Consider the following 56758-nt stretch of genomic DNA (forward strand, 5'->3'; position numbering starts at 1 on the left):
CCGGGCCGTGTTGACGTGCCGCCGGTCATCCTGGATGAGGTTGGTCGCGTGGACGTCGACGATCACCTCCATGCTTGTCCGGCCGACAAAGCTCACGAACCCTTCTAGCTCCACAAGGTCACCGATCTCGACCGGCTGCAAGAAGTCCACCCGGTCGAAGGAGGCGGTGACGCACGCCTCGCGCGCAAACCGCGAACTGACGCTGGCGGCGGTGAGGTCGATGAGGGCCAGGATCGAGCCACCAAAGACCTTGCCCAGGTAGTTAGCGTCGTTCGGCGTCATGCGCTGGGCCATCACCAGCTTGGTCTCGGAGACACGACGGGCTTCCATGGGTCGGGCAGCAGTAAACCCGACCGGCGCTCAGGCGCTCATGATGATCTGGGCAAAGCTGGCCGGGTCCAGGCTGGCCCCGCCGACCAGGCCGCCGTCGATGTTGGCCTTGGCAAAAAGCTCTTTGGCGTTGTCGGGTTTGACCGACCCGCCATAAAGGATACGGACGTTGATCGCGACCTCGGCGTCGGAGACGGCCTCGATCACCGACCGGATGAAGCGGCACACACGATCCGCCTCGTCGGCGGCGCAGGTCTTGCCCGTGCCGATCGCCCACACCGGCTCGTATGCCACGACAAGGCCGTACAGTTCACTGGAGTCACGACCGGCCAGAGCCCGCCGCAACTGACCCTCGATGACCTGCTCGGTCTGCGCCGCGTCACGCTCTTCCAGGGTTTCGCCGACGCACAAGATCGGTGTGATGCCGTGGAAGAGGAGCCGCTCGATCTTCAGGTTGACGGTCTCGTCGGTCTCGGCAAAGTAGGGCACCGTCGACGCAGGAGTCTCCAGCTTGCCGAACCGGCCCCGGGTCTCCGAGTGTCCGACGATACAGAACGCCACCGACTGTTCGACCAGTTGCTTGGCACTGACGTTTCCGGTGAACGCCCCCTCTTCCGCCCAGAACACGTCTTGTGCGCCGATCAAGATGCCCTGGTGGCGGACGGTGTCGCGGACCTTGGGGATCGCCAAATATGGAGGGCAGACGACGACGTCGACGTCATACCGCACGGCCACCTCTTTGGCGAACGTCTCGACCAAGGCGGCCCCTTGGGCGGCCGTCAGGTTCATCTTCCAATTGCCCGCAACCAGCTTTGTACGCATAGACACCACTACATCCGGACGATCACCGGTTCCACCACGACTTGTACCTTGTCGCGGATGGCGTTCGTGATGATGCAGTACATATCCGCCTTATGGGCCATGTCCTCGGCGACCTTGGCCTGGTTGTCGTCGGCTCCGGTCAAGACGATCCGCGGCTTTACCGTGATCTTGGTGTACGTGAAGCTAGGGCCGTCCTCGACGACTTCACCGGTCACGTCGGCCTGGATGTCGGCGTAGGGGACTTTCCGGTTGGTGAGGACGATGCCCAGGGTGATGGAATAACACCCCGCCACGGCCATCGCCAAGAGTTGCTCCGGATTGGTCCCCGCCCCACTCCCGCCGAACTCCGGTGGGGTCGCCAGGGCCACAGTCGTGCCACTCCGGACGTCGGTGATCTCACCGGCGCCGTCCCGTCCTCCTTTCCAACTGACGCGGACAGGATACTCATGGGTCTTTGCCATGCCGGCATTCTACGCGGAAGCCTGCCCTCGCCACGGGCGGGTCCGGACCACTCTGCCTACGCTACGCGCCTAAAGCCGAAACAGGTTGCAGCACTACCAATTCGCCTAATCATCATCTGAGGCATTTGACCTGTCACACAACTGACGACAATTTCCCTGATATATCAAGACCATCAAGTTCAAACTTAGCCTGGTAAGTCTGCTGGCAAAGTGATATTCAAATGCAACAAATCCAAAAGACTTACTAGTCGCAATTGGCATGAGTTATGCAGGACAATGTTGCGTGATGAAGAAAGCCCTTCTCCTTCTCTCAATCAGCGCCGTGGTCGGAGTCGCCCAGGCCGTCGTCATCGACGACTTCAGCGGCAACTCCACGTTCGTCCAGACGAACAGCACGACCACCTTTGACTACGACTCGTCGACCGCCCCCGTCGTCGGTGGCACCCGCTACCTCGGCCAGACCTACCAATTCGGCAACAAGCTGAGCGCCGCAGCGATCGCCGACGGCATCCTGGACGTCCAGACGCCCAGCAACGCGGTGACCAACACGGCCCTCGCCTACGGCAACATCACGTCCGACATGGGAGGCCTGCCCTTCCCGACCCCCGACTGGGGCGTCGACACCTCCGCGGCGAACTTCGGCTTGTCCGGTGACACGGTCCGCCTGAACTTCATTTCGAACGAACAGTCCTTGGACATTCGGTTCGTGGTGATGGCCGACGGCGTCTACACGGTCTACAACAAGACGGTCGCGGGCGGCCAGTACAGCCCGTTCACCGTGGACCTGACCGCTGCTGACATCACGAGCAACGGCGGCACTACTCTGGCGAGCTTCGACTCCCTGTACATGAACTTCACGACCTCCCCGTCGGGTGACTTTGCTCTCGACAGCATCGAGACCGTCCCTGAGCCGGTCAGCATGGTCGCTCTCGGTCTGGGCGCCCTCGGCCTCGCCCGCAAGCGCCGCAACAAGTAACTCGCCTACCGTCCGGCAACGGCGCCGAGAAGGAGGACCGGGCCAGACCTGCAGAGGTCTGGCCCGGCTTGCGTTTGACCGGTCGCCTAGGTCTTTTGATCAAGTCTCACCGTATATTCACCAGGTTTTTGAGCCTGGTAAGGATACGTGACCGCGGGCCTGTTGAATTTCGCTCCAGACATCCGCTATACCAGGGCCTCAACGTTAAATGACGGCAAAAATGCGGGCACTTTTAGCGGTGCCGGTTTTGAGCCGTGCAATCACCAGCGGAGGATCCCTCAATGAAACTTGAAAGAATCGTCTCGATCGCCGGTCTCGTAATTCTTGCGGCCGCATCCCAAGCCGTCGTCATCTACGACGGGATCGGTGCCAGCACCACCTTCACCAGCACCACCGGCGGCACGCCGCGCAACCGCATGGCCGACAGCTTCAGCGCCACCGACCCGGGTTCGGGCGCCCACTGGAAGGTCACGTCCATTGATGTGGGAATCTGGGTCAACGCCGCTTCCCCCAGCGCGACCGCCGAAGTCATTCTCTGGAACGAGTGGAACGTCGCCGGGTTTGGCGGTTCAGGCACCAACGTCTTCCAGAACGAGGCCGGACGCGAAACGTTCAACCTTGGTGATCTGTCCGCCTCGGACGTCCATACCCTGACCTTCACCACGCCGATCCACCTCGACAACTTCCAAGACCTTGGTCTGGAAATCCAGCTCAAGACGAACGGGACGAAGTCGAACAGCTTGGCTCTCTCCCTGCAGGACGCCGTGCCGACCGTCGGGTCGGGAACGAACCTCTTCTATCGCGACAGCGACAACGACGAGGTCATCGAGACCCCCGACGCGCGCACGATCTCCGGATGGTCGAACGCGAACGTGATGTTCCGCGTGAACGCCGAGGTCGAGAGCGTCCCTGAGCCGGCGACGATGACCGTCCTCGGGCTCGGCGCCCTCGCCCTCCTGCGGCGCCGCCGCCAAGCCAAGTAAATTCTGACCTTGGTCTATTGACCGACGCGGCCCGCGACACCCTTGTCGCGGGCCGCGTCTCTGTACGGCGTCTCAGAAGGCGGACGACCACTGGGTCCGGACCCTGGCCCACGGGTATCATGACAACCCTTGGCGCCGTGCCCAAGTGGTTAAGGGGAAGGTCTGCAAAACCTTTATCCAGCGGTTCGAATCCGCTCGGCGCCTCCAATGCTTTGCCTTGCTCCCGGGCATAATGGGGGCTCGACGCATGCCGAAGAAGACCGAACTGGCGGCCGGTCAGGCCGTGGTCGGCCCCCTGGGGGTCACAGCGCCGCCCGACATCCACATTGCGTGCGAAGCTTTCGAGGGCTCACTAGGCGCCCTCTTCCTCTGCGTCCACGACCGCAAGATCGACCTCCTCGACATCCCCATGGCCCCGGTCTGCGAGGCGTACTTCCACTACGTGCTCGCCACCACGGACACAGACTTGGAGCAGGCGGCGGTCGCCCTCGCCGCCCTCGCCTACTTGCTCGAGCGCAAGGCGTGGGCGCTCGTGCCGACGGAAGACGAGGACACCGTCGACGAGGACGCCCTGACCCTCGCCGCCGAGCCGTACGTCCACCTTTTTGACCCCGCCGTGCGTAGCCTCCTCGAACGGCGTGAGGAACGCGAACGGCTCTTCTTCCGGTGGTCCGAGCAGTTCCGCCAACCCTACGAACTACCCTTCGACACCAGCGACGTCCAGATCGGTGACCTCGCCGGCGTGCTGGAGCGCCTGCTCGCCCGCGCCGTCCCCGACACGATGGAGCCCCTGAGCAAACCACGGCGCTCCCTGGCCGAACAAATGCTCGTCGTCCTACAGGCCTTGCCGTCGGAATTCGCCTCCCTCGACACGATCGTGGTCGGAGAATTCACCCGCAGCGAGGTTGTCTGGTGGTTCCTTGCCCTGCTCGAACTCATCAGGTTGGGCCAGGCCCGGGTGCACGTCACCGAGAGTGAAGTCCTCTTCGCCAGGGGCGGTCTGGTATGAGCGTCATCCGCGACGTCGAGGCCCTGCTCTTTGTCGCCGAGACCCCTGCCACCGCCGAAGAACTGGCCGTCGCGATCGGTGTCCCGACTTTTGAAGTGGAGGACGCCCTTGAAAAGCTCGGTGGACGGCTGACCCACAACAGCCCGCTCCAACTTGTCCGCATCGCGGGCGGCTATCAACTCTGCACGAAGCCCGAGTACGCCGAAGTCGTCACCCGCTTCCTGCAGCCGCAGCGCCACAAGCTCAGCCGGAGCCTCATGGAAGTCCTCGCCATCGTCGCTTACAAGCAACCGGTGACGATGGCAGAGATCGACGAGGTCCGCGGTGTCCAGAGCGACTACGGTTTGCGGCAACTGGTCGAGAAGCGGCTTGTCGGGGAGCTAGGCCGTAAGGCGACGCCGGGACGGCCGGTCCTCTACGGGACCACCCAGCAGTTTCTCCACGTCTTTAACCTAGACAGCCTGGCCGATCTGCCTGACCTGGGCTTCGGCCGAGCCGCGTTGGACGCGGTCGGTACCCACCTGCCCCCCGACCAACCGATGTTGCCTATGCAAGAGGAGAAACCCGTTTGAAGCCGTTCACCGTCGTCTGCGCCGTCCTGATCGCTGTGACGGCGACGGCGAAGAACGACGTGAAGTCCGGCCCCGAAGGAGTCGGGGCGGCGTCCGCGGTGGTCATGGACCAGCAGACCCGGCGCGTTTTGTGGTCCAAGGCGATGGACGCCAGGCGTTTCCCGGCCAGCACGACCAAGATCATGAGCGGACTGCTCGTGGCCGAAAACACCAATCCAAGCGAAGTCGTCTCCGCACCGCAAGGCGTCGAGAAGGTCGGCGAGAGCAGCCTGCACCTCCACTCCGGAGAGCAACTGACCGCCCAAGACATGCTCTACGCGATGATGTTGCGCAGCGCCAACGACGCCTGCTTCACCATGGCCATCAAGGTCGCCGGTTCCGTACCGGCGTTCGCCAAGATGATGAACGAGAAGGCCAAGTCGCTCGGGTGCACGGACACGCACTTTGTCAATCCGCACGGCCTGCACGACGAAAACCACTACACCACCGCGCATGACTTGGCCCTCATCGCCTGCGCGGCCCTTGATAACCCACGCTTGGCCGAAATCGTCAAAACACAACGCCACAAGGTCACCCGGTCGACCGACAGCAGAGACCTGACGATGGTCAATCGGAACAAGTTGCTCAAGGAAGACAAGGACTGCATCGGGATGAAGACCGGGTGGACTGTTCCCGCGGGCAAATGCTTCGTCGGGGCCTTCGACAACGGCGGTCGTAAGATCGTCACCGTCGTGATGGCCAGCCAGGACTGGGTCCGCGACACGATCGCGCTGGAAGACTGGGCGGCCGACAACGTCGTGGACAAAGTGGTCGTCGACACGGGGCAAAGTCTGGGTTCAGCCGCCGTCAAAGGAGGCACGGCCCCGACTGTCGGCGTCCAGGCGGCCCGGCGAGACATCGTCCCCTGGGTGGACGGTGCGCCGTTCGAAGCGCAATTGGCCGGTCAACTTCCTACCGTCCCGGCTCCGGTCAAGGCTGGCCAGCGGCTCGGCACCGTGTCCATGAGGCTGTCTGACGGCTCCACCGTCCCCGTCTCGGTCGTCGCCTCGGTGGACGTGCCCGCCAAACCGCCCCTCACCAACGCCCTCAATCCCGGCACGATCGTGGTCGGCGGGGCCTTGGTCGGCGGATGGGCTCTTGTCCGGTCTCGGCAGAGGAGTCGAAGGAGGCTCGGTGCCCGACGCTGGTGAGATGAGGCTGCACCGCTATCTGGCCCACGCCGGCGTGGCGAGCCGGCGCAAGGCGGAAGAGGTGATCCTAGAAGGGCGGGTGACGGTCAACGGGTCCCTCGTCACCGAACTCGGCGTGAAGGTGGGCCCCGACGACATTGTCGAGGTGGACGGGGAGGCGGTGCGTCCGGCCCGTCACGTCTATCTCCTTCTGAACAAGCCCGCCGGGTACGTGACTACCCTCGACGACCCCCACAGCCGCCGGACGGTGATGGACCTGGTGCCCGACGTCGGCGCACCGGTGAAGCCGGTCGGTCGCCTCGACATGGACACGGAGGGCCTGCTGGTCCTCACCAACGACGGGGACTTGGCGGCCCGGCTCTCCCATGCGCGTTACGGAGTCGAGAAGGAGTACCTCGCCACCGTGCAGGGCCAACCTGACGACCGCGACCTCGAACGTCTGCGCAAGGGTGTCTTTCTTGAGGGCAAGAAGACCTCGCCCGCCGTTGTGGAACTCGTGTCGCCAATGAACCAGGCAGGCACGTCGCTTGTCTCCCTGGTCATCCACGAAGGCCGCAAACGCCAAGTGCGCATGATGCTCGCCGCGGTCGGGTGCCCGGTCGTCAGGCTGGTCCGGGTCAGGATCGCCCACCTGGTGCAGAAGGGGATGAAACCTGGCGAATGCCGGACCCTGCACATGAAGGACGTCCAAAGGCTCCGGGCCTTGGTCGGCCTAGAACGGTAACCTGCCCGGCATGCCCAACCGGCTTGCCGCCGCGTCGTCCCTCTACCTGCGCGAGCACGCCGACAACCCGGTCGATTGGTATGAGTGGGGCGACGAGGCCCTCGCCCGGGCGAAGGCCGAGGACAAGCCCCTCTTTGTCAGCGTCGGCTACAGCGCCTGTCACTGGTGCCACGTCATGGCCCACGAGTCGTTTTCCGACCCCGAGGTCGGTGCCGCGTTGAGCGCTTCGTTCATCTCGGTGAAGGTCGACCGTGAGGAGCGTCCCGACGTGGACGACGTCTTGATGTCGGCCGTCCAGATGGCGAACGGCCATGGCGGCTGGCCGATGACCGTCTTCCTGACCCCGGACCTAGAACCTTTCTTCACGGGCACATATTTTCCCGGCCAGTCGAGGGACGGCATGCCGTCCTTTCTGAACGTCGTCAACAACCTTGCCCAGGCGTGGCGAGAACAACGGACCGAGGTCGTACGCGCCGCCGCCGAATTCGCTTCTGCAGTCCGCCAGGCAGGGTCTCGGGCGATGTCCGCGTCCCGGACCTCGCTTGGGGTCGATCTACTCGACGACGCCGTCGCCGCCCTGTGGGCCAACTTTGACCGGGATTTCGGCGGCTTCGGCGACGCCCCCAAGTTCCCTCCTCACACCGCTGTCACTTTCCTCCTCGACTATGCGGCCATGCGTCACAACCTCGGCGAGAAGGACGACCTCATCAGCAAAGCCTCGACCATGGCGGTCGCCACCCTCTTGGCCATGTGCCGCGGTGGACTGCATGACCACGTCGGAGGAGGGTTCCACCGCTATTCCACCGACCGTGAATGGCTGTTGCCCCACTTTGAGAAGATGCTCAGCGACAACGCCCTGATGGCAGGCAACCTCGCCCGCGTCGTGGACATCCTCGACGAGGGTGAGGCGCGCGACGAGCTGTCCGCCAGCCTAGAGGGCGTGCTTGGTTGGATCCGGCGGGAAATGACGGCCCCGGACGGCACCCTTTACTCCGCCCAGGACGCCGACTCCCCTGGTGGGGAAGGCGCCTATTACGTCTGGAGGTACGGCGAAGTCGCCGAAGCGCTTGGCGACGGGGCCGAAGCGTTCTGCCAGACCTTCTCTGTCCAACCAGAAGGCAACTACCTCGACGAAGCCACCGGCCATCCGACCGGGGCAAACGTCTTGTATCGTTCGGACACCACACCACATAGCTCAGAGCTGGAGACCTTGCGGGCGGCCCGAGAGAACCGTCCCAAGCCCCAGACCGACACCAAGCGGCTGCTTGCTTGGAACGCCTTGGCCGTCGGCGCGCTCGTCAGTGCAGGGCACATCGAGCAGGCCGAGCACATCGCCACCCAATGGTTGAAGCAGTCTGGCCCGGCGCTTCCTCACCAACTGGTTGATAATGGCCCACAAGGGATAGGGTTCCTCGATGACCACGCCTACATTGCCGACGCGTTGTTGGACCTCTACGAGGCCACCGAGGACGGCAAATGGCTCGCCGAAGCCGAGGGTGTCGTCGACCAGGCGCTCGCCCTGTTCTCCGACCCCGGGGGGGGCTTCTGGTCGTCGTCCGCCGACCACCAGACACCGATCACCAAACTCAAGCCCATCCTTGACACAGCGTGTCCTAGCGCGACCGCTGTCATGCTCAGGATCCTGCGCCGCCTCGGGCGGACGTCCGAGTTCTCTCGTCACTTCACCCAAGTGGCGGGTTGGGCCGAACGTGCCCCGACAGCCTGTGAGTCACTCTTGCGAGAGCACCTCTACGCCCTGCTCCAGGGCGCGGGCGAGCAGGCTGTCGTGGACTTCTCGCGTCCAGGGGAGGCCCTCGTCTTTCTTACCGACTACGAGATCACTGCCGACGCAACCGGGTTTGGTCACACCACGATCGTCATCGACCTTCCCGAAGGGCACCACATCAACTCGCACGAGCCGCCCGCCAAATGGTTGAGCCCGACCACCGTCCAAGTCAAAGGCGCCCTTGGTGAAGTCGGCTTTCCTGATGATCCAAGCGGGGTGTACCAGGGGCGGGTCGAACTTCCCGTGCGGCTCTTTGCCGCGTCAGGCCGGCACGAGTTTTTTCTTTCGGTTTCCTATCAATTGTGCGACGAGAGCAAGTGCCTGGCGCCGGTCACCAAAGAACTGGAGGGACTCTTGATTGTGCCGCCCGGCCAACCCCAGTAAACTCGCAGCGATGAAAGTCCTCGTCGCCGACAAACTTGAGAAGTCGGGCCTTGACGGCCTGAAGGCCATCGGTTGTGAGGTCGACTCCCAGCCAGACCTAAACGGGGACACTCTCCGCGACGCCGTCGCGAGCACGGGCTGCGACGTCCTCATCGTCCGGTCGACCAAGGTGCCGAAGGATGTGGTCGACGCGGGCAAGCTCAGTTTGATCGTCCGTGCCGGGGCCGGATACAACACGATCGACGTGGACGCGGCCAGCCAGCGCGGCGTCTACGTCGCCAACTGCCCGGGCAAGAACAGTATCGCCGTCGCCGAACTCGCCTTTGGCCTCATGGTCGCGTGCGACCGACAGATTCCGGACAATGTCGCCGACCTACGGGCGGGCAAGTGGAACAAGAAGGCTTACAGCAAGGCACGGGGGCTCTACGGCCAGACTCTCGGCTTGGTCGGCATGGGCCAGATCGCCCAGGAGATGGTGCCCCGGGCCAAGGCGTTCGGCATGACCGTCATCGCCTACAGCCGGTGGATGACCCCGGTCGCCGCCGCCGCCCTCGGGATCGCCCGGGCGTCCAACATGAAGGACCTCGCCTCGCAGGCGGACGTCGTGTCGGTCCACGTTTCACTCAGCCCCGAGACCAAGGGCGTCGTCAACGACGAGTTTCTGAGTGCTATGAAGGACGGGGCGACCCTGATCAACACCAGCAGGGCCGAAGTCGTCGACCAGGCCGCCCTGCTCCGCCACACCGCAAGTGGCCGTCTCCGGGCGGGACTAGACGTCTTCGAGGGTGAACCGGCGGGCGCAGAGGGCACCTATGACGGGCCCCTCCTCACCGCCAAGGGGGTCTACTGCACCCACCATATCGGTGCGAGCACCGAGCAAGCCCAGGAAGCGGTCGCCGCCGAGACGGTGCGCATCGTCGCCGAGTACAAGACGACCGGTATCGTCCCCAACGTCGTCAACGTCAGCAAGGGTGAGGTGGCCACCCACCTCCTGGTCGTCCGACACCAGGACCGGGTCGGCGTTCTCGCCCACGTTTTGGGCGTCCTGAAGGACGAGGGCGTCAACGTCCAAGAAATGGAAAACATCGTGCTGGGCGGCGCACAAGCGGCCATCGCCCAGATCGGCCTTGATAAGGCCCCGAGCCTGGAGGCAGTCGGTGCGATCAAGACCCACCCCTGGGTCTTTGACGCCAGTGTCCTCCCGATGAAGGCCTAGTTCTCGGGATAGACGTACCGTCTCGGCACCCGCGCCGTGATCCCGGTCAGGATTTCATGGGCGTTGGTGCCGGCCAGCGATGCCAGTTCGGATGCCGAAACGTTCGGCCCCAAGAGTTCTGCAACAGAACCCACGGCAAGGTTTTGGATTCCGGTGGCGTCGACGAGGAGTTGGTCCATGCACACCAGGCCGATGACTGCCGCCCGCTGTCCGTTCAGGGCGACGAACCCTTTGTTGCTCAGATGGCGCTGGTAGCCGTCGCCATAGCCGACACCCACCGTCGCGACCACTGTCTGGCGGGTTGTGGTGAACGTCCCGGCGTAGCCGAGCTTGGCGCCCGCCGGAACCATCCGGAGGCTGGTCACCCGACCAAACCAGGACATGGCCGGTGTCACCGCGCCGTTGGTCAGCCCGAACGGATCGACCCCGTAGGCCAGGACACCGATCCGCACCATCGTCCCACGGCTCGCCGGGTATTTGAGGGCCGCCCCGCTGTTGGCCATGTGCACGTGTTCAAACTTCACCGACCGGGCGCGGCACTCCTTATGGGCTTGGTCAAATATCCAAAGTTGCTTGGCCGTCGACTGTTCGTCTGACGAACTGTCACTGAAGTGTTGGCACAGCCCGACAAGGCGACAGTTGGTGAAGCCGTCGATCTCGTGGGCGATCGTCGAGGCGTCTTTCGGGGCACAACCAAACCGGTGCAGCCCGGTGTCCACCTTGAGATGGACCCGCGCCTCCCGGGTCTGGCGTGCCGCGGCGACGTCCATCGCCTTGGCCAGCGCGACATTCTCAACAAAGACGTCAAGGTTGTAGAACACGGCCTGCTCGCAGTCCACCGGCAAGATCGGCGACATCACCATGACGGGGCACTCGACCCCGGCCTCACGGAGCGAGACGCCTTCTTGGACGGTGGCGACAGCGACGGCGTCCGCACCATGGGCGACGGCGAACCGGCACACCGGCAGCAATCCATGGCCATAGGCGTCGGCCTTGGCCACCAGCGCGATTTGCGCCCCACCCGCCCCAAGCTGGGAGCGGACGTAGGCGAGGTTGCCGCGAAGCACGCGGAGGTCCACCACGGCCCAAGTGCGCGGGTACGGGTCCACACCTGTATTTTGGCGGCATCACGCCGCTTTTGTCGGCCCTACCCTGACGATTCGCCCACCAGACGGTTAAAATAGGACTATGAAGACCCGTCGGCCCGACATTCTCAAGGCGGCCTACGACCTCATGGGGGTGCAAGGGCTGGAATCCCTGACGGCCCGGAACGTCGCCGCCGAACTGGGCATCAACCACGCCACAGTGCACTACTACTTCCCCCATCGAGAAGACTTGCTGGCAGGGATCGCCGAGTTCACCCTCGATCAACTGAAACGGGACCGAGCCAAGTTCCACGTGGGGGCGGACAAACCTGCCGACAAAGTCGAGGCCGAGTTGGCCCTGGCCGAAGCGTATTGCCGGAAGTCCAGCCGCTTCGCCAAGGTGCTTGCCGGTCTCTATGTCGCAAGCATCGCGGACGCGGCCCTGCGTAAGAAGAACTCCGCCATATGGTCAGAGTGGTCCGGACTCTTGGTTGACCTAGCCCGCACGACCAAACTCAAGAAGGACACCCCCTATGCCGACGGCGAGCTCCTCGCCGCGACGTTCTTCGGTCTCATGCTCACCAGCCACCTGCTGGACGGCAAATTTTCGGCGAAAGACAAGGTCGACGAGATCTACGCCTCGATGTTCGGCGGCTAGACCGCCTGGGGCGACGCAAGCCAGCACTCCACGCGGTGGCCGCCGTCGACCGTGGCTTGAGGGTCTTGGTCGCATTGTCCGAACCGATGCGGGCACCGCGGGGCGAAGGCGCACCCTCCGGTGAGCTTGGCCAGGTTCGGTGGCTGTCCGTCAATGACCTCCAGCCGGTCGGCCCCGACTTGGGGCACAGACCTGAGCAAGGCTTGGGTGTACGGGTGTCTCGCTCCCCGTAGCACCGACTCGGCCGGGCCAGACTCGACGACCCGGCCCGCATAGAAGACGGCGATGTCGTCGGCCAGGCTGCCGATGACGCCGATGTCGTGGGAAATAAGGACGACAGCCGTGCCCGTCTCCTCCTGCATCTGCTTGAGCAGGCGCAGGATTTGCGCCTGGAGGGTGACGTCGAGGGCGGTGGTCGGTTCGTCGGCCACCAGCACCTTGGGAGTGGAGGCAAAGGCGATGGCGATCACGACCCGTTGCCGCTGGCCGCCGCTCATCTGGTGGGGGTACTTCCGCGCCGACTCGGCCGGGGCCGGGACTCCGACCTTCCCCAGCATCTCGACCGCCTTGTCCCATGCCGCCTTCTTGGAAAGCCCCTGGTGGAGGGTGAAGACCTCGGCGATCTGCCAGCCCACCTGCATGACGGGGTTCAGGCTGGTGAACGGGTCCTGCATCACCATCGAGATCTCTTGGCCCCGGATGCCAAGCCATTCCTTGCGGTCCAGGGTGAGCAGTTCCCTACCCTCCAGCGTCACCGAGCCTTCGACGGTCGCGGCCCTTGGTAACATGCCCATCACGGCCAGCCCGGTCATCGACTTGCCGCAACCTGACTCACCGACGACGCCGAGGGTCTTGCCCTTGTCAACCGACAGATTGACGCCACGCAGGATGTGCACGTCACCGACCCGCACGTGCAAGCCTCGGACCTCCAGGGTCGCCATAGGCAAGATTATGCCCCGGCAGGCCCGCGAAGGTAACATAGCCGGACTATGTCCTCGTCCATACGGCTCGTGATCGCCGACGACGAACAGGCCTACCGCAATGCGGTGCAGAGGTCTCTGACGCTCATGCCTGAGTGCCAGTTGCTTGCCGCGTGCAAAGACGGCCAAGAGGCGCTTGAAGTCTGCCTGAACGACCCGCCCGACGTCTTGCTCACCGACATCAACATGCCGCGCATGGGCGGCATCGAGCTCATGTCGCGCCTGCTGAAGAAGGAAAAGGACGTCAAGGTCGTCGTCCTGACCATCAACGAGGACGACGAGACCGTTTTCGAGTCGTTCCGCGCCGGTGCCTTGGGCTACCTGCTCAAGACCAGCACACCGCAAGAGGTCATCGAGGCGATCCGCTTGGCCCATCGGAGCGAGGCCAAAATCACACCGCGCATCGCCACCAAGGTCATCGAGGACTTCCGGCGGGTCAAAGACGACGAGGAGACCGACGACACCGAGCTCTACGTCCTCAGCGACCGCGAGACCGAAATCCTCGAGCTGATCGCCAAGGGCATGCGCAACAAGGAGATCGCCAACCACCTCAGCATCGCCGAGAAGACGGTCAAGAACCACGTCTCCAACATCCTCAAGGCGTTGCAGGTCAACTCCCGGACCGAGGCGGCGATGAAAGCCGTCCGCGCGAGGTTAGTCCAGGGAAACTGACCGGGCCAGGCGACTGGCCTTCCGAAGAATAGAGACGACAAGGGTCACCTGGACTGACAACTCTCTTTGCCGCTTTATGGCGAGAAGGTGTTCCTTTACGGTGACTTGGATCCTCAATCTGTTGCTTGGACAAAAAAACATGCCGCGGGACTGAACTCCCGCGGCATGATTGCGTTTGAACCTGATGGCGATAACGCTGAACCAAGCGTCCCGGAAGGCACACGCCGCCGAGGATGCGACCGCAACATAAGCAAAGACACTGTGGCCGGGCAAACCCCGGCCATTTTTTTGTTGTCAAGGTTCCAGACGTTCGAGGGCCCGGACCAGTTCCGTCCAAGGCGCCAAGAACCCGTCCGACGCCCACAGCACCGAGACCACCGCGACGACGAAGGCCCAGCCCCACACCCGGTCCCACGGTTCGCCCAGTTGGTCGGCGAACAAGCGCAGCCTGCGGCTGGTCAGTTCGACGAGGGCGTCACCGGTCGGCAGGCGGTGGACGATGTTGCGCAGATAGGCGGCCGGTTCGACCGACGGGTCGCACCACATCCCTTTCGGGTCGATCGCCACCCACTCGCCGTCATGCCGGACGATGTTGAAGTGGTGGAGGTCGCCATGGACCAGGGTACGCCGGGTCGTCGTCGCCTCCAACTCCTCGAACATCGCCCGGGCGCGCCGTACCTGCCCGGGGTCAAGCGGCGCACGGTCGGGCCCCTGGGCACCTAGGAGCTCGAACCAGCGTTCCATGGGCCAGACCGCCGTGCCGGGCGAACCCTGGAGCCGGAGCGCGACACCAGCCTGGACCGACAGTTGCTCGTCGTCCGTGGCGTCGTACCTATCAAGGGTCGGACCGACGGCAAAGGGCATCAAAAGCGCGCCGGCCGCTTCGTCATGTTCCCAAACAGGGATGCCGCCGTGCCCCGCGTGGGCGACCGCGGTGGGCACGCCGCAGACCCGCTCCTCTTCCGCCAAGGTGATCTTCAGGACGGCCCGGGCACCATGTCGCCGGACATCGGCGACCAGCGAGCAGGTCGCCCCGGGCAACTGCCCCACGATGTCCAGACCCCACTCAGACGCGAGGCGGGCCAGATCGTCGACTGCCCTTTCCCACGACCCGACGTCGTCCCAGCCCTCGGGACTGGCAAACCTCACGAGACTTTGTCGCGGGCCCGCTTGAACGCCCCCAAGGCGAACTCGAGGTCCTCCTCGGTGTGGGCGGCGCTGGGCATCGTGCGGATCCGCGACTTGCCCCGGGCGACGGTGGGATACAGGATCGCCAGCGCGTAGACCCCTTCCTCGAAGAGGGCCTTTTCCATCGCTTGCGCCTTGGCCTCGTCACCCACGTAGACCGGTGTGATCGGCGTCTCGCTTCCCATGGTGTCGAACCCTGCCTCCTGCAGCATCGCCTTCCACCGCCGGGTGTTGTCCCACAGGCGCGTCATCGGGGTCGGGTCGTTCTCCATGACGTCGAGGGCCGCGACCAAGGCGGCGGCGACCATTGGCGGATGGGCGGTGCTGAAGAGGTACGGCCGGCCGCGGTTGATCAGCCAGTCTTTCAGGACGGCCGAACCGGCGATGTACCCGCCGACCACGCCGAGGGCCTTGCTCAAGGTGCCCAACTGGATGTCGACCCGGCCGTAGAGGTCAAAGTGCGACGCGGTTCCCGCGCCGTTCTTGCCCAGTACCCCGCTCGCATGCGCGTCGTCCACCATGAGGAAGGCGTCGTACTTCTCGCACAACTCGACGATCGCAGGGAGCGGGGCGATGTCGCCGTCCATGCTGAAGACGCCGTCGGTGATCACCATCCGCTTGCCAAAGCCTTGGGCCCGGGACAAGCAGTCTTCCAGGTGGCCCATGTCCTTGTGGCCATAGACCCACCCTTCGCTCTTCTTATAGGCCGCCGGCGACAACCGGACACCGTCGATGATCGAGGCGTGGTTGAGTTCGTCACTGATGACGACGTCGTCCTTGGTCAGCACGGCGGGGATACAACCGCTGTTGGCGGTGAACCCGCTGGTGAACACCAGCACCGCCTCCACCTTCTTGAACTTCGCCAGGCGCTCTTCCAGTTCGTCGTGGACCTCCATCGTCCCGCCGATCCACCGCACCGCGCCGGCTCCGACCCCCCACTTGTCCAGGGCCTCGTGGGCCGCGGCGACGACCTTGGGATGGTTGGCCAGCCCAAGGTAGTTGTTGCTGGCGAGATTGACGACCTCCTTGTGGTCCATCGTCACCCGCCCGCCCGCCGGCGTCTCCAGGATGCGGGGCACCTTGTAGAGGTGTTGGTCCTTCAGTTGTCCGATCTGCTCGGCCAACCAGTTTTGCAGGCGGGCGTTCATGCCCGACAGTTTAGTCCGTCGCAGGGCCTGTCACAGGTTCTTGGACGCCCAGTCGGCCATCTGGCCGACGGTGCCGGGGACGACAGGGCCGCCAAACCCCGGGTCCTTCGCGTCCTTCCAAACCTTGAGGCAGTGCGTGCCGCCCTTGACGACCATGACGTCGGCATGGGGTAGCGCGGAGCGGAGCAGGGGCAGGTCCCGGTCGACCGATATCTGCACGTCCTTGTCCCCTTGGACGAGCAGGGCCGGTCCGTGGAACTCTTTGGCCAGGTCGACGGGGTTGATCGTCATTTCCGAGTGCAGGAGCCGGGCCGCATAGCTGGGGAACACCGCCTTGAGGGCGGGATGGATGTCCTGAGGGACGGGCGAACCATTGCGGACCGACGCCACCGCACGCTTGGTGTCGGAGACCAGTTTCGCCAGAGTGTCCTTCGGCGTGAACTGGGCGGAGAACCCTTGGCCGATCTGCTCCTCCACGACGACACCCAGGTCGCGGCCCGCCGTGGCGACCAGGATCAGGCCCTTGGGCTTGACCCGGCCCGCGATCGCCAGGGCGATCAGGCCTCCCTCGCTGTGTCCCAGTACGGCTGTCCGCGTGGGGTCGACCTCAGGCTGGGACCGCAACCATGCCATCCCGCCTTCCGCGTCGCCGGTGAACGCTTCAAAGCTGAAGAAGTCCTCGTAGTCGCTGAGCTTGGCCGGAAACTTGGCCCGGTATGTCGCCGCCACAGACCGCTTGTCGTAGCGAAGGGTGGCGATGCCGCGAGCGGCCATGCCCTCGGCGATCTCCCTCAGAGTCCCGATTTTCAGGGGGCCGGAGTCACCATTTCGGTCCGTCGGGCCGCTCCCCGCGACGAGCATGACGGCGGGTCCGGCCGTCTTGCCCTTGGGGGCCAGGTACGTGCCGACAAGTTCAAAGTCCTTGTATCCCTTAAAATGGACCTCGCGCGAGGTGTAGTCCAAGACCAGCGGGGTCGTCGCCAACAAGAGTGCTCCGATGAGAGTCATATGTGATATCACGATGATATCACATTTTGGGTTGCACGCTGGTGAGCCCTCTCGGGCCGTCTGGGCCAGAGGTCAACCGTCGATCGATTGGAGCTTCGGCGTCCACTTGGGGTCGGGCTGGTGGGTCAGCTCGATCATGCGGAGCATGAAGAATCCGAGGGCGTCGCCGAACTCGCGCGCCGTCATCCCTTCTCCAGGCCCGGTCACCAGGGGCCCGACCGTCGCGACACAGCCCCACCGGACCATCTTGGCGAGGCTCTGCCGCACCTTCGGGTCGGTGTTGTACTTGTCGATCGAATCTTGATAAACCTTGAGCGGTCGCGGCGTGAACCGGAACTTCGGTTTGCACTCGGCGAAGACCCTCTCCATCTCGGCCAAGACTTGGGCACGGGTGGCCACCTTGTTGCTCAGCCGGGTCGAGGCAGGTGTGGGGGCGCCGACGATCTTGGCGAGCCCCGTTTCGTACTTGGAGAACGCCGCCCACATGTCTCCCTCACGGAGCGGGGGCGACGGCCTGGGAGTTTGGGCCAACAAGCCGATGGGCAAGGCCAACGCGACGACTACGGCAAGGTTGCGTCTCATACGGGGGTCACCGCTCCACTTGCGACAATGGCGTCCATCTCGTCAAGCGCCCGTCCGGTGCCGATCGCCACCGCATGCATCGCGTTGTCGGCCACTCGTACGGGGATCTCTGTGACGGACGCCAAAAGTTTGTCTAGTCCACGCAACAACGCGCCACCTCCGGTCAGGGTGATCCCGCGTTCGATGATGTCGCTGGACAATTCGGGCGGAGTCATTTCGAGGGCGGCACAGAGTTTTTCGGCGATGGCGCGCACCGGCTCGGTCAACGCCTCGCGGATCTCGTCACTGGAAACCTCGACGGTCCTCGGCAGGCCGGCGATCAGGTCGCGCCCCCGGATCGACATCCGGAGCTCCTGGTCCATCGGGTAGGCCGAACCGATCTTGATCTTCACGTCCTCGGCAGTCGGGTCGCCGATGGAAAGGTTGTAGACATGCCGGACGTGCCGGACGATCGCCTCGTCCATCTTGTCCCCACCCACCCTCAGGCTCTGGGAAAGGACGATGCCTCCCATCGAGATGACGGCGATGTCGGTGGTGCCGCCGCCGATGTCGACGACCATGTTGCCGCCGGGTTGGCTGATCGGCAGACCCGCCCCGATCGCCGCCGCCATCGGCTCCTCGATGACCTCCGCCCGGCCGAACCCGGCCTCTTTGGCCGCCTTGATGACTGCCCGGCGCTCCACATTGGTGACCCCGCTGGGGACGCAAATCAACGCGAACGGCTTGACGATCTGATGGCCGATCGTCTGCTTGCGGATGAACTCCAGCATCCGTTCGGTGACGGTGTACTCGGCGATGACCCCGTCGCGCATCGGCTTGATCGCGGTGATGTGTCCCGGGGTGCGCCCCAGCATCTCGCGGGCGGCCCGGCCGACTGCCAACACCTTTTTTGTGTTATTGGCAATGGCCACGACGGTCGGCTCGCTGAGCACGATGCCCTTGCCGCGCCGGTATACGATGATGTTGGCGGTCCCGAGGTCGATCCCGATGGCGGCGACGAGTTTCAAGTCAAGTTGATCCTAGACCAGGGTGGCCTCAAGGCCGCGGGACTCGCCCACACGCTCGATGTCCCCACCCAACGACACCAAGGTCGCCTCAAGGTCTTCATATCCACGGTCAATGTAGTGGACGTTCTTGACGACCGTCTCGCCCTCGGCGGCAAGCCCGGCCAAGACCAAGGCCGCCCCGGCGCGCAGGTCGCTGGCCTCCACGGTCGCCCCGCTCAAGCCGTTGACTCCGTTGATGACCACCGACTTCCCCTCGATGCGCATCTTCGCCCCCATGCGGTTCAGCTCGTTGACGTGGCCGGTACGGGACTCATAGATGGTCTCCTCGACCACGCTCGGCCCGTCGGCCATGGTGAGCAACGCCGCCATCGGCTGCTGGATGTCGGTCGGAAACCCAGGGTAAGGCATCGTCTTGACGCGGATTCCGTTCGGTCTGGCCCGGCCCGACACACGCACCCAATCCGGCCCTTCGTCACCGTCGACCCCCGCTTCGCGCAACTTATGCACAAGGGCGGCCTGACATTCGGGCAACACGCCACGGACGGTCACGTCGCCCCCGGTGATCGCGCCGGCCAAGAGGTAGGTCGAGGCTTGGACGCGGTCTGACGGCACCAGGAAGTCGGCGTCGCCCAGTTCCTTCACGCCACGGATCGTGATCGTGGAGGTGCCGGCACCCTCGATTCGGGCCCCCATGCGGACGAGGAAGTCGGCAAGGGAGACCACCTCGGGCTCCATGGCGGCGTTCTCGATCGTCGTGACGCCTTCGGCCAACGTCGCGGTGGCCATCAAGTGCTGGGTCGCGCCGGCGCTGGGAAAGTCCAGGTAGATCTCCGCGCCGGTGAGTTTCGGCGCCCGGCCGATGTAGCACCCGTTGCGCAGTTCGACCTCGGCACCCAGGGCGTGGAGCCCCTTGAGGTGAAGGTCGACCGGGCGCGCACCGATGCGGCATCCCCCCGGCATGGGCAGGACGGCATGGCCGACCCGGGCCAAGATCGGGCCCAAGAGGTAGAAGGACGTCCGGATCGGACGCACCATTGCCTCCGACGGCTCGTAGGCCCGGATGTCGGAGCAGTCGAGGAAGATGTCTTTCCCGTCACGCTCGATCCCAGTGCCGTAGCCTGCGATCAAATTGAGCTTGATATCGACGTCCGAAATCTGCGGTGCGCTCCGCAAAGTGATCTTGCCGCTGCTCAAAAACACTGACGACAACAGTGCCAAGGCGGCATTTTTGCTACCCGGCACCTGCACGTCGCCCCGCAAGGGGCGCCCTCCAATGATCTTTAAAACGTCCATTTGGTTGTCCCGTCCGTGGGCCCGGCGGACTCCGCCGATCTGGCCATTCTACCGGAGATTCAAATCCCTGTCGATGCCCGGTGTCATAACGGGCATCGACAGTCGAAAGCGACAGTTTTTCGTCTGAGACCAACCAACTGATTCCTTTTGCCCGGCCCAAGCGTCGTATAGTGCAAGGAGATGGCTCAAAAGGGTCCCCTGACAGAGGCCGCGCGAGTCGTGGTCGAGCAAGGAGACACCCTCATATGCGGCGTCAGCAATGAGGGCGGGAAGGGTCTGCGTGCCAAGGCATGCAGGCCTTTTTTTGGCGGTCCAGGGAGGTGTCGATGACCCCGTATGACGTCCTCCTCTTGAACGCCAACTACGAGCCCCTCAACGTCTGCAACATCCGGCGGGCCGTCAGTCTGGTGCTCCTCGGCAAAGCCGAAGTGATCGAGGGCTCGGAGCGGGCCCTGCGCACCAGCGAAGGCGCCCTCAAGGTGCCGTCGGTGGTCAAAATGCGCTACCACGTCCGCCGGCCGATCCCCAAGTTGCGCCTGTCGCGCCATTCCGTTCTCGCCCGGGACAACTTCACCTGCCAGTACTGCGGGTCGACCCGAGACCTCACGATCGACCACGTCGTCCCCCGATGGATGGGCGGCCCCTGCACATGGGAAAACCTCGTCGCCTGTTGCCGCCGGTGTAACCTCAAGAAGGGCGACAAGACGGTGCAGGCCGCCAACATGAAGCTGAGGACGACTCCCAAACGACCGCACTACGTGCCCTACCTGTCCTTGCAAAAGTACATCCGGGCCATGCAACGCGACGATTGGCAGTTCTATCTGCCCGTCTTCGACGAGTTCACCAAGACCGTCGTCAACTGAACGGCCTTCGCTACAGGACGCCCTTGGGGGGCGTGATCGTCATCTCGTCCACAACTCGGTCGCGTGGGAGTTTGACAAGGTCGCGGACCACCTGCCCGACTGACTGCGCCGTCAGCATGTCCTCGCGCGGCGGTGAGCCGGCTTGGGTGTCCCAAAGCGGCGTGTCCGTCGCGCCCGGGAACAGCGACGTGACCCGGAGCCCCTGCGAACGATAGCTGGCCGAAAGCGACTTTCCAAACGCGTGGGCCCCTGCCTTGCTGGCCGAATAGGCCTCCGAATGAGGGAACGTGGTCTGTGCGGCGATGCTGAGGACGTTGATGATCTGCCCGCCCCCCGACTCCAGCATTTGGGGTAGCAGGGCGTGGGTCACCGAAACCAGGCCGACCAAGTTCACCTCGATTTGCCGCAAGTGTTCGTCAATGGAGAGCTCGTGGAACGGGCCGAACGCGGCGACCCCGGCCACGTTGACCAAGACGATGTCGCCGGCCCCCAGGGCCTGCACGTGGTCGGCGACGCGTGGCCCGGTCGCCCGGTCGGCCAAGTCGAGGGCGGCGGCGTCCGCCGACCGCGCCCCGGCGCGCAGGCAGTCCTGGGCCAGCTCGACCAGGCGGTCCAGTCTTCGTGAGACAAGCACCAGGGAGTGGCCGTCTTTGGCCAGGGCCAGAGCCGCTTCGCGACCGATCCCGCCGGTCGCCCCGGTGATGACGACACGGCTACTCACCTGCTGCCACCTCGAAGGCGTTCCGGGCCGTCTCAAAGAGGGTCACCTTCACCAACTTGGCCGGCACCTTGCCCACCAGCGCGTCGAATATGGCCGAGGCGACGTTCTCGCTGGTGGACGGCCGTCCCCGGAGCGCCTCGATGTCTACATCCAGGTTTTTATGGTCATACTTACTGATAACCAATTCTTCTACAACAGCGTCGAGGTCCTCCAATCGGCAGACCATCCCGCTGGACGGGTCGGGCACACCAGCGACACTGACCTCGAGGACATAGTTGTGCCCATGCCCGGCGGCGTGGTGGCACTTTCCGTACAGACGGACGTTCTCCTCTTCGGACAGGCCGTCGGCGTGAAGCCGGTGGGCAGCGGCAAACTCATAGGTGCGTGTCAGGGTCAGCATGTCGCTCGGTGCGGTCCACTCGGCCCGCAAGTCTTCGGTTTCGTCCAGCCGGAGCCCCGTCAGCTCGGCACCTCCCGGTAGGTCGCCCAGGGTACGGCGCAGGTACGCCATCAAGTTCTCCAAGCTGGGTGACACCCCGGCCAATGCCGGGACTTCGTCGTTCAGGCTCCTTTGGTCGAGTGCACGGACGACCCGCTCCTGGAGCACGTCGTCGATCCACTTGATGTTGACGACCATACCGGTCGTCGGGTCGACGGGCCCACGGGCCCTCACCCACAAGACGTAGTTGTGCCCGTGGTTATAGGGTGACGCCCAGCGGCCGAAGAGGGCACGGTTTTCGTCTGCCGAAAGGTCGTCTCGCCAATACCGATGGCCCGCGCTGAAGGTGACGCGGCGCGACATCGTCACCAGGCGGCTCATGCTTCCTCCCGCATCGGCACACCCAGGCTGGCCGGTGCGCCGGCGCCACGGCCGGCGACGACCAAGACGACGAAGGCCAAGACATACGGCAGGGCGCGCCACGCCTGGGGAGGCATCGCCGAGCCTTGGGCGAAGGCGCTGAACTGCGCCCAGTCCGCCGCGCCGACGAAGACCGTCGCCGCCGCGACCCAGAGGGGCTTCCACCGACCGAACGTGACCATGGCCAAAGCGATGAACCCCCGGCCCGAAGTCATGTTCTCGGCGAACGAACCGGCGATCCCCAAGCTCAGATACGCCCCCGCGACGCCTGCCGTCACGGCTCCCATGACCAATGCGGCAAGCCTCAGCCGCATCACGGAGAACCCTGCCGCCGTCACGGCTTGGGGAAACTCGCCGCACGCCCGCAAAGCCAGGCCAATCCGGGTGCGCGTCAAGACGACTCCCGCGACCGCCGCCGCGACCAAGCCGAGGACGAGCACGATGTCGAGCCCGCCGGGCAGTTTTGGGAAGGTCGGCACGCTCAGGAGCTTGCCCGACGTCCCGAACTGGAGCCGGAACAAGGCACTGGTCACGCCCATGGCGAGCAGGTTCACCACCGTCCCGACCACCACTTGGTCCGCGGCGAGCTTCAGGGTGAAGTAGGCCTGGGCCAGGCCGAGGACCACCGATGCCGCCACTCCTGCGGCGAGGCCCAGCCACGGGTTCCCGGAGGCCCCGCTGGCGACGACGGCGGCATAGGTGCCCGCCAGCATCATCCCCTCCAAGCCGACGTTGATGACCCCTGCCTTCTGCCCGACCGTCTCGCCAGTCGCGGCCAGGCCGATCGGCGTCGCAAACCGGAGCACGTCGACCAAGGTGCCGATCATGCCGTCTCCTCCACCCGCCTTGGACGCCGGGCCATCAACTGCCCAAGGGCCAGGAAGGCGAGCACGGCGGTCGCCTGGACCACCACGACGACGGTGTTACCGATCGGCGTGTAGCGGGTCAGGTTTTCCGTGCCGGCGAACAGCACCCCGAAATACAAGGCCGAAACCGCGACCCACAACGGCTCAAGGCCACCGAGGAGGGCGACCGGGATGGCGAGGAAACCCCAGTTCTGCGAGAAACCGTCGCCGAGCCGCCCGGTGACTCCGGCAAAGTCGACCGCCCCGGCCAGGCCGCACAGTCCGCCGGAGACGGCCATGGCCACCGCATGGGTCCGGTCCACGGGCAGGCGCTCGGTACGCGCCAGCCGTGGGTTGGCCCCGACCACCCGCAGGACGAGCCCCTGCTTCGTGAAGGACATGTAGACCCAGACCCCCACGACGGCCAAGGCGGCGACGAAGACGCCGCTGTGCAGGCTTGTCCCCCTCACAAGTTGGAGCAGCATCGCGTCGTTCGGGACGGCCGCCGTCATCGGCCGTTGGTGGCTGGGCTCCTGGAGCGGCCCCCGGACGGCCCACGCCACGGCCTCCACGGCGACAAAGTTGAGCAAGATTGTCGAGACGACCAACTGGACTCCGCGCTTAAGCCACGCCCAGGTCGCCAGTGACGCCCACCCCGCGCCGCCCACGACGCCGCTGCACAGCATCACCGGCGCCCAGACCGGCGCCGCCACGGGGGCAAGCAGGACGGCCGCCCCGGCCGCCGCCAAGGCCCCGACCAGATACTGTCCTTCCCCTCCGATGTTGTACATGCCCGCCCGCCACGCCACCGCCATGCCGAGGGCGGTCAGGCAGAGCGGCGTCGCCCGGGTCAGGGTCGTCGGCCACCCGTAGTTCGGGTTGAAGGCGCCCTCGGCGATGAGCCCCAGAGAGCGAGGGACGTCGAGGCCGAAAGCGGCCAAGGTCAGGGCAAGGATGGCGACCATGCCGACCGCGGAGACCAGGAACTTCACGCCCCGCCTCCGACCGACGCCGAGAACCGCCCCGCCGACATGTAGACCTTGCGGTCGGCGAGCAGGTCCAACTCGTCAAGGTCGGTGGTGAAGAGGACGACCGCCGCCCCGTCCGCGGCAGCCTGTCGAATAACCGTGTGGACGAAGTCTGTCGCCCGCACATCGAGGCCCCTGGTGGGGTTCATCACAACGAGAAGGTCGGGCCGTTGGCTCAGCACCCTGCTGACCACGACCTTCTGCTGGTTCCCCCCGCTCAAGCTCCCCGCCGGGTCGCGGGGTGATGCGACCTTGACGGCAAACTTTTCGACCAGACCCTTGGCCGTCGCCCGCGCCTGTCGCCGGTCCAAGAACGGGCCGCGGGTCAGCCGAGGGTCGGCGAGCATGCCCACCACGAGGTTGTCTTCGACCGAGAGATCGAGGGCCAAGCCGTCATGCCGCCGGTCTTGGGGGACGAAGCCGGTCCGGTCGGGCCGGTCCAAGTGGCCACCGGCAAGGTCACGCACCCCGGCCAAAGCCTCGGCCAACTCTAACTGGCCGTTGCCGTCGACACCTCCGATCCCGAGCACCTCGCCGGCGCGGCACGTCAGGTCGACACCGTCGACCGCCCGATTGCCCCGGTCGCCGGTGACGACCAGACCCTGGCCGGACAGGACGGTCATTCCCGGTCCCGAACCCGCCACGAGGGTCGCCGGCGGCCGCTCGCCGACCATCCACCGCTCCAGCTGGGCCGCGTCGACGTCCTTGGCGTCCGCCTCCGCCACCTTGCGGCCCGACCTCAACACGGCCACGCGGTCTGCCACCGAGAGCACCTCGGCGAGCTTGTGGGCGATCAGAACCACCGCCCTGCCCTCTGCCGCCAACTGCCGCAAGACCCGGAAGAGGTCGGCGACTTCGTCAGGGGAGAGCACGGCAGTGGGCTCGTCCAACACGAGCACGCGGGAGTCTTGGGCCAAGGCTTTGAGAATCTCGATCCGTTGCTGCACGCCGACGGCGGTCTGCGACGCCTTGTCGTCCAGGGGTAGTTCCCAACCCAGGCGGCCGGCCCACGCGACGGCACCCTCGACCAAGGCGTCGGTGTCGAGGCGTCCGTTCAAACTGCCCATTGTCGCCAGAGCGATGTTCTCGCGGGCGGTGAACTCGGGCACCAGCATGAAGTGCTGGTGGACCAGGTGGATCCCCGACTGCCGTGCGGCGACGGGGTCACCGCCTGGCAGGGCCCGGTCACCATAAAAGACGGCCCCATGGTCGAGCTTCACAAACCCGGCCAAGACCCCCATCAGAGTGGACTTGCCCGCGCCGTTCTCACCCAAGACCGCATGGACCTGACCAGGCTCGAAGGCTAAATCGACATCGACCAAGGCGCGGACGGAGCCGAACGCCTTGCTGACGCCCCGTGCCTCCAGCCGTTCGGCCTGGCCCCCCACCACGTCAGAACTGGTCCATCGGGACTTTGACCGACCCTTGGATGATGCCGATCGTCAAGGAGTCGATCTGGCTCCGGACCTCGGGCGGCACCTTGTCGGCCAGCTTGGGGTTGAACGTGAACCGGACGGCTCCCTTCGACATCCCCACCGTGGTCACTTCGCCTTGATAGGTGCCCGCCTGGACCCGCTTGGCGAGTTCTTCGAAGGCAGGCTTCGCGACGATCTCGGCCGAGGCAAGGACGATCCCGCTCGGGTTGTCGTTTTGGTCCAGGTTGGACCCGAAGGCGTAGACCCCTTTCTCCTTGCAGGCGTCGAAGACACCCTGGGCCGCCGCGTTGGCCTGGTGGATCACAAAGTCAGCGCCTTGCCCGATCGCCGCAAGAGTCGCCTGCTTTGCCTTGGCGACGTCCTGCCCGTCGTTGGTGAACGTCTCGATCACTTGGACGCTGGGATCGGTCGCCTTGGCCCCGGCCTCAAACGCCTTGAACGTGGACCGGATCGACGGCACGTCGGGGCCACCGATCATCGCGAGCTTTTTGGTCTTGCTCATCTTCGCCGCCGTCACCCCGGCGAGGTAGAAGCCCTCTTCTAGGGCGAACCGGAACGCCCCGACGTTGGCGGCCGTCTTGCCGCCTGAACTGCTGATGAAAACCGTGTTGGGAAACTCCTTGGCCACTTCGATGGCAGGGTCGTTGTACTCGTACCCGTGCCCGAAGACGAGGTTGTAGCCCTTTTGAGCGTACGAACGCATCGCGTCCTTGATCTGGGCGTCCTTGGCCTCCTGGTTGTGCACTTCGGCGTGGAGGTCGGTCTTGATCGCCTGGAGGCCGTCGTAGGCCAGGGCGCTCCATCCCGAGTCGCTGACCGGGCCCGGCGTCAGCAACGCGACCTTGAGCGTCCCTTGGACTGCCGCGACTTTCTTGGTTTCTGGCGACGGCAAGGCCGCGTCCGGTTTCTGCGTCCCGCCGGAACATCCGGCCAAGAACAGCGCCACCGTGGCGAACGACAACAACGTTCGAGTCATCTCAACCGCATTCTACGTCGGAGACTACGCCTTTCTGCCAGTGGATACCCATGGACGACGGCAAGCCAGAGGTAAAAGTCTGTCCACGTGAACGACACGGTTCCTGCGCCACGGACCGTCACGGCGCGCCAAGCCTGGGCGATCTACTTCCCCCTTGCCGCGTCGTGGCTGTTCATGGCGGTCGAGGCGCCCGTCTCCAACTTCATCCTCTCGCGCCATCCTGACCCCACCCTCACGACGGCGTCGTACATGCCGCTGATGGCGATGTGCATGCTGATCGAGAGCCCGGTCATCGACCTCCTCACCACGTCGACGACCCTCGGGGCCAAGAAGTCGGCCTTTCCAGTCCTCAAGCAGTACGCCGGGCTCCTGTGCTTGCTCGTGACCCTGGTCCACGCTTTGGTGGTCTTCACCCCGCTGTACGACATCCTGACGCTCGGCGCTCTGAAGCTGGAGCCGGAGATCGCGCGGACCGCCCACGTCCCTATGATGATCATGACGCCGTGGGCCGGCTTCGTCGGCCAGCGTCGCTACCTGCAGGGGCTCATGATCCGCAACGGAGAGACCAAGCGGATCGGCTTCGGCACGTTCCTCCGCATGGCGACCGTCGTGGTCTGCGGCGCGGGGCTGACCCTCCTCACCAAGTTGCCCGGTCTCGTCGTGGTCGCCTGGGGTCTGGTCGCCAGCGTCGCCGTCGAGGCAGGCTACATCCGCTGGGCGAGCCGACGCGTGGTCGCGACCTACACCGATGCGCCCGACGACGGCGTGGACGCCCCGACACTGTCGTCGGTGTTGCACTTCCACCTCCCCCTCTTTGGCACGATGCTCATCATCATGAGCATGTCGTTGGTCGTGACGGCGGCACTCAGCCGTGGCATGGACGCGGTGGTCTCGCTGGCCGCCTGGCAATTGGCCGCCTCGACGGTCTGGCTCTTCCGCACCGTCCTCTTTGCCCTGCCGGAGATGATCATCAGCCAGTTCGAAGGCGGCCACAACGCGGCGATGCTGTTCAAGTTCAGCACGACAGTCGGCCTGGTCTGCTCCGGCGTCATGCTCATCGCTGTCGTCACGGGGCTCGACCGGTTCATTTTCCGCGTCGGCTTCGACGCTGAGGCCACCGTCGCCGCCTCAGCGTCGTTGGCCTTCGCCCTTTGTGTCGCCCTCCCCATTGTCAGCGCGTGGATCTCGTACGTCCGGGCCGCCCTCACGGCCAAGCACGACACGGCCAGCCGCTTCTGGGCGATCATTGTCGATGTCGCCGTCCTCTTTGCCATGCTTGAAGTCGGAGTCAGGCTCCGATGGCCCGGCGTGGTCAACGCGTCCGTCGCCCTGACCTTGGCTCTCGCCGTCGAGACGGCCTTCTTGGCCTCGCGCTGGCAACGGCTCAAAGCACGAGAGGCGATGAACGCCGCATTGGCGGCGGCGGACGTCTAGTCCCCGGCCCAGGTATAAAAAAGGTTCGATGCGCCGCTCCCGACTGTGCACCGCGTTCGTCGCCCTGTTGGGTGGGGCGGCCTTCGCCAGCGCACCCCCAGGGCCCGGCCTCCAACTCGGCCTTTACATCGACCGACAGCCGACCGAACGTGAGATCCAAGCCAATTACTTCGGCGCGAAACTCGAGCCACGGGTCGGCTGCTATATCGGCGCCTACATCGACCTCGACTCACGCCTCAAAAAGACCTACATCGACGACACCGACAAGGTCCACAAACTCCCCGAGGAGTTCGAGGCTCTCACGGGCAAGAGCCACGCCAGCTACTTCTTCTACCTGGGCTACGGCAAGGACATCCCGCTTGACTGGGTGACCATCCTGGGCAAGAAGGGCAAGATCGTCCACATCGCCCTAGAACCCAACGACGGCCTGGACCCGGTCAAAGACGACGCCTATCTGCGCCGGCTGGCCGACGACATCAAGCGGTCAAAGGCTCCGGTCTTCCTGCGCTTCGGTAGCGAGATGAACGGGGCCTGGACGGAGTACGGCAAGAACGCCAAGGCCTTCCGCGAGAAGTTCCGGCTCGTGTCCCGCGTCATGCACGAGAGGGCCCCCAATGTCGCGATGGTCTGGTGCCCGTTCACCATGCCCCAGGCCAATATCGCCAGCTTCTATCCGGGAGACGAGGCGGTCGACTGGGTGGGCGTCAACATTTACTCGGTCACCTACTTCAACCAAGACAAGCGGCAGCCCGCCATGTTCATCCATCCGACGGAGATGCTGGACTATGTCTACAGCAGCTTCGGCACCCGGAAGCCCTTCATGATCGGTGAATATGGGGCGACCCACTATTCGATGGCCGAGGACCGGCCCCAAGTGCAGTTCGCCCAGCGGGTCATCCGTGGTCTTTACCAGGCGCTTCCCCGGAAGTACCCCCGGGTGAAGTGCATCAACTACTTTGACAGTAACGCCATAGAACTGGCCCACCGCAAGAACAACAACTATGCGGTGACGCAAGACCCGGACGTGCTCAAGACGTACCGGGAGGTGGTGTCCTCTCCCTACTTCCTGGGTTCGGCCGAGGTGCCCAGCAACAAGTTTTCACCGGTCGACGGCGGGCCGCCGCTTGCCATTCCGGAGAAGCCGATGACCCTCCGCGACGGTGAAGCCGTCGGTGGGGTCGTCAAGCTGTCTGCCTACGCCCGCGACAAGTGGGGCACGGTCAAGTTGAAGTTCTTGGTCGACGGCAAACCCGTCCAGAGTGACGGATGGGAAGTCGATGTCGAAACCCGGGCACTTGCCAACGGCCCGCACACGTTCACCGTCGAGGCGTACCAAGACGGCAAACGTGTGGAACAGGTGACCACCAAGGTCAACGTCGAGAACTAGGCTTTCTTGCGACGGCGCAGGAACGGCACCACACCGAGGACCAGCAAACTCGTGGCCGGCTCGGGGACCGCGTTGACCGAGTAGCTCAGCAACGAGGCGTCTGTGTTGGTGTAACCGGTCGCGTCGGCAAAGAAAAGCCCGAGGTCCGAATCAATCTGCGGCATGGCGAAGTCCTTCACCTGCTCGACGCCGTCGATCCAGAAATCGACCGTCTTGGTCGCCTGGTGGCCGACCAGCCGGTAGGTGTGGGTGTCGAATCCGTTGAACGCCACGGCGTTCTGGTTATAGAGCGCCCACCGGTCGCTTGCGATCCCGATCAAGGCGTAGCCGTAGTGGGTGACCACACCGAAGGAGAGCCCGTAGGGACTCACGTTCGACATGCGTTCTTCGGCGGAGATTTGGGCGACCGCCTCCAAAACGAAGTCTGAGTCCGGCATCGGATGTGCCCGCGAATACAGGACGTAGCCCGACCCGCCGTAGGCGGTGCCGGTCAGTTTCTGGTGCAAGGCACCGCCAGAAGCGTCAAAGACCTGGCTCTCTTGAAGCCCGGCCCGGTTGCCCGCCGCCAAGTAGGACCACCCCTGCTGGGTCGGTAACTTTGTCATGTCAAGCGTGAGGGCTTGGCCGACCGTGGCTCCTAGCAACGCGAGGGCTGACAAAACAACGTGGAACTTTTGCATGGCAAACACCTGAGAATCCGATCTTACTCGTAAATATGCGGAATGGCCACGACCCGGACGCATAAGTTTTCCAATGTCAGAATCACCTGACTGTGGCCAAAGAACTCGGGATCACGGCGCGGGCTGACAACTACGCCGAGTGGTACAACGACCTCGTCAAGCGGGCCGACCTCGCCGACAACTCCGTCGTCCGCGGGTGTATGGTCATCAAGCCGCACGGGTACGCCGTGTGGGAGCGAATGCAGGGTGCCTTAGACGCCCTCTTCAAAGCCCACGGCCACGTCAACGCCTACTTCCCCCTCCTCATCCCGAAGTCCTTCCTCAGCCGTGAAGCCGAGCACGTCGAAGGCTTTGCCAAGGAGTGCGCGGTGGTCACCCACCACCGCTTGATGAACTCTCCCGACGGCAAGGGAGTCGTCGTCGACCCCGAGGCCAAGCTGGAAGAGGAGCTGATCATCCGCCCCACCAGCGAGACGATCATCTGGAACGCCTACAAAGGCTGGATCCAGAGCTACCGCGACCTGCCCTTGCTCATCAACCAATGGGCCAACGTCATGCGGTGGGAGTTGAGGCCGCGCCTCTTCCTGCGGACCGCCGAGTTCCTGTGGCAAGAGGGCCACACGGCCCACGCCACCTTCGACGAGGCCGAGGCCGAGGCCAGGTTGATCCTGCATCAGTGCTACCAGAAGTTCATCGAGGAGTGGATGTGCGTCCCCGTCATCGTCGGCCCCAAGAGCGACGGCGAGAAATTCCCTGGCGCGGTCACAACCTACACCTTGGAAGCCCTGACCCAAGACCTACGAGCCATCCAGGCGGGCACGTCCCACAACCTGGGCCAGAACTTCGCGAAGGCCTTCGACGTCACCTTTCAGACCGCGGAAGGCAAGTTGGAGCACGTCTATGCCACGTCGTGGGGAGTCTCTACCAGGCTGGTCGGCACGATGCTCATGGTCCATTCCGACGACAAGGGCTTCGTCTGCCCGCCCCGACTGGCCCCCATCCAAGTCGTGTTCGTCCCAATCGGCCGGGGCGACGAGCGGGCCGCCGTGGACGAGGCGGTGCGGACTCTTGCCGAAGAGGTCAAGGGGAGCACCTGGATGGGCGACAAAGTCCGCGTGCACGTGGACGGGCGCGAGAAGGAGTCTCCGGGATTCAAGTTCAACCACTGGGAGATGCGCGGCGTCTGCCTGAGAGTCGAAATCGGCCCGCGCGACCTGGAAGCCGGGCAATGTGTCCTGGCCCGCCGTCACGACGGCGACAAGCAGACCGTGGCGTTGGGCGAACTGGTCGCCAAGGTCCACGAAGGTCTCGACGCGATGCAGTCGGGCCTCTACGACCGGGCCAAAGCCCTGGCCCAGGCCAACACGCGCCGGGTGGACACGTGGGACGAGTTCCTGCAGGTCTTCGAAGGTGACGGTGGGGTGGGATTCGTGCTCGCCCACTGGGACGGCACCCAAGAGACGGAAGACGCGGTCTCGGCCGCCACCAAGGCGACGATCAGGTGCATCCCACTTGAACCGCACGACCCTGCCGACCTTGAACCCGGTCGGTGCGTCTATTCTGGCAAGCCGAGCCAGCGCCGCGTCGTGTTTGCCCGGGCTTATTGACCCCCGGTCAAGCCAGGCCGAGGGACTCTTCGTGCCCGCACATCACGTTGAAGGTGTGGACGACCTGGGCCGCGCCACACTTGCCGTCCCGGTCAGCCATCGCTTGGACGGTGAGGAGGGTGTTGGGGTCGCCCGGCGTCTGGCGCACGCGGTACACCGCGCCCGGCCGACCCGCGACCAGCGCGGTGTCCCAGTCACCGTCAGCCTCCTTCACAAAGAAGCTCCGTCCATAGCTCTCGTCATAGAGCCCGTCGATCTCGGACATGTCGGACAGCGTGGGCACTTCGACAAGTGCGGTCACGGCCCGCACCCCACCCAAGTCTCGAGGGTCGACCTGAACGACCACGTCCATGCCCAGACCTGCCGAGGTCAGTTCCCGGTCGAGGTCAGGCGCGTCGAAGTCAAAGCTGGCCACGAGAACGGGCGGTTCGGCCACGAGGCCGGCCCGCGCCAAGGGGCCAAGGGCGACGAGCGCCAAGGTGGTCAAAGGAGTCGGCACCGACGCGACGTCCGCGCAGACAAGGGGGTTGTTGTCGCCCAGTTCGACGAGGCCGCCGACCTGCCCTGCGCCGCCGTCAAACCGCAAGGTCCGTCGCCAGCCGCCTTGCTCCCACTGGAGACACCCGGCCGTCGGCGCGCCCTCCCCCCAGCGGACCAAGGGATGGCCGGACAGCATCCCGGCCAAGACCGAGTCAGCACAGGGGGTGAGCGTGACCACGCCTTACTTTCGCCTGATCGTGACGGTGACGGGCAGGACCTGTTTGGCCGCGACACCGCGCTTGTCGGTCGTCGGGACGGTGAGCCTCTGTTCCATTTCGGCCCGCACGGTCATGCCGTCGGCCACGTCCACGTAGACGGTGCCCGAACCGGTCCCTTTCACCTTTGCCCCGTCTAGCTTCATGGCGAGGGAGAGGACGGCGACCTTCTTGCCGCCCACTGTGTCGATCTTCTTCAGTGTCAGGGCGTTCCTGATCGTCATCTTGCCCATCAGGCTTTCGGTCGTCGTCGTGTTGCTCCAGGTCTCGCCGATTCTGAGCGGCCTGTCCGGGAGGCCCGCCAGTTCCGTGGCAGGGGAATCGCCGGACACGGTCTTACCATGGCTGTCGACTTTGGCCGTCTCGACCTTGTCGCTCATACCCTGGACGTTGCGGAACTGGTACTCCAGCGTGGCGACACCGTTCCGGACGTCCTTGACCTTCATGACGTAGGAACTCACCTGGCCGATGGGCTCGCGGGCGCCCGGGACGGTGACTTTAGTGGAGATCGTGTAGGTGTAGGAGTGCCCCTTCTGCCACTTGACCCGGAGAAGGTAGCGGTCGCCCTGCCGGGAAACCTGGGCTGGCGAAGCCAGGGCCAGGACCAGCAACGCCGTACCAGTCCACGGCAGCCTCACTTTAACCTCCTATCTTCAAGAGCTTGATGGTGAAGACGCACGGCTGGTTACCCGTGATCGATTGGTTGCCGGCACCACCGAAGACGAGGGCAGGGGGCAGAGTCAGCTTGCGCTCGCCACCGACCTTCATGCCCCGGATACCGAAGTCCAGACCCCTGATCATCTTGTCCTTGACGCCCGACGTCTCGCCCACCTTGACGGTCACCGGCTTCGAACCCGACGGTCGTTTCTCAGAGTTGTCGAACTCAAGGCCGTTTATGTATTCGCCCTTGTAGTGGAACGTGACCGTGTCACCTTCCTTGACCTCGGGCCCGGTGCCGACCTTCAGGTCGTCCTTGTCGTACACCGTCTCGTCACCTTTCTTGACGACATAAATGACCTTGACGTCGAAATTCAGGTCGGCCTTGGCCGGGATCTTGCCGCTTCCCTCCGGCCCATAGGCCAAGTTGAACGGAATCTCCAACTTGCGCTCGCCGCCCTGACGCATCCCGACGATGCCGAGGTCCCAGCCCTTGATGACGCCACTCGTGCCGGGGGTGTCAGCAAAGCGGACCATCAACGGCATGTCGTTCGGCCCCATGTTGGCGTCGAACTCCTTCCCGTCGCGGAAGGTGCCGCGGTACAAGACCCACACCATGTCCCCTTTGGCGACCTCGGGCCCGTCGCCGACCTTGACGTCGGTCTTGACGAGTTCTTTCAGAGGGGGAAACTTCTGGGATTCATCTTTGGCCGTGCTGCCGTTGCAACCGACAAGGGCGGCACCCAGCAGGGCCAGACAGACGGTCCGACGCATGGGACGCATGGTACCAGCCTCCCGCTTGAGTACACTGAGGGCCCATGGCCGCCAAGGTCGCAAAAGCGGACGGCCCCCGTGGGCCAGCCACCATTTCCAACCGAAAGGCTGGGTTTGACTACCACTTCGTCGACAACGTCGAGGCCGGGCTCGTCCTTGTCGGTTCCGAGGTGAAGAGCCTCTTTCTCGGCCGAGCCAATCTCACCGACGCTTTTTGCCGGGTCCTTGACGGGGAGATGTGGTTGCTCAATCTTGACATCGAGCCCTATGACAAGGCGTCGCGGTTCGGCCATGAGCGAAGGCGCGACCGCAAGCTGCTCCTTCACCGCAAGGAAATCGACGTCCTCGCCCGCAAAGTCCAGGAGAAGGGCCTCTCCCTGATCCCCACCAAGATCTACTTCAAGGACGGCAAGGCCAAAGTCAATATCGCTTTGGCCCAAGGCAAAAAGGACTACGACAAGCGGGACTCCATCAAAGAGAAAGACCAGCGCCGCGCCCAGCAACGCGGCCTGGAAGACTGAGGCTCAGGCGGTCCGCGCCGTCCACATGCGGGCGAAGAGCGAACGGAACACCTCGACCGGGGGCGTGAACCCTGCGTCGGCCAAATCGGCCAAGTATTCGTCAGGGCTGACGGCCACGACGTCCTCGTGGAATCCCTGGACGATGTCTTCCACCTTCTCGGCGTCGAACCCCATACCCAGCACCGACCGCCACAGCGGTTCGTGGGCCCCGGCGACCAGAGCGGCCTCGACGAGGAGGCCGCCTGGTCTCAAGCGGCGGCTGATCTCACCGAAGTGGCCGGCGCGGCCCCGCGGCAAGAAATGCGCGACAAGGAGCTCGGTGGCCACGTCAAACGGGCCGTCGGGGGCATCGGCGACGCCGCCACAAACCAAGGTGACTCGGTCGGCCAAGCCGGACACGGTGAGTTTGGCCCTGGCGATATCGAGCATGTCGGCCGACACGTCGACGCCGACAATGGTCGCGTCGGGGTGGTCGTGGGCCAAGGCCACCGCCTCTTCACCGGTGCCGACCCCGACCACAAGGACCCGGCGCACGTTGTGCTCCAGCAAGGCAGCGGCGCGGGCCAGCCGGTGCATCGCCTCGTAACCGACGACGATCCGCGAAATGATGCGGTCATACCGCTCGGCCCGACCGTCGTCGAAGAGCGGGGTCGTTTCGGCCATGCAAGGAGATTATGCCCGACCGCCGTGACACGGACGGCGCGTCGGCCGTCTGATGCAATGGATGTCCCGGTTCTTGCGCGCTCTTCTCCTCCTTGCCACCAGCGTCCTGCTCGTGGCGGGCCTCGTGGCCGCGCCAGTCCAGGAGAAACCCGCTAAGGGCGAGACCTGGATGGTGATGAAAGTCGAGGGCCGCGGCGAGGTCAAGATCAAACTGGAAACGGCCAAGGCGCCCAAGGCGACCGCCCATGTCATCGCACTGGCGACCCAGGGCTTTTACAACGGCCAGACGTTTTTCAAAGTGATCAAGGAGCCGCGGCCGTTCCTGGTCCAGTTCGGCGACCCCGGCTCGCGAGGTGACACCAAGCAGGAACTGGGCCAAGGAGGCTCAGGCAACCGCGTGCCGTTCGAGGACAGCGGCCTGTCCAACGTCGAGGGTGCGGTCGGACTCAGCACCTTGCCCCGGGACCCCAACAGTGGCGACAGCATTTTCTACATTTGCCTCGCCGAGAGTCGGTTCCTGGACGGGAAATACACTGTCTTCGGCCATGTGGCCTCGGGAATGGACGTGGTCAAGGCCGTGAAGGAAGGCGACAAGGTATCTTCCGTCACGATTCTTCGTGGCTGAAACCCACCGATCCGCCACCGGCGTCTGGCGCGCCGTGCTGCTCCGGCTCCTCTATGGGCTTGTCAGCCTCGTTTTTATTTCTCTCGTCACCTTCATGGCCGACGAGATTGCGCCCGGCGACGCGGCCACGGCGGTCGCGGGGGAAAAGGCGACGGTCGAACAGGTCGACCGCCTCCGTCACCAAATGGGCCTTGACCGGCCTTGGCCGGTGCGCTACTTCGAGTTTGTCGGCCATGCGGCGAGGTTTGAGTTTGGCAAGTCGTATTTCGGCACGAAAGAGCCGGTCAACACGATCATCGGACGGGCCTTGCCCCTCACGCTTCTCCTCGCCGGATCGGCCATCGCCCTCGCCACCATCCTCGGCCTTTCCCTCGGCACCTTGGCGGCGATCTGGCGCGACCGCCCTCCCGACCGGCTGACCCTCACCCTCAGCACCCTCGGCGTGACCGTGCCCAACTTTGTCCTCGCGCCGATCCTGGTGTTCATTTTCGCCGTCCGAATGGACGTCCTCCCCACGACGTGGGAGGTCAAGAGGGTCGCCCCCGACTTCTTCTACCTGGTGCTCCCCGTCATCGTCCTCGCGGCACGCCCCGCGGCGTCGTTGACCCGCCTGACCCGGGCAAGCATGGTGGACACCCTGAGCCAAGAGTTCGTCCGCTTGGCGGTCGCGAAAGGAGTCCCTCCCTGGCAGATCTACTTCAAACACGCCCTGCGCAACGCCGTCCTGCCCGTGCTCACGTCGATCGGCACCAGCTTCGGCTACTTGCTGACCGGGTCGTTCGTCGTCGAGACGATATTCACGATGCCCGGCCTGGGGCACGCCGCCATTGACGCCATCCTGAAAGGCGACACGCCGGTCATCTTGGCCTCGACCCTCGTCTCCGGCGCGCTGTTTGTCCTTGTGAACCTTCTTGTCGACATGGCGTTACCCGTCATCGACCCGCGAATCCGGGAGTCTCAGATATGAGCCTGAAGCGCAACTGGATGTTCTGGTTGGGCATCAGCTACCTCGCCCTGATGGTGCTGTTCGCGATCTTCGGCCCCAACATGCGCCACGCCTGGAACGACCCGATCGGCCCGGCCCGCTTGGGCCCCAGCGCCGAGTACTGGCTGGGCACCGACGAACAAGGCCGCGACGTTTTCGCCCGCCTTGCCTATGGCGCCCGCCTCTCGCTCACAATCGGCCTGACCGTGCAGGTCATCGCGGTGGTCGTCGGGGTCGTCGTGGGGGTCCTGGGCGTCTATGGCCCGCGCTGGATCAGCAACCCGCTGATGCGCCTGACCGACGGCATGTTCGCCTTTCCCGACCTGCTGTTGGCGATCATGCTGGTGGGCCTCTTTGGCATGGGGGCCGGGCCGGTCGTCGCCTCACTTTCCATCGCGGCCTGGCCGTCGGTCGCCCGCCTGGTGCGGACGCAGGTGGCTTCACTCAAGGACAGGGAGTTCGTTGTCGCCGCCCAGGCGATGGGGGCACGGACGCCGTACCTGGTCGTCAAGCACATCCTGCCCCACCTGGCCGGTGTCCTCCTCGCTGTCATGATGGTCGATGTCGCCGCGACGATCCTGAGCGAGAGCACCCTCAGCTTCCTGGGCATCGGCGTCCAGCTACCCGAGGCCAGTTGGGGGAGCATGATCCAGACCGGCAACCTCTACATCAGGAACCAGCCCCTCCTCCTGCTCTGGCCGTGCCTCGCCTTGTCACTGACGATTTTCGCCCTGAACTTCGTCGGTGACGGCCTCAGGGCCATGGCAGACCCGAAAGGGTCCGAAACCCGCTGACAAAAATGTCCACCCGGCCGACACCGGGTGGACATTTGCGGTTTCCTGGCCGACTATCCTACTTCGCGGCGGTCCATGCCTTCCACAGGGCCTGCTTCGCAAGGTTGCCGTCGGTAGCTGGGGTCACCCGGTAGCTGGCGACCTTGTTCTCCGCCACCTTCACGGTGGTCGTCTTCGTCTCCGTCCCCCGCTTGTAGGTCACCTCGATCGCGTCCCCGATCTTGGCTCCGGTCGCGGCCACACTGACCGCCCTGAAGCCACGGAAGCCCGACTCCACGTTGTCCTTGCCGACCTTGAGCACCACGTCACCCTTTTGCAGGTCACCGGACTCGCCGTTGGTCTCATTGACGACGACGGGGGCGTCGGCCCCCGTGACCGTGACGGTGAAGGGCATGCGCGGCAACGACCGCTCGGTCTTCTCCATGTTGACCCCGACCTTGGCGAGTTCTTCCTCGACGGGTAGTTCGCCCGGCGTCATGATCCACTTGTCGTAAAGAGCCCCGAACTCAGGCCCGCCATGCTTGATGAGCGTCGTCCGGATGCCGTCCTCGGGAAAGCCGGGCTTGCCGTTGCACTGGGCGAAGAGGTCGTGGACCACGTCGTCCAGCGTCACCTTACCCGCCGACCGGTCGCGTAGCTCGATGTCAAAGCACATCCCCGCCAACCATCCGAAGGTGTAGTAGTCGAGGCGGTTACCGGTGGAGCTACCCCGGCCGTTGTCGGCCTGGTCCAGTGTGTAGCTGGCGTCGTAGATCGTCGAAGTCAGGCGGGCGGGGTTCCGCCGCGCCGCCGTCACGTGCCGGGCGGCTTCTTCCTGGATGAACTCCGGTGCGGCCAGGCCCGAACGGGCCAGGGTGACGCTGGCATAGTAGTCGGTCACGCCCTCCAGCCACCACAGGGCCCCCGTGCGGGGCAACCTCTGGTAGTCAAAGGGGCCGAGGACCGAGCTTCGGATCCGCTTGACGTTCCAAGCATGGAAGTACTCGTGCGCCATGACGCTCTTGGTGCCCGTGTTGAAGCCGGTCGCCATGCCGACTTGGGTGCTGCTCAGGTGCTCCAGACCCCAACCGCCACCGGGCGAGTCCATGACCGAGACGTGCCAGACGTACCGGTCGAACGGCAGCTTGCCCCAGAACTTGACCATGAAGTCGCTGATCTGGCTCAGGGTCTGGACGACTTGGGGTCGCTTCAGTTTGTCGACCGGGCCGGAGTGATAGACGATGGTGTGGGGCACCCCGCCCGACATGTACATGTCGTGAGGGAGGTCACCGGCGCTCACCGGGTTGTCGGCCAAAACGTCGTAGGTCGGGGCGTAGAAGCTGTTCTTCCCCGAGTCAGGGTTCAGGCCGACATAGACGCCCCAGTCCGAGGGGCACACCACCTTCAGGTGGCAGGGCTCGTCCTTGCGGCCGACCAGGTACAGGTACGTCGAAGGGCCGGCCAGGTGGAACCGGTCCTTTACCGGCCCGGTGACGGTGTAGCTCGCTTCGACTCGTTGCGCCTTGTCGACCGACACCTTCCAGGTCTCTTTGTTCGGTTTGGCCACGGTGAGCGGCTTACCGTCTTCTCCGACCATCCGGAAGTCGGCGACGCGGGCGGCGTAGTCTCCCAGGCCGTAGGCACCCGGCGACCAGCGCGGTATCTGGAGTTCAGTGTCGCCCTTGGCGGCGTCGAAAGCGATGCGGACGACAAGACCCTTGGCGCCCGGGGCGGCTTGGACCGTGTACCAAACGTCGGCCTGAGCGATGCCTGCGGCAAGAAGGGCGCCGATGCCCAACAACCAGTTCTTCATGGCGAGGCCGGTATACCTTCCGGGTGTCCCCGATAGGAAAGGGTGGGCGAGCGTATTCGCCTCACGGGGACCAGGACCGCCCGGACCCGGACGGCAAACTGCTGGCGATGAACGGTTACTTGGAGACGTGGCGGTTCACCCGCGGTCGACTGGCCCCCAGCTGGGAAGACCTCAGCGAGGCCCAACTGGCGTGGAAGTCGCCCGAAGGTGAAGGTCCGATCGCCGACATCCTCGCCCACATCGCCGGGTGCGAGCATTTCCTGGGTAAGCGCCTATTGGGCGAGGATCCCCGCGCCACGGAGCGCGACGCGAAGCTGGACGACAGCGCCAGAGCCGTATTCTTGAATGACGACCCGTTCCCCTGGGGGGCCGAGGAAATGTCCAAGACAGGCCTGCAGGCGATGCTGGACGAGACCGCCGCCTCGACGGAGCGCGCCCTTAGCGACGGGTTGGCCCGGAACCACGACTCCGACCAAGACAGCCCGCTCGGGGCGACGATCAAGGGTTCGGGAGCGGCCCAGCGCATGGCCCAGCACGCCGGATACCACACCGGCCAAATCTGGATGGTCCGTCGCCACCCCCAGTTCCCGAAAGACTGAACCGGTCGGCTGGTATCCTTGGCGTCCGATGTTGGGCCGCAGACCACCGGCGAGCGAACCGAACCCGAACTTCATTCAGTGCCAGAGTTGTAAGAAGACTCTGTTCGCCGCCGAGTTCGATTCCAACCTTCGCGTCTGCCCGTCGTGTGGGTTTCACCACCGACTGACTTGGCGTCAGCGGGCCGAGTACACCTTTGACAAGGGCTCGTTTATCGAAACCGACACCGGACTTGCCTCGCTGGACCCGCTCAACTTTCCTGATTACGCCGAGAAGCACGGGCAGGCCCAAGCCAAGACCGGAATGGCCGACAGTGTGGTCTGTGGCACGGCGAAGCTGGAGGGCAGACCGGTGAGCGTCGCCATCAGTGACTTTCACTTCATGGGCGGTTCGATGGGGAGCGTCGCTGGTGAGAAGATCACGCGGGCCCTAGAGCGCGGGGCCGAGGAAGGCATGCCCGTCATCATCTTTTGCGCCAGCGGCGGCGCACGCATGCAGGAGGGCCTTCTTAGCCTGATGCAGATGGCCAAGACGACCGCCGCCGTCGAACTCTGCCGCACACGCGGTGTGCCCTACATCGCCGTCTTCACCGACCCGACCATGGCCGGAGTCCTGGCCAGCTATGCCTCGGTGGCCGACGTCATCTTGGCCGAGCCCAAGGCCCTTGTCGGCTTTGCCGGCGCACGGGTCAGTAAGCAAGCCCAGGTCGTCAAGGCACCGGACGACTTCCAGACGGCGGAGTTCGTCCTGCGGTCCGGAATGCTCGACCGCATTGTCAACCGGCGCGACATGCGCGGCACCCTCTCGGCCCTGGTCCGCCTGCTTGGCGGCCACCTGGACCGAACGGAGGCCCACGTTGGCTAAGAGTTGGAAAGAATGGGAAAAGCCGATCCTTGAGCTCGAGGAGGGGATCGACAAACTCAACCAACTGATCGCAGTCGAGCGCGACTTCGAGAAGAAGGCCGCCCTGACCGTCCGGGCCCAAGAGTTCACCGAGAAACTCAACAAGTTCATCGACGTCCGGTACAGCCGTCTCGGCCCGTGGGAGAAGGTGCTCGTCGCACGTGCCGAGACGCGGCCCTACACCTTGGACGTCGTCGCGGCGGTCTTTGACGAGTTCGTGGAGTTGGACGGCGACCGCCGCGTCGGGGCCGACCACGCCGTCGTCGCCGGCCCGGCTTCCCTGGAGGGCAGACCCGTCATGGTCGTCGGCCAGCAAAAGGGCCGCAACATTCAGGAGCGCACCCACCGCAACTTTGCGATGGCCAAGCCCGAGGGGTACCGCAAGGCGATCCGCATGTTTGAGATGGCCGAGCGGTTCCGGATGCCCGTGGTCACCATCGTCGACACCCCCGCCGCCGACCCCGGCGTCGAAAGCGAGAGCCGGGGCATCAGCGAGGCGATCGCCGCTTCGATGCTGGCGATGTTCGGGCTCACCGTGCCCGTCGTCTCCGTCATCATTGGCGAAGGCGGGAGCGGAGGGGCCATCGGCATCGCGGCGGCGAACCGGGTGCTGATGCTTGAACATTCGGTGTACAGCGTCATCCCGCCCGAAGGCTGCGCCGCCATCTTGTGGCGTGACCCGGCCAAGGGCCCCCAGGCCGCCGCCGCCCTCAAATTGACGGCCCAGTCGGCCTTGGAGCTTGGATTGGTCGAAGAAGTGATCCCCGAACCGTTCGGCGGGGCCCACCGCGACCCCGGCGAATCAGCGGCTCGGGTCAAGGAAGCGCTTGTGCGCCACCTTGCCGAAGTCGGGGCCGGCTCCCCAGCCGAAATCAAGCAAGCACGATACGACCGCTTCCGTGGCCTGGGGCAGTGCACGGACTCGTAGCGGACCTCGATCACCGACAGAGGCCACAATAGGGCGTGCCCGACTTCGCCGCCCTCGACCGTGAACTGTTCCGGGCGGTCCACATCGGATGGCACCAAGACTGGCTGGACAAGCCCTTCTTGCTCGTGACCTACACGGGAGACGGCTGGCAACTGGTGCCACTCCTCCTCGGCCTCTTCAAGAAGGAGTGGCGGCCGACGCTCCTGCCCGCCGTGGCCAGCTACCTGCTTGCCGGGGCGGTGCGGATCGTGATCATGCTCGGCGTCAACCGGGAGCGGCCAAGCAACTTGGCCTTCGCCCACCCCCTGGAGCAGATCACCGGCAACACCAGCTTCCCCAGCGGCCACACGACGACGACTTGGGCGATCGCCTTGGCGGTGGTTCTCTTTTGCTCCGGCCCCCGGGCGAACTGGATCCGGGCCGCAGTGGTCGCCTGGGCCGTTCTTGTCGCGGTGAGCCGGGTGTACATCGGCGTCCATTATCCGACCGACGTGGTGGGCGGGGCCGCCCTAGGGGCCCTGGCCGCCGGTGTCGTCCGCCTCGTGTGGCCCGCCCCCCGACCAACCACGGAAGGCGACTCCGGCATCAAGGCATAGGGACGGTCAGGTCCTGAACGTGCAGTCGATGACGACGTCCTTGATGTGCGCCTTCGTCCGCAGGATCTTCGAGATGATCTCGACTTCCTTTCTTGCGTCGGGGGGCCCACCCTTGATCACCCCGATGGCACCGCGGATATAGCAGACGCCGTGGGTCACGCGCAGGTCGGCGCGGGTCGTGTCGAGCATCCGCTTGCTGAACTCTTGCCGCACCATCTTGTTTGCCGCGACGTCATTCGGATCGGCCATGGCGTGATTGTACTAGCGGCGTCCTTGCGCCGCATGCCCGGGAAAAAAAGAAACCGCCCCCTCACCACGTGGCGAAGGGGCGGTTCTGGGTCCAGGTCAGGCGCTGGGCTCTTCCGCGGCGGCTGACTGCATGCCCGAGGCCATGCTGCCCCGCTTCGACCAGTAGATGGCCACGGCCAAGGCGACGGCGGCAATAACGGTCACGGTGATGAGCACGCCTTGCGACCACGGTTGGATGACCTGCGGCGCGATGAGCAACGCGACCAGGTTCATGACCTTGATGAGCGGGTTCATCGCAGGGCCGGCGGTGTCCTTGAACGGGTCGCCGACCGTGTCGCAGACGACCGCGGCCTTGTGCGCGTCGGTACCCTTGCCGCCCCACAGTCCGTCCTCGATCAGCTTCTTGCTGTTGTCCCACATGCCGCCCGAGTTGGCGAGCATGACGGCCAGCAACTGGCCGGAGAGGATCGCACCGGCAAGGAAGCCGCCCAAGGCCTGGGCGCCGACGAGGTTGTACTCCACGCCGCCGATGTTGGTCGTCGGCTGGCCGATGGCGAAGCCGAACGCGACCAGCACGGGGAAGCCGATAGCCAGGATGCCCGGGCCGATGAGTTCCTTCTGCGCCGCGGCCGTGACGATCGCCACGCACTTGGCGTAGTCGGGCTTGCTCGTGCCCTCCATGATGCCCTTGTCAGCGTGGAACTGCCGACGGACCTCGTTGATCAACTCGAAGGCCGCCCGGCCCACCGCGTTGATGGAGAACGCGGAGAACAAGAACGGGGCCGCGCCGCCGATGAGCAGGCCAAGGAAGATCTGCGGGATCTCCAACCTCATGCCGGCCTGGGCCAGCTGGCCTTCTTCGACAAAGGCATGGAACAACGCGACCGCGGCGACGACCGCCGTCGCGATGGCAAAGCCCTTGGTGAGGGCCTTGGTCGTGTTGCCCGCGGCGTCCAGCAACTGGACGCGACGCGCACCTTCCGCGTTCTCGTGGCCGGCGCCCGACATCTCGAAGACGCCCTGGGCGTTGTCGCTGATCGGGCCGAAGGTGTCCATCGCGAGGATGAACCCGGTGGTGGTCAGCAATCCGAGGCCGACAAGGGCGATGCCGTAGAAGCTCAGGATGTACCCGCCGTACACCGCCGCCGGGAAGACGACGAGCGGGACGATCAGTGACAGGACGATGGCGAACAGGCTGAACACCGAGCTCTCTTGGCCGTAGGCAAAGCCAGAGATGATCATCGGGGCCGGGCCCGCGCTCGCCATGTGGCCGAGTTCGTTGACCGGCTTCTTGTGCAGGCTGACGTAGTAGTCGGTGAGGGCCTCGAAGGCGAACGCCATGAGGACGCCGAAGAGGATGCAGACGAGGAACGTCCACCAGGGGACGACCTTGCTGTCGACCTTGCCCGTCGTCACCGTGGCCGGCTTGGGCTGGACCGCGTTCGGGTCGGGCTTCTCAAAGAAGCCCTTCACCTTGTCGACGGAGTCCTTATAGACCTGCAGGTTGGTCCGCAGGTTGAACACCGGGACACCCTTGCCCTGGGTGTCGACGCCAAAGGCGAGGGAACCGTCCTTGGCGGCGAAGACCTTGACGGGGAGCGGGGTGCCGACGGGCACGACTTTGTTGCCCGGCGTCATCTTGGTGAAGCTCTCGAACTGGGTGGTCTTCTCCTTCTCGGTCATCGGCCCGACGAAGGTGTGGATCGTCTGGACGTTGTCGACCGGCTTGGAGTCGGCACCCATGCTCGGGCTGTTTTGGGTCAGTTCGACCTCATAGACAAAGAGCGGCTGAGCCTTCAGATACTCGCCCAGCGACTGATAGCTCGGCTTTTCGTTCGGGTTGGCCGGGGGGACGGCGACGGTGTAGGTGCCCGCGACACCCTTCGTGTCGGAGAGGTCGACCGCCGAGTATTTCGGCTCGTTCTCCGGCACCTTGGGAAGCTGGTCTTCCGACATGCCGAGGATGCTCGTGACGAGTTGCTCGGTCTGCTCGCGCATGCCGAGGTCTTCGATCGCTTTCTCCTTCAGGATGTCCGTCGCCTTGACGTCCTCGACCTTCTTGCCGTTGGCCTTGGCATAGTTGGCTCGGGTGTCGCGAATGGTCTTCACCGTGTCGACGACAAGGTGGGCCTGGCTGACGAACTGGTTGGTGTTGACCTTCGAGCCGGTGCCGCCCATCATCACAAAGGCGAGGGCAAGGGTGCCGACGACGCTGATGACGGCCGAGCTGACAAAACCGCGGCGGATCGACTTCAACGGGTCGTCGTTGAGGTTGTCGCTGCCTTTGACCATGAAGATGCCGATGATCGAGGCGACGATGCCGATACCACGGGCCATCAGGGCGAAGAGGACGAGTTTCATCCAGGTCGCTTGGTCGAAGATCACCGCCGTGGCGGCGCCCAAGACGATCGCGGCGACAAGGGTGACCTCGTAGCTCTCGAAAACGTCGGCGGCCATGCCGGCGCAGTCACCGACGTTGTCACCCACGTTGTCGGCGATGACGGCCGGGTTACGCGGGTCGTCCTCGGGGATGCCCGCCTCGACCTTGCCCACCAAGTCGGCGCCGACGTCGGCGGCCTTGGTGTAGATGCCGCCGCCGACGCGCATGAACAGCGCCGCGAGCGAGCCGCCGAAGCCGAACCCGACCAAGAGTTTGGTGGCGTCCGCGCCGGCAAAGAGGAAGATGAGGGTCGCGCCGAGGAGTCCGAGGCCGACGGTAAGGAGACCGGCGATCGCACCGCTCAAGAACGCCGTCTCAAGGGACGACTTGTAGCTGGTCAAGGCGGCGTGGGCCGTGCGCATGTTGCCGTTGACCGCCGAGTCCATGCCGACGTATCCCGCGATGTAAGAGGCACCGACGCCAAGGATGAAGCAGACGACCATGAGGATGGCCACGGTCTGGCCAAAGGTCGGCTGATACATGAAGAACAGGAGGACCGAAAGTATGAGGATGAAGACACCCATCAACCGGGCCTGCTGCCGCAGGTAGGCCAAGGCACCTTCCCGGATCGCCCGGCCGACCTCCTGCATCCTCTCGTCACCGGGCGACTGGTTGAGGATCTTGCCCCGGATGTAGAAGGCGGTGGCGATGGCGACGACACCCAAGGCCAACGAGATGTACAGCATCATCTTGTCCTGGGCGGAGAAGACGAGCTTCACGTCGGCTTCGGACGCACAGGCCATGGCCGGGACAAAGAGCGTCAAAAGGAGGGATAAGAGCCAGGCGAGCGGCTTCCTGCCGGTACGCCCCAATTGGGCCAAGGTCGTCATTGATCGGATCTCCATCGCGGTCGAAAGCTTGTCGGTCCGCCCTCGTCCTTACAACGTGAAGGGGCCTGACAAGGCCCCCGGGGCGTCCGTTCCGAGGCACGATACCCGAACTGAACTTGATCCGACTAGGCGGGCGGCCTCAGCCGTTCGACTCTTTGAAAAATGCTTGCGCCCCGTGAGACTCGATCTGCGCCTTGAGCATCTCGGCCTTCCGTCGGGGGATGCCGCTCAAGAGCGTGACCGGAGCCTCTTCGATGATCTGCTTGACCTGGTTCCGGTTTAGGGCGAGCATGTGTTGGAGGCAGTTGATCACCTCTTCATGCTTGTTGCCGGGGTCGGCGAGGGTCAGGTCGTACGGCGCGTTGTCGTCACTGGCCGCATACGTCGAGAACGCCTTGGTCGGACCGTCCTCGTCGTCGGTGGCGATGGGGATGACGCGGTCGCACTCCTCACAAATGAGCCCGGTGCTCTTCTCGCTGTAAAAGTTGAGCGTGTTGCAGTAGCCGCACCGTACCTGGAACACGCGGAGCATCCGGCCGTCCTGGAGCGGCACCATCCGGTTGCAGTGGACGCAGCGGAAGTCGCTGGTCGGTTGTTCGACAAGGTGGTTCTTCTTATTACAGAACGGGCACTCGACGGTGATGTCGGGGATCTCGCGCGTCTTGTTGTACTGGACGACGGCGTAGACCACCGCGGCAAGGCCGGCGACGAGCACCATGATGCCAAAGACCAGCCACAGTTGGAAGTAAGCGAGGATCACGACCGCCGCTCCAATGGCGATGACCCCCGGGATTCCCGCCATCAGGGCGCGCTGCACGTACTCTTCTTTGATGTCGCTGCTGCGTCGAGACTCCGACATGCTGACCTCCTGCTCCCCGCCCGTAGTATAGCGGGTAGGGAGCAGAACTGAACTCAATTCGTCGCGCGACTTAGCGGAAGCGCCAGATGGCGTTGCTGGTCGGCGACTTGATCGCACGGACGGACATGGACTTGGCGTGGCTGTCCCCGAAGATGATCGGGGTCGACCCGTCGTCTTTGCCCGTCTGGCCGTAGCGGGCGTGGATCGGCTTCAACTGGGACGGACTCAGCGACCCGCCAAGCTCGGCGACCAAGTCCCGGTCGCTGACCAGGGGCCTGGCCAACCTGAGGTCGGTCAGGGTCTCGCCGTTGTAAAGGGTGCCGTTGTCAGGCCCGACGACATAGCCGCGGTACTTGTTGGCGGTCGGCCCGTCCGGTGTGTTCGCGAACAGGGCGACCTCGGCCGGCGCCTCCATTTGGCTGAGTGTCGCCGCAGAGGTGAAGCCCTCGCACCCAAACGAGACGGTGTTGGGAGCGCAACCCAGGCTGTCGATCGCGGTCGTCCCGCTGTAACCGACGCTCTGGGGGCCACGGTTGGCCCAGCTGTCCGCATACTTGCTGGTGCTCGAACCCGGGGCGATGAAGATCTGCTTGTTCTTCACATAGGCGTACATGGAGGTGGTCCAGATGCGGGCCGGGTCCGTCGTGCTGGCGTCGTAGTTTGTCGAGGGGACAAAGGTGTCGTCATAGTCCTCGGCGTAAATCTGCACGGCCAATCCTAGCTGGCGCATCTGGGAGAGGCCGGCCGCCTTCTTGGCGGCTTCCTTGGCCTGGGCAAAGACCGGGAAAAGGATCGCGGCGAGAATCGCGATGATCGCGATGACGACGAGGAGTTCGATCAGGGTGAACCCCTGGTTCTTGGTGGTCGGCTTGGACATGGCGTGGCTCGGCCCCGCACAGGGGCCCAACACCTTTGTAGCACAAATCACGCCGACCGTCAAGAAAGTGTCAAGGAGCTTGGCCCGCGTCAGGCCTGAGTTCCCGGGCCACCGCGCTGTTCCCGACCGCGTTGTCCATCGGGTGGGCGTTGGGGTCCACGGCAGGGATGACCAAACCCGTGTTCTGGGTCTGTTGCAGGACGGTGAACCCAAAGTTCTTTCCCATGTCCTGCATGACCAGCTTGGCGGGCTGCTGACGATAATCCGCTTGGATGTCGATGTCAGGCATACCGGGCCCGAACTCCAGAGAGATACCCGCCTGTGCCGCCACGGCCTGCAACGCGGCCATGAGGGTGGTCCGGTCGCTGGATATGGTCACCGGCACATCCCACGGGGTTTTGGGCCGCTCGGGCTGGGGTGGGACCGGGTCCTGCACTGGCCCCGTGCCGCCGTTCTTAGGCACGACCTCCGCCTGTCCCACCACGGGTGCCTTGTCCTTCGGGGGCATGACCTGAAGCGGAGGGTTCTGGTGGGTGACCACTTCTTTGGCGCGGTTCTGGGCGTCCATCCACCGCGTGACCGAGACCGTCGCGAACACCAGCGAGCCCAGGACCAAGGTCGCCGCCACCGGCACGGCCCAACGGTTGGTCGTCGGCATGGGCAAGGGGTCGCTGACCGGGACGAACCGTTCCTTTGCCTTGTTGGCGGGCTTCAACCCCTTCAGGCCCCGCACCATGCGGACGCGCTGGGTCAACTCCTGCATGTACTCGGGGTACCGGGCGACGAAGGCGTCGAGTGCGGCCTGGTCGTTTGACTCGGCCAGCTCCCACATCGCGGCGTCGATGGCGGGCGGCAGTTTCACGACGTGCCTCCTTCGTAGAACGTGCGGAACCGTTCCCGGGCGCGGAACAGCCTTGTCTTGGCCGCGTTGGCGCTGCACCCCAGGCTGTCAGCGATCTCATGGAGGCTCAGTTCGTCCCAGTAGAACAGGGTGAGCAGGGCGCGGTCAGAAGGGTGGAGCCTGGCCATGGCCGCGGCGATGGCGGGGTCCTCGGCCTCGATCTCGGGAGCGTCCTCCGCCTTGTCGTAGGCTTCGGTCAAGGGCACTTGGTGCCGACGCGAGCGGCCCCGCCTGGCCTGCTGGATGCTCCGGTTGACGGCGATGCGGAAAAGCCAGGTGCTGAACTTAGACCGTCGGTCAAACCGGGCCAAGTGCCGGTAAACGAGGGTGAAGATCTCCTGGACGGCGTCGGCGGCCTCTTCGTGGTCGAGCAAGATGCCGCGGGCGATGGCAAAGACCTTGTCGTGGTAACGCTCGTAGAGCGTCTGGAAAGCGTCCATGTCGCCGGCAGTGGCCCGCTCGACAAGGCGCAAGTCCTCGTCGTACGGCAGGCTCTTTCCAGGCTCGTAAACCGCTGACACCACTGACCTCAAAGACGCGCCGCGTGCAAGCGGGTGTTACCGACAGGTCCCGGCCGACTAAGCACTGGTCAGCCTCAATGCGAACCCTTCAGTGACCGCGCCGAGGGCCAAGACGTTCAAAGCTAGCAAAAACACCGTGGCCGCCACCCACCCGTACTTGGCCTTCGACCCACTCCAGTAAACCACCCCCATTCCGAACACCGTCGCCAGAGGGAGCATGGCCGGATAGAGGTAGCGGGCCTGGCCCTGGAAATACTGGAGGTTGAACCGGACGAACAGGACGGTCACGAGGAGGACGGTCAAGGCATTGAGCATATGGAACGCCTGGGGGTCGCTGGCCGGACCGTCCCCGACTTCGTCCCGACCTGCCTTTCGCGCCTTGACGAGGGACAGGACCGCCCCGGCGGCGACGAGACCCAACACGGCAAAGACCGCCGCGTAGAACGTGCCGGACGCTTCCGCCCCACCAGACTCCATGATGAAGATGTCCATGTAGCCGAAAGCCCCGACGAAGCTGCGGGACGTCCACCACAAGACCATTTGCGTCCAATAGGCCACCGGCCCAAACCCGTCGATGAACACGCTGGCCTGCGGCGAGTTCTTAAACGCCAGGTTGAACACGTTGACGGCGAAGTAGTCGCCGTACACCGCCTTGTTCCGCGCCAGCCAGGGTAGGGCGACGACCAGTCCGACCAAGCACGACCACATCCACCCCAACGCCTGGCCCCGTCGGGGGCTCCGGTACGAGAGATAGGCGGCGGCAAGCAGGACGGGCAAGAGGACCAAGCCGGTGGTCTTGGTCAAGATCGCGAGGCCAGCGCACAGGCCCGCCGACACCCATGTCGCCCGAGTGAGGCCGGTCGAGAACCCCTTGGCGACAAACGCGAGGCACCAGGTGCAGAGGCAGTAGAGCAGCGGGTCGTTCGTCACCGCGGCATGCAGTGCGACGCTCATCGGCATCAACCCGGCGAACGCCGTCGCCGCCAGAGCGACGTCGTCGTCTCCCATGCCCCACCGGACCGCCATAAAGACTCCCCACAGCGTCACAAGACCGACGAGGAGGTTGGGAAGCCGCGCCACGAACCCGGAGCCGGCCTGGGTCGGGTCGCTCCCGGTCAGCTTGCACCACCCGGCTTCGACGATGTAGTAGAGCGGAGGCTGATGTCCCTGGTAGTTCTCGCCTAGGTCGGGGTCGGCGGGGTCGAGCACGGGGAAGCCCTTGCCGTCCATCAGGCGGCGGACGTAGTTGGCGTGCTGCCGTTCGTCGGGGGCCCCGACGTCGGGCACCTTGGCCGGCCGCCCGTCTGGCCCTCGCTGATAGCGCAACTGGCCCGGCTGGCGATAAGGCGTCTTGGCGTTGTAGACGGCGCACAAGCAGGCAAAGAGCGCGGCGATCACCCAGAAGGCGGCAGGGAGGCGCATTCCTGGCGATTGTAGTCGGTCCGTCCCAAGAGCGGTTACAATGCAGCGTACAGGCCCGTGATCCTGTAACCTTTCTCGTAGGAGTGAATGCAGAAATGAAGAACCGCGCTACGTGGGCCGCCACCTTGGGCACGATCGGTCTCGCCGCCGTCGTGACCGCCGCCATGACCGGCGCATCGGCCATGGACAAGTTCGACCAGAAGCTGGAGGCCGCCCAAGGCCTCGACGTCCAGTTCACCGTCCGGGAGTTGGGCGGCGCGCCCGCCAACTACCATGTCACCCTGGCCAAGCCAAACAAGGCGAGGGTCGAGACACCCGAGAAGTCCGTCGTCGCCGACGGCCAGACGATCACGACCTACCTGAAGAAGGACAAGGTCTACTACAAGCACCCGCAGACCGACTCGGCGCTTCTCGCCGTCTTCGACGAGCAGGGGCTCTCGGTCTGGAGCGGCTTCTTTGACGCCAAGGCCAAGGCCCGGCACGCCGACGCCAAGAGTGCGGGCACCATCAACCTCGGCGGCACCAATTTCGACGTCGTCAAGCTCAGCGACAAGACCGGGGAGACCGTGACCACCTTCTACATCGACAAGAGCGACTCGATCGCCAAGAAGGTCGATTTCCAATCCAAGGTCATGGGCAAGGACGCGAACACGTTGCTCAACACGAGCATGGTCGCCCTGAAGGCCGGCGACGTCTTCGCCTTCAACGCGCCGGACGGGAGCAAGGAGGTCGCTGAGGCCGACTTGACCGCCGGGCACTGGCTCTATGACTGGGACCAGGCGATGACCGCCGCCAAGGCGACCGGCAAGCTCGTGATGGTGGACTTCATGGCCAGTTGGTGCGGCCCCTGCAAGATGCTGGAAAAGGAGTCCTTCCATACCAGCGCCTTCAAAGAGGAAGCCAAGGACTTTATCCTGCTGAAGATCGACATCGACCAAATGCCCGGGCTCGCCCAGCGGTATGGCGTCGAGGCGATCCCGAACGTGCAGTTCTTGGACAGCAACGGCAAGGTCGTGCACAAGTGGCTCGGTTACATCCCGCTTAAGGAAGTGCTTGGCCACATGCGCACCGCCAAGTCGGCCCGCCCCTAACCCAAGCCGGTCTCGCGACCGAACATAACGCATAAGCCCGGCGGCCCAATTGGGGCCGCCGGGCCCTAGGTTGGACAAGCTCACTGGTACACTCTGGAGCCACGTCCGCCCGCCTTTCCACAGCGGCAGGAGCAGCGATTTGGCCACAACATCCCCGACGCGCACCGCAAAGTCTGACAGTGCGTCAGACAATCTTCCCCAACGCCCTGGCGACGCACTTGGTGAGAAGGAACACCGCGAGCTTCTCAACCAACTCTTTCTCGCCCGTTACTTTGACGTGCGCTTGATCAAAGAGAAGAAGCGCGGCCGCCTGAAGGGGACCTTGTATTCGTCCCATAACCAAGAGGCCGTCTTGGTCGGCTCGCTCTTCGGTCTGGAACCAGAAGACTGGATCAGCCCGATCCACCGCGACATGCCCGCCTTCTTCCTGAAGGACTTTCGCGCCGGTTGGCGCAATCCCGAGCGGATGGGCATGAGCATCCAGGAGGTCTGTGCTCAGGTGTGGGGCAGGACAGGTTCACCCGGGCGCGCCCGCGACAACTGGAGCCACATCGGCAGCAGCCGCGCCCACATCATCCACTCGACTTCCATGCTGGCCGGCACGATCCCCGCAGCCTGCGGCGTCGTGCTCGCCGACCGGCTTCGGGGTAAGTCGACCGTCGCCCTCACCTATAACGGAGAAGGTTCGACGGCCCAAGGGGTGTTTCACGAGGCGGTCAACTTCGCCGCCGTCCACAAGCTCCCGGTGGTCACCATCATCGAGAACAACCAGTGGGCGTATGGCACACCGACCGAGTTGGAGTACTCGTTGCCCGACTTTGCCCGCCGCGCCGACGGCTACGGCATCCCTGGTCTGATCGCAGACGGCCAAGACGTGGTGGACGTTTACAACAAGGTCATGCAGGCGGTCGACCACGCCCGATCGGGCAAGGGCCCGAGCATCGTCGAGTGCAAGACGTTCCGTGCCTACGGTCACGGCGACCATGACGACGACCGGGCCGCCAAGTACCGGCCATCCGACGGTGTCGAGCATGGCCGTCGCCGCGACCCCATCGCGGTGATGAAGGAGCGGATGCTGAAGCTGGGGTACCTGACCCAGGAAGAAGCTGACGCCCACCCGGCCGAGAACAAGGGCGCCGGCGAAGTGACCGACGCCGACTTCCCGCCCGAAGTGGTCGCCTACATGACCGAAGGCGTCGAGTTTGCCGTGGCCCAGCCCGTACCGGAAGCAGAAGAGGGCGGCATGTGGGTCTTTGCGGAGGGAGAGTGATGTCGACCGTGGAAGCCCCGACCCGTACCAAGGTCAATTATCTGAACGCGATCAAGTCGGCGATCTTCGAGGAGTTCGAGCGCGACCCCGACCTGATCGGCATGGGCGAAGACATCGGCCTGCTCGGCGGCGCCTTTGGTGTCACCGAAGGGCTGCTCGCCAAGTTCGGCCGAGAGCGTGTCTTTGACATGCCGATCAGTGAGGCCGCCATCGTCGGCACCGCGTGCGGCCTGTGCCTGAACGGCAAGCGCGTCATGGTCGAGATGCAGTTCATCGACTTCATCTCCTGCGGCTTTGACCAGATCGTCAACATGACGGCGACGTACCACTACCGCACGGCCGGTGAAGTGAACATCCCGATGGTCATCCGCGGCCCGGCCGGAGGCTACGGCGGCGGTGCGCTGTACCACTCGCAAATGAACGAGGCTTGGTTCGCCAACTCTCCGGGCCTGAAGATCGTCTGCCCCTCCACCCCGTCGGACGCCAAGGGCCTGATGAAGTCGGCCCTCCGCGACCCCAACCCGGTCATGGTCTACGAGATGAAGGAGTTGTACCGGCGTCGCGACATCGAAGAGGAAGTCGCCGACGGTGACGACGCCCTGGTGCCGATCGGTAAGGCGCGGGTGCGCCGCGAGGGTGAGGACGTCACCATTGTCACCTACGGCAACAACGTCTACCACGCCCTTGCCGCCGCCGACAACCTCGCCAACGAGGGTTACTCCGCCGAGGTCGTCGATATCCGAAGCCTTGTCCCGCTTGACGAGGCCACGATCAAGGAGTCCTTGGCCAAGACAAACCGACTCCTTGTCGTCAACGAGGCCCCGCGCACCTGCGGGTTCGCCGGTGAGATCCTCGCCCGCTTGGCCGAAGAGTCCTTCGAACTGCTCGACGCCCCTCCCATGCGCGTGACCCGTCTCGACACGCCCGTCCCGTGGGTGAAGCCGCTTGAAACCTTTGTCCTCCCCAGTGTGGACAAGGTCACCGAGGCGGCGATGCGCCTCTGCCGGTATTGACCGGTCTGCGCCCAAGCCCGTTTCCGCGCCGCGGAGACGGGCTTCCTCATGCCCCGTCTTCAGGTCGGCCGCCGCAAAAGGCCAGCATGACGACCTCGCGGGCCCCGCACCGCTTCAATTCCTGACCGCACGCCACCGCCGTGCCGCCCGTCGTCACGACGTCGTCGAGCAGGACCACCGACTTTCCCCTGACGTATCCCGGTTCGGCGACGAAGGCGCCGACCAAGTTCCTGAGGCGTTCTGGGGCAGACAGGCCGACTTGCGGCCGGGTGTGGCGGATCCGGGCGAGCGCCGCAGGCACGACTCTCTCGGGTGGCAATCCACCGGCCAAGAGCTCGCTCTGGTTGAACCCCCGCTCAAACCGCCGCCTCCGTGAGATAGGTACCGGCACCACCAAGTCGCAGGCCGCCAGGCCGTAGGCCTCGAACGCTTCGGCGACCATGGTCGCCATGGGGCCGGACAGCGAGGTCACCCGGTCGTACTTCAGCCGTCTGACCGCCTGGGACGCTCTTCCGGCGAAGGCGAACGGGGTGACCAATCGGTCCACTGCCCCGCCCAAGCGGGCAAGGTCGAAGTCAGTCGGCCCCTCCAAGAACTCCGCCCGGCACAGGGCGCACACCGCTTCGTCGCCTAAGCGGGAGCACAGACCGCACCGGCGCGGGAACACCCAGTCCAGGAGACCCTCGACCCACCTTTGCCCCATCGTCAAGGGGCAGGATAGCCGGGAAAAAGTCGGAGGGCCCGGCCATCCATGGCCGAGCCCTCGTGATTGTTGACGATTGACCTTTGTCAGGCGTCGGCCTGCGTATGGCCGAAGAACGGCTCAAACGGGATCAGACCGAGGCGGGTGGCGGCGCGAAGGGCCTGCACCCGGTTGTTGACCTGCAGTTTTTGATAGATGTTCGCCAGGTGGAAGTCCACCGTGCGCTTCGACACGACCATCCGGTCGGCCGCTTCTTGACTGCTGTGGCCCTGAGCAATCAAGCTCAAAACCTTGACTTCCGTCGGCGTCAGACGCACGCCGCGGGGTGACTCACTCGAACGCGTTGTTCCAGGCATTGCCATTAACCCAATTCCTCGCTTCAGACTCTTTGCCGCCTGAGGGTCTTCTTCCACGTCCATCCACGGATTTCACATGGCCAGCCAAAAAACCCGTCGAAAGTTTCCGGCCAGGTGTGTTACCGTCCCTCACAACTGCCAGGCCGAGGCTCCTGCCGACGCCTGGCAAGTGGTGAAGGTGCTCCTAGTCCCTTTGACTCTGCGCGAATAGCTTTGTTCGACAAAACCGACGAAGTCGTCACATTTATCCTTTTCAACCAAGGCGACGCACGCCCCGCCAAAGCCTCCCCCGGTCATCCGGGCCCCCCACGTGGCCGGATGTTCCCAACAGGACTCGGCCATCACATCGAGTTCCTCGCAAGACACCTCATAGTCGTCCCGGAGGCTGACGTGGCTCGCCTTCATCAGGTCAAACACGTCTTGTCTCTTCCGAGACTCCAGGGCCAAGGCAAACGCGGGCACCCGGGCGATCTCGGTGACCACGTGACGGGCACGACGGCGGAGGACCGGATCCTCGAGACGCTCCACGTCGTCGAGACGCGCGGTGTCGAGCATGGGGACGCCGAGTTGGCGGGCCGCCTCCTCACTGGCCCGGCGTCGGTCGGGGTAACCCGAGTCGCCCAAGCTGTGCCGGACGCCCGTCTCGCAGACCACGACGGCGACTTCCTCTGGCAGAGGCGTGTAGGCGATGGCCAGGGTGGCGGTGTCGATCACCATCGCGGAGCCCGCCCGCCCCATCGCGCTCGCCGTCTGGTCCATGATCCCGCACGGCATCCCGACATAGTCGTTCTCGGCCCTCTGGGCCGCCCTGGCCACGTCCAACTGCGAGATTCCGAGGTCGTCCACCAGGTTCCAAACCAGCGCGGCGGCCACCTCGATCGCGGCGCTGCTGCTCAGGCCAGTGCCAGTCGGTAGGTCGGAGACGACCGACATGACGAGGTCAGACCGGGCCCCCACAGACCAGGCGGCACCAGCCAGGTACTTCGACCACGACGCGACCGGTCGGTGCTGGTCCAGCTTGCCGACACGGAACGACGCGCCTTTGCGATACCCCTCCGAGACGGCATGCGTGGCCCCCGTCGACGGGCCGGCCACAATGGTCACCCCGCGGTCGATCGCCAAGGGAAAGACTGGGCCGCCGTGATAGTCCACGTGCTCGCCGATCAGGTTCACCCGGCCGGGCGCGTAGGCGGCCCATCGTGGGTCTTGGCCGTAGGCCCGCCGAAACTGGGTTACCGCCCTTTCAAGATTCACCATATCTTTTCCAACTGCTTTTTCTGCCGGTCTGGTAATTGCCCATGGGTCACGGCGGGATGTAGACGGCATATTGTACGTGGTGCTGTCGGGGTCTCTGCCGCCGCCTAGACCCCAGGCGCCGCTCTCCTGTCTCTTTCGGCGGTAACCTGCGGCCTCCATGGCCGACCCCGACGTCGCCCGCCTCCATGCATGGCTGGCCGAGCACGAGACCGATTTGCTCGACGATTACCGCACCCTGTTGCGGTTCCCTTCACTGGAATCCGACCCCGAACCGGGAGCCCCGTTTGGCCGGGCCAACCGAGAGGCGCTCGACTGGATGCTTGGCAAAGCGGCGGAGGCGGGGATGCGCACCACCGACGTGGAAGGCTACTGCGGGTACGCCGAGTTCGGCGAGGGCGAGAAGATGGTCATGTCCCTCGGCCACCTGGACGTGGTCCCCGTCGGAACCGGCTGGAAGCACGATCCCTTT

General features: G+C 64.7%; 59 protein-coding genes and 1 tRNA gene (2 of these 60 only partly in view). 27 read left to right on the forward strand and 33 right to left on the reverse strand.

Translation table 11 applies throughout. The features are described from left to right. The 3 genes in view from KF857_02240 to KF857_02250 are tightly spaced (at most 41 nt apart) and all read right to left on the reverse strand, a layout consistent with a single transcriptional unit that may run on beyond the window. Nucleotides 1-330, reverse strand: the 5' portion of a protein-coding gene (locus KF857_02240) for an acyl-CoA thioesterase (GenBank protein MBX3110803.1). It extends 249 nt beyond the left edge of the window; the window shows 330 of its 579 coding nt (coding positions 1-330); its start codon is at nt 328-330; its stop codon lies off the left edge, out of view. A 30-nt stretch (nt 331-360) separates the two neighbouring features. Then, nucleotides 361-1119 (reverse strand): triose-phosphate isomerase, encoded by a 759-nt coding sequence (tpiA, locus tag KF857_02245; GenBank protein ID MBX3110804.1) that lies wholly within the window; start codon nt 1117-1119, stop codon nt 361-363. Nucleotides 1120-1160: 41 nt separating this feature from the next. After that, nucleotides 1161-1613, reverse strand: coding sequence for an OsmC family protein (locus KF857_02250; protein MBX3110805.1), 453 nt, complete (start codon nt 1611-1613; stop codon nt 1161-1163). 286 nt (nt 1614-1899) lie between these two features. Here KF857_02250 and KF857_02255 point away from each other — a divergent pair, with 286 nt between their 5' ends. From KF857_02255 to KF857_02295, 9 genes are all read left to right on the forward strand, one after another. Beyond that, entirely contained in the window at nt 1900-2589 is a 690-nt protein-coding gene (locus KF857_02255; protein MBX3110806.1) for a PEP-CTERM sorting domain-containing protein, read from the forward strand. A 281-nt stretch (nt 2590-2870) separates the two neighbouring features. Beyond that, entirely contained in the window at nt 2871-3572 is a 702-nt protein-coding gene (locus tag KF857_02260; protein ID MBX3110807.1) for a PEP-CTERM sorting domain-containing protein, read from the forward strand. 131 nt (nt 3573-3703) lie between these two features. After that, a tRNA-Cys gene (locus KF857_02265) sits at nt 3704-3779 on the forward strand. A 40-nt stretch (nt 3780-3819) separates the two neighbouring features. Next, nucleotides 3820-4581 (forward strand): segregation/condensation protein A, encoded by a 762-nt coding sequence (locus KF857_02270; GenBank protein ID MBX3110808.1) that lies wholly within the window; start codon nt 3820-3822, stop codon nt 4579-4581. Next, nucleotides 4578-5153, forward strand: coding sequence for an SMC-Scp complex subunit ScpB (gene scpB, locus KF857_02275; protein MBX3110809.1), 576 nt, complete (start codon nt 4578-4580; stop codon nt 5151-5153). The genes KF857_02270 and scpB overlap by 4 nt, the downstream gene beginning before the upstream one ends. Beyond that, complete coding sequence (locus KF857_02280; protein MBX3110810.1) at nt 5150-6343, forward strand: D-alanyl-D-alanine carboxypeptidase; 1194 nt, start codon at nt 5150-5152, stop codon at nt 6341-6343. The genes scpB and KF857_02280 overlap by 4 nt, the downstream gene beginning before the upstream one ends. After that, a complete protein-coding gene (locus tag KF857_02285) occupies nt 6327-7067 on the forward strand; it encodes an rRNA pseudouridine synthase (GenBank protein MBX3110811.1) in 741 nt (246 codons plus the stop codon). The genes KF857_02280 and KF857_02285 overlap by 17 nt, the downstream gene beginning before the upstream one ends. 10 nt (nt 7068-7077) lie before the next feature. Beyond that, nucleotides 7078-9237: a DUF255 domain-containing protein gene (locus KF857_02290; protein ID MBX3110812.1), complete on the forward strand. Its 2160-nt coding sequence runs from the start codon at nt 7078-7080 to the stop codon at nt 9235-9237. A 10-nt stretch (nt 9238-9247) separates the two neighbouring features. Further along, nucleotides 9248-10453, forward strand: coding sequence for a hypothetical protein (locus KF857_02295; GenBank protein ID MBX3110813.1), 1206 nt, complete (start codon nt 9248-9250; stop codon nt 10451-10453). Here KF857_02295 and alr read toward each other — a convergent pair. Next, nucleotides 10450-11562: an alanine racemase gene (gene alr, locus KF857_02300; protein ID MBX3110814.1), complete on the reverse strand. Its 1113-nt coding sequence runs from the start codon at nt 11560-11562 to the stop codon at nt 10450-10452. The two genes, KF857_02295 and alr, sit on opposite strands and share 4 nt — an antisense overlap. Before the next feature lie 79 nt (nt 11563-11641). Here alr and KF857_02305 point away from each other — a divergent pair, with 79 nt between their 5' ends. Further along, nucleotides 11642-12196, forward strand: a complete 555-nt coding sequence (locus KF857_02305) for a TetR/AcrR family transcriptional regulator (GenBank protein ID MBX3110815.1) — start codon at nt 11642-11644, stop codon at nt 12194-12196. On the opposite strand, the gene KF857_02310 is transcribed toward KF857_02305, so the two are convergent. Next, nucleotides 12193-13137, reverse strand: coding sequence for an ABC transporter ATP-binding protein (locus tag KF857_02310; GenBank protein MBX3110816.1), 945 nt, complete (start codon nt 13135-13137; stop codon nt 12193-12195). The genes KF857_02305 and KF857_02310 overlap by 4 nt on opposite strands. Before the next feature lie 48 nt (nt 13138-13185). On the opposite strand from KF857_02310, the gene KF857_02315 reads away from it, so the two are divergent. After that, the gene (locus tag KF857_02315) at nt 13186-13848 is read left to right on the forward strand and encodes a response regulator transcription factor (protein MBX3110817.1); all 663 of its coding nucleotides are present in this window, start codon (nt 13186-13188) and stop codon (nt 13846-13848) included. A gap of 294 nt (nt 13849-14142) precedes the next feature. Here the strand turns inward: KF857_02315 and KF857_02320 are convergent, their stop codons facing one another. From KF857_02320 to murA, 6 genes are all read right to left on the reverse strand, one after another. After that, nucleotides 14143-14997, reverse strand: a complete 855-nt coding sequence (locus tag KF857_02320; protein MBX3110818.1) for a phosphotransferase — start codon at nt 14995-14997, stop codon at nt 14143-14145. Next, nucleotides 14994-16184 carry a glycine C-acetyltransferase gene (locus tag KF857_02325; GenBank protein ID MBX3110819.1) on the reverse strand — a complete coding sequence of 397 codons (1191 nt, stop codon included), beginning with the start codon at nt 16182-16184 and terminating at the stop codon, nt 14994-14996. The genes KF857_02320 and KF857_02325 overlap by 4 nt, the downstream gene beginning before the upstream one ends. Before the next feature lie 30 nt (nt 16185-16214). Next, complete coding sequence (locus KF857_02330; GenBank protein ID MBX3110820.1) at nt 16215-17192, reverse strand: acetylxylan esterase; 978 nt, start codon at nt 17190-17192, stop codon at nt 16215-16217. Nucleotides 17193-17264: 72 nt separating this feature from the next. Next, the gene (locus KF857_02335) at nt 17265-17774 is read right to left on the reverse strand and encodes a hypothetical protein (GenBank protein MBX3110821.1); all 510 of its coding nucleotides are present in this window, start codon (nt 17772-17774) and stop codon (nt 17265-17267) included. Then, nucleotides 17771-18781: a rod shape-determining protein gene (locus KF857_02340; GenBank protein ID MBX3110822.1), complete on the reverse strand. Its 1011-nt coding sequence runs from the start codon at nt 18779-18781 to the stop codon at nt 17771-17773. Before KF857_02340 ends, KF857_02335 begins: the two co-directional genes overlap by 4 nt. Before the next feature lie 12 nt (nt 18782-18793). Then, nucleotides 18794-20074 carry a UDP-N-acetylglucosamine 1-carboxyvinyltransferase gene (gene murA / locus KF857_02345; protein ID MBX3110823.1) on the reverse strand — a complete coding sequence of 427 codons (1281 nt, stop codon included), beginning with the start codon at nt 20072-20074 and terminating at the stop codon, nt 18794-18796. Between the two features lie 326 nt (nt 20075-20400). Here murA and KF857_02350 point away from each other — a divergent pair, with 326 nt between their 5' ends. Beyond that, nucleotides 20401-20937: an HNH endonuclease gene (locus tag KF857_02350; GenBank protein MBX3110824.1), complete on the forward strand. Its 537-nt coding sequence runs from the start codon at nt 20401-20403 to the stop codon at nt 20935-20937. Between the two features lie 10 nt (nt 20938-20947). On the opposite strand, the gene KF857_02355 is transcribed toward KF857_02350, so the two are convergent. From KF857_02355 to KF857_02380, 6 genes are read right to left on the reverse strand one after another with little or no spacing between them, the layout of a single operon-like run. Beyond that, on the reverse strand, nt 20948-21658 hold the full coding sequence (locus tag KF857_02355) for an SDR family NAD(P)-dependent oxidoreductase (GenBank protein ID MBX3110825.1): 711 nt from the start codon (nt 21656-21658) through the stop codon (nt 20948-20950). Beyond that, the gene (locus KF857_02360; protein ID MBX3110826.1) at nt 21651-22478 is read right to left on the reverse strand and encodes a 6-carboxytetrahydropterin synthase; all 828 of its coding nucleotides are present in this window, start codon (nt 22476-22478) and stop codon (nt 21651-21653) included. Before KF857_02360 ends, KF857_02355 begins: the two co-directional genes overlap by 8 nt. Beyond that, nucleotides 22475-23344, reverse strand: a complete 870-nt coding sequence (locus tag KF857_02365) for an ABC transporter permease (protein MBX3110827.1) — start codon at nt 23342-23344, stop codon at nt 22475-22477. Before KF857_02365 ends, KF857_02360 begins: the two co-directional genes overlap by 4 nt. After that, nucleotides 23341-24354, reverse strand: a complete 1014-nt coding sequence (locus KF857_02370) for an ABC transporter permease (protein MBX3110828.1) — start codon at nt 24352-24354, stop codon at nt 23341-23343. The genes KF857_02365 and KF857_02370 overlap by 4 nt, the downstream gene beginning before the upstream one ends. Then, complete coding sequence (locus KF857_02375; protein ID MBX3110829.1) at nt 24351-25781, reverse strand: ATP-binding cassette domain-containing protein; 1431 nt, start codon at nt 25779-25781, stop codon at nt 24351-24353. The genes KF857_02370 and KF857_02375 overlap by 4 nt, the downstream gene beginning before the upstream one ends. Before the next feature lies 1 nt (nt 25782). Continuing rightward, nucleotides 25783-26802, reverse strand: a complete 1020-nt coding sequence (locus tag KF857_02380) for a BMP family protein (GenBank protein ID MBX3110830.1) — start codon at nt 26800-26802, stop codon at nt 25783-25785. 87 nt (nt 26803-26889) lie between these two features. Here KF857_02380 and KF857_02385 point away from each other — a divergent pair, with 87 nt between their 5' ends. Together KF857_02385 and KF857_02390 are read left to right on the forward strand one after the other, a co-directional pair. Further along, nucleotides 26890-28236: a hypothetical protein gene (locus KF857_02385; protein ID MBX3110831.1), complete on the forward strand. Its 1347-nt coding sequence runs from the start codon at nt 26890-26892 to the stop codon at nt 28234-28236. A gap of 28 nt (nt 28237-28264) precedes the next feature. Next, entirely contained in the window at nt 28265-29623 is a 1359-nt protein-coding gene (locus KF857_02390; GenBank protein ID MBX3110832.1) for a hypothetical protein, read from the forward strand. On the opposite strand, the gene KF857_02395 is transcribed toward KF857_02390, so the two are convergent. Beyond that, nucleotides 29620-30228, reverse strand: a complete 609-nt coding sequence (locus KF857_02395; protein ID MBX3110833.1) for a hypothetical protein — start codon at nt 30226-30228, stop codon at nt 29620-29622. The genes KF857_02390 and KF857_02395 overlap by 4 nt on opposite strands. Before the next feature lie 167 nt (nt 30229-30395). Between KF857_02395 and proS the strand changes: the two genes are divergently transcribed. Next, entirely contained in the window at nt 30396-31910 is a 1515-nt protein-coding gene (gene proS / locus KF857_02400) for a proline--tRNA ligase (protein MBX3110834.1), read from the forward strand. A 7-nt stretch (nt 31911-31917) separates the two neighbouring features. On the opposite strand, the gene KF857_02405 is transcribed toward proS, so the two are convergent. Genes KF857_02405 through KF857_02415 form a run of 3 tightly spaced genes read right to left on the reverse strand, consistent with a single transcriptional unit; the run spans nt 31918 to nt 34096 of the window. Further along, the gene (locus KF857_02405; GenBank protein ID MBX3110835.1) at nt 31918-32628 is read right to left on the reverse strand and encodes a hypothetical protein; all 711 of its coding nucleotides are present in this window, start codon (nt 32626-32628) and stop codon (nt 31918-31920) included. Between the two features lie 3 nt (nt 32629-32631). Further along, a complete protein-coding gene (locus KF857_02410; protein MBX3110836.1) occupies nt 32632-33303 on the reverse strand; it encodes a hypothetical protein in 672 nt (223 codons plus the stop codon). Between the two features lies 1 nt (nt 33304). Continuing rightward, entirely contained in the window at nt 33305-34096 is a 792-nt protein-coding gene (locus tag KF857_02415; GenBank protein ID MBX3110837.1) for an FKBP-type peptidyl-prolyl cis-trans isomerase, read from the reverse strand. Between the two features lie 44 nt (nt 34097-34140). On the opposite strand from KF857_02415, the gene smpB reads away from it, so the two are divergent. Continuing rightward, nucleotides 34141-34617 (forward strand): SsrA-binding protein SmpB, encoded by a 477-nt coding sequence (gene smpB, locus KF857_02420; GenBank protein MBX3110838.1) that lies wholly within the window; start codon nt 34141-34143, stop codon nt 34615-34617. 3 nt (nt 34618-34620) lie between these two features. Here the strand turns inward: smpB and KF857_02425 are convergent, their stop codons facing one another. Further along, nucleotides 34621-35280 carry a class I SAM-dependent methyltransferase gene (locus tag KF857_02425; GenBank protein MBX3110839.1) on the reverse strand — a complete coding sequence of 220 codons (660 nt, stop codon included), beginning with the start codon at nt 35278-35280 and terminating at the stop codon, nt 34621-34623. A 61-nt stretch (nt 35281-35341) separates the two neighbouring features. On the opposite strand from KF857_02425, the gene KF857_02430 reads away from it, so the two are divergent. The 3 genes from KF857_02430 to KF857_02440 are packed head-to-tail and all read left to right on the forward strand — an operon-like array spanning nt 35342 to nt 37684. Then, entirely contained in the window at nt 35342-35905 is a 564-nt protein-coding gene (locus KF857_02430; GenBank protein ID MBX3110840.1) for a peptidylprolyl isomerase, read from the forward strand. Then, the gene (locus KF857_02435; GenBank protein ID MBX3110841.1) at nt 35898-36872 is read left to right on the forward strand and encodes an ABC transporter permease; all 975 of its coding nucleotides are present in this window, start codon (nt 35898-35900) and stop codon (nt 36870-36872) included. Before KF857_02430 ends, KF857_02435 begins: the two co-directional genes overlap by 8 nt. Then, the gene (locus KF857_02440; protein ID MBX3110842.1) at nt 36869-37684 is read left to right on the forward strand and encodes an ABC transporter permease; all 816 of its coding nucleotides are present in this window, start codon (nt 36869-36871) and stop codon (nt 37682-37684) included. Before KF857_02435 ends, KF857_02440 begins: the two co-directional genes overlap by 4 nt. Nucleotides 37685-37742: 58 nt before the next feature. On the opposite strand, the gene KF857_02445 is transcribed toward KF857_02440, so the two are convergent. After that, the gene (locus KF857_02445) at nt 37743-39476 is read right to left on the reverse strand and encodes a M61 family metallopeptidase (GenBank protein ID MBX3110843.1); all 1734 of its coding nucleotides are present in this window, start codon (nt 39474-39476) and stop codon (nt 37743-37745) included. A 107-nt stretch (nt 39477-39583) separates the two neighbouring features. Here KF857_02445 and KF857_02450 point away from each other — a divergent pair, with 107 nt between their 5' ends. Genes KF857_02450 through KF857_02465 form a run of 4 tightly spaced genes read left to right on the forward strand, consistent with a single transcriptional unit; the run spans nt 39584 to nt 42500 of the window. Further along, nucleotides 39584-40075, forward strand: coding sequence for a DinB family protein (locus tag KF857_02450; protein MBX3110844.1), 492 nt, complete (start codon nt 39584-39586; stop codon nt 40073-40075). 28 nt (nt 40076-40103) lie between these two features. Further along, a complete protein-coding gene (gene accD / locus KF857_02455) occupies nt 40104-40937 on the forward strand; it encodes an acetyl-CoA carboxylase, carboxyltransferase subunit beta (GenBank protein MBX3110845.1) in 834 nt (277 codons plus the stop codon). Beyond that, nucleotides 40930-41904, forward strand: a complete 975-nt coding sequence (locus KF857_02460) for an acetyl-CoA carboxylase carboxyltransferase subunit alpha (protein ID MBX3110846.1) — start codon at nt 40930-40932, stop codon at nt 41902-41904. Before accD ends, KF857_02460 begins: the two co-directional genes overlap by 8 nt. A 35-nt stretch (nt 41905-41939) precedes the next feature. After that, complete coding sequence (locus KF857_02465) at nt 41940-42500, forward strand: phosphatase PAP2 family protein (protein MBX3110847.1); 561 nt, start codon at nt 41940-41942, stop codon at nt 42498-42500. Nucleotides 42501-42506: 6 nt separating this feature from the next. Here the strand turns inward: KF857_02465 and KF857_02470 are convergent, their stop codons facing one another. The 7 genes from KF857_02470 to KF857_02500 form a co-directional block, all read right to left on the reverse strand. Further along, a complete protein-coding gene (locus KF857_02470) occupies nt 42507-42749 on the reverse strand; it encodes a hypothetical protein (GenBank protein ID MBX3110848.1) in 243 nt (80 codons plus the stop codon). A 96-nt stretch (nt 42750-42845) separates the two neighbouring features. Further along, nucleotides 42846-46034, reverse strand: coding sequence for a sodium/proton-translocating pyrophosphatase (locus tag KF857_02475; protein ID MBX3110849.1), 3189 nt, complete (start codon nt 46032-46034; stop codon nt 42846-42848). 124 nt (nt 46035-46158) lie between these two features. After that, nucleotides 46159-46878, reverse strand: a complete 720-nt coding sequence (locus KF857_02480) for a ribosomal protein L7/L12 (protein MBX3110850.1) — start codon at nt 46876-46878, stop codon at nt 46159-46161. 70 nt (nt 46879-46948) lie between these two features. Then, nucleotides 46949-47755: a prepilin-type N-terminal cleavage/methylation domain-containing protein gene (locus tag KF857_02485; protein MBX3110851.1), complete on the reverse strand. Its 807-nt coding sequence runs from the start codon at nt 47753-47755 to the stop codon at nt 46949-46951. A gap of 70 nt (nt 47756-47825) precedes the next feature. After that, nucleotides 47826-48617 carry a hypothetical protein gene (locus tag KF857_02490; GenBank protein ID MBX3110852.1) on the reverse strand — a complete coding sequence of 264 codons (792 nt, stop codon included), beginning with the start codon at nt 48615-48617 and terminating at the stop codon, nt 47826-47828. Next, nucleotides 48614-49177: an RNA polymerase sigma factor gene (locus KF857_02495; protein MBX3110853.1), complete on the reverse strand. Its 564-nt coding sequence runs from the start codon at nt 49175-49177 to the stop codon at nt 48614-48616. Before KF857_02495 ends, KF857_02490 begins: the two co-directional genes overlap by 4 nt. 57 nt (nt 49178-49234) lie before the next feature. Continuing rightward, nucleotides 49235-50599, reverse strand: coding sequence for a glycosyltransferase family 39 protein (locus KF857_02500; GenBank protein MBX3110854.1), 1365 nt, complete (start codon nt 50597-50599; stop codon nt 49235-49237). 95 nt (nt 50600-50694) lie between these two features. On the opposite strand from KF857_02500, the gene KF857_02505 reads away from it, so the two are divergent. From KF857_02505 to KF857_02515, 3 genes are all read left to right on the forward strand, one after another. Beyond that, on the forward strand, nt 50695-51690 hold the full coding sequence (locus tag KF857_02505; protein ID MBX3110855.1) for a thioredoxin family protein: 996 nt from the start codon (nt 50695-50697) through the stop codon (nt 51688-51690). 139 nt (nt 51691-51829) lie between these two features. After that, complete coding sequence (locus KF857_02510; GenBank protein MBX3110856.1) at nt 51830-52960, forward strand: thiamine pyrophosphate-dependent dehydrogenase E1 component subunit alpha; 1131 nt, start codon at nt 51830-51832, stop codon at nt 52958-52960. Continuing rightward, entirely contained in the window at nt 52960-53973 is a 1014-nt protein-coding gene (locus KF857_02515) for an alpha-ketoacid dehydrogenase subunit beta (protein MBX3110857.1), read from the forward strand. The genes KF857_02510 and KF857_02515 overlap by 1 nt, the downstream gene beginning before the upstream one ends. A gap of 46 nt (nt 53974-54019) precedes the next feature. Here the strand turns inward: KF857_02515 and KF857_02520 are convergent, their stop codons facing one another. The 3 genes from KF857_02520 to galK form a co-directional block, all read right to left on the reverse strand. After that, complete coding sequence (locus KF857_02520; protein MBX3110858.1) at nt 54020-54676, reverse strand: ComF family protein; 657 nt, start codon at nt 54674-54676, stop codon at nt 54020-54022. 86 nt (nt 54677-54762) lie between these two features. Beyond that, nucleotides 54763-55095, reverse strand: coding sequence for a helix-turn-helix transcriptional regulator (locus tag KF857_02525; GenBank protein ID MBX3110859.1), 333 nt, complete (start codon nt 55093-55095; stop codon nt 54763-54765). A gap of 66 nt (nt 55096-55161) precedes the next feature. Continuing rightward, the gene (gene galK / locus KF857_02530) at nt 55162-56289 is read right to left on the reverse strand and encodes a galactokinase (GenBank protein MBX3110860.1); all 1128 of its coding nucleotides are present in this window, start codon (nt 56287-56289) and stop codon (nt 55162-55164) included. 157 nt (nt 56290-56446) lie between these two features. On the opposite strand from galK, the gene KF857_02535 reads away from it, so the two are divergent. Next, nucleotides 56447-56758: the start of a Sapep family Mn(2+)-dependent dipeptidase gene (locus KF857_02535; protein ID MBX3110861.1), read on the forward strand. Its footprint extends 1089 nt past the window's final position; 312 of the gene's 1401 nt are visible here — the first part of the coding sequence; it begins with the start codon at nt 56447-56449; its stop codon lies off the right edge, out of view.

It is taken from the genome of Fimbriimonadaceae bacterium (assembly GCA_019638795.1).
Taxonomy (GTDB): domain Bacteria; phylum Armatimonadota; class Fimbriimonadia; order Fimbriimonadales; family Fimbriimonadaceae; genus JAHBTB01.

Excerpts from the sequence above, each read along its gene's own strand:
- tpiA (MBX3110804.1), bottom strand. The coding sequence starts at position 1,119 with ATGAACCTGACGGCCGCCCAAGGGGCCGCCTTGGTCGAGACGTTCGCC.
- KF857_02250 (MBX3110805.1), bottom strand. The coding sequence starts at position 1,613 with ATGGCAAAGACCCATGAGTATCCTGTCCGCGTCAGTTGGAAAGGAGGA.
- KF857_02255 (MBX3110806.1), top strand. The coding sequence starts at position 1,900 with ATGAAGAAAGCCCTTCTCCTTCTCTCAATCAGCGCCGTGGTCGGAGTC.
- KF857_02260 (MBX3110807.1), top strand. The coding sequence starts at position 2,871 with ATGAAACTTGAAAGAATCGTCTCGATCGCCGGTCTCGTAATTCTTGCG.
- KF857_02270 (MBX3110808.1), top strand. The coding sequence starts at position 3,820 with ATGCCGAAGAAGACCGAACTGGCGGCCGGTCAGGCCGTGGTCGGCCCC.
- scpB (MBX3110809.1), top strand. The coding sequence starts at position 4,578 with ATGAGCGTCATCCGCGACGTCGAGGCCCTGCTCTTTGTCGCCGAGACC.
- KF857_02290 (MBX3110812.1), top strand. The coding sequence starts at position 7,078 with ATGCCCAACCGGCTTGCCGCCGCGTCGTCCCTCTACCTGCGCGAGCAC.
- KF857_02295 (MBX3110813.1), top strand. The coding sequence starts at position 9,248 with ATGAAAGTCCTCGTCGCCGACAAACTTGAGAAGTCGGGCCTTGACGGC.
- KF857_02305 (MBX3110815.1), top strand. The coding sequence starts at position 11,642 with ATGAAGACCCGTCGGCCCGACATTCTCAAGGCGGCCTACGACCTCATG.
- KF857_02310 (MBX3110816.1), bottom strand. The coding sequence starts at position 13,137 with ATGGCGACCCTGGAGGTCCGAGGCTTGCACGTGCGGGTCGGTGACGTG.
- KF857_02315 (MBX3110817.1), top strand. The coding sequence starts at position 13,186 with ATGTCCTCGTCCATACGGCTCGTGATCGCCGACGACGAACAGGCCTAC.
- KF857_02325 (MBX3110819.1), bottom strand. The coding sequence starts at position 16,184 with ATGAACGCCCGCCTGCAAAACTGGTTGGCCGAGCAGATCGGACAACTG.
- KF857_02330 (MBX3110820.1), bottom strand. The coding sequence starts at position 17,192 with ATGACTCTCATCGGAGCACTCTTGTTGGCGACGACCCCGCTGGTCTTG.
- KF857_02335 (MBX3110821.1), bottom strand. The coding sequence starts at position 17,774 with ATGAGACGCAACCTTGCCGTAGTCGTCGCGTTGGCCTTGCCCATCGGC.
- murA (MBX3110823.1), bottom strand. The coding sequence starts at position 20,074 with ATGGACGTTTTAAAGATCATTGGAGGGCGCCCCTTGCGGGGCGACGTG.
- KF857_02350 (MBX3110824.1), top strand. The coding sequence starts at position 20,401 with ATGACCCCGTATGACGTCCTCCTCTTGAACGCCAACTACGAGCCCCTC.
- KF857_02360 (MBX3110826.1), bottom strand. The coding sequence starts at position 22,478 with ATGAGCCGCCTGGTGACGATGTCGCGCCGCGTCACCTTCAGCGCGGGC.
- KF857_02365 (MBX3110827.1), bottom strand. The coding sequence starts at position 23,344 with ATGATCGGCACCTTGGTCGACGTGCTCCGGTTTGCGACGCCGATCGGC.
- KF857_02380 (MBX3110830.1), bottom strand. The coding sequence starts at position 26,802 with ATGACTCGAACGTTGTTGTCGTTCGCCACGGTGGCGCTGTTCTTGGCC.
- KF857_02390 (MBX3110832.1), top strand. The coding sequence starts at position 28,265 with ATGCGCCGCTCCCGACTGTGCACCGCGTTCGTCGCCCTGTTGGGTGGG.
- KF857_02395 (MBX3110833.1), bottom strand. The coding sequence starts at position 30,228 with ATGACAAAGTTACCGACCCAGCAGGGGTGGTCCTACTTGGCGGCGGGC.
- KF857_02415 (MBX3110837.1), bottom strand. The coding sequence starts at position 34,096 with ATGCGTCGGACCGTCTGTCTGGCCCTGCTGGGTGCCGCCCTTGTCGGT.
- smpB (MBX3110838.1), top strand. The coding sequence starts at position 34,141 with ATGGCCGCCAAGGTCGCAAAAGCGGACGGCCCCCGTGGGCCAGCCACC.
- KF857_02425 (MBX3110839.1), bottom strand. The coding sequence starts at position 35,280 with ATGGCCGAAACGACCCCGCTCTTCGACGACGGTCGGGCCGAGCGGTAT.
- KF857_02430 (MBX3110840.1), top strand. The coding sequence starts at position 35,342 with ATGTCCCGGTTCTTGCGCGCTCTTCTCCTCCTTGCCACCAGCGTCCTG.
- KF857_02440 (MBX3110842.1), top strand. The coding sequence starts at position 36,869 with ATGAGCCTGAAGCGCAACTGGATGTTCTGGTTGGGCATCAGCTACCTC.
- KF857_02445 (MBX3110843.1), bottom strand. The coding sequence starts at position 39,476 with ATGAAGAACTGGTTGTTGGGCATCGGCGCCCTTCTTGCCGCAGGCATC.
- KF857_02450 (MBX3110844.1), top strand. The coding sequence starts at position 39,584 with ATGAACGGTTACTTGGAGACGTGGCGGTTCACCCGCGGTCGACTGGCC.
- accD (MBX3110845.1), top strand. The coding sequence starts at position 40,104 with ATGTTGGGCCGCAGACCACCGGCGAGCGAACCGAACCCGAACTTCATT.
- KF857_02470 (MBX3110848.1), bottom strand. The coding sequence starts at position 42,749 with ATGGCCGATCCGAATGACGTCGCGGCAAACAAGATGGTGCGGCAAGAG.
- KF857_02475 (MBX3110849.1), bottom strand. The coding sequence starts at position 46,034 with ATGGAGATCCGATCAATGACGACCTTGGCCCAATTGGGGCGTACCGGC.
- KF857_02480 (MBX3110850.1), bottom strand. The coding sequence starts at position 46,878 with ATGTCGGAGTCTCGACGCAGCAGCGACATCAAAGAAGAGTACGTGCAG.
- KF857_02485 (MBX3110851.1), bottom strand. The coding sequence starts at position 47,755 with ATGTCCAAGCCGACCACCAAGAACCAGGGGTTCACCCTGATCGAACTC.
- KF857_02500 (MBX3110854.1), bottom strand. The coding sequence starts at position 50,599 with ATGCGCCTCCCTGCCGCCTTCTGGGTGATCGCCGCGCTCTTTGCCTGC.
- KF857_02505 (MBX3110855.1), top strand. The coding sequence starts at position 50,695 with ATGAAGAACCGCGCTACGTGGGCCGCCACCTTGGGCACGATCGGTCTC.
- KF857_02515 (MBX3110857.1), top strand. The coding sequence starts at position 52,960 with ATGTCGACCGTGGAAGCCCCGACCCGTACCAAGGTCAATTATCTGAAC.
- KF857_02520 (MBX3110858.1), bottom strand. The coding sequence starts at position 54,676 with ATGGGGCAAAGGTGGGTCGAGGGTCTCCTGGACTGGGTGTTCCCGCGC.
- KF857_02525 (MBX3110859.1), bottom strand. The coding sequence starts at position 55,095 with ATGGACGTGGAAGAAGACCCTCAGGCGGCAAAGAGTCTGAAGCGAGGA.
- galK (MBX3110860.1), bottom strand. The coding sequence starts at position 56,289 with ATGGTGAATCTTGAAAGGGCGGTAACCCAGTTTCGGCGGGCCTACGGC.